Below are 56683 nucleotides of genomic sequence, written 5' to 3'. Positions count from 1 at the left end.
TCGCCCGCTTCCCCGGCACCGCCCGGGACTTCGAAGTTCCGAGCATCTCCCACAACCGAGCCGGCCGGGCGTTCTTCCGCGACCCGAGCTACGGCTGGGCCGACGCCCTCGCCGCCGGCGAGGAGGGACGGCGGCGGATCGCGGAACTCGCCGTCACCGGCCTCTACCTGTCGATCCTGCGGCGCCGGCCGGATCCGAAGTCGATGGAGGGCTTCGTCGCGCGCATCCTCGCCGGGCACCTCAAGATCGAGGACCTCGTCAAGGCGTTCGTGCACAGCGGGGAGTTCAAGGCCGGGCTCGGCAGCTTCCTCGAGGCCAACGGCCTCCTGGAAGTCGCGGCCGCCGCCCTGGAGAAGCGCGGGGCCTGACACGGCGCCCGCGCGGATATCTCGGCGTTCCCGCGGCCGCGCGATCGCGCGGCCGCGGCACCATGGTCAGGCGGCCAGCATCTTCTCGACCTCGCGGACGAGGTCCTTGAGGTGGAACGGCTTCGACAGCACCTTGGCGTCCTTGGGCGCCTGGCTGTCCGGGTTCAGCGCCACCGCGGCGAAGCCGGTGATGAACATGATCTTGAGGTCGGGGTCGAGCTCGCTCGCCCGGCGGGCGAGCTCGATGCCGTCCATCTCGGGCATCACGATGTCGGTGAGGAGCAGCGTGAACGGCTCCTCGCGCAGGCGCTCGTAGGCGCTCTTGCCGTTGTCGAACGACACCACGTCGTAGCCGGCGTTGTTCAGCGCCTTCGCCAGGAAGCGGCGCATGTCGTTGTCGTCTTCGGCGAGGAGGATTCGGTTCATCGCAGATCCCAGGAAGGTCCGGGGCGGGCCCGCGTGGCGCCGGCCGCCGTTCGCTCATCGAACTCATTCCATAAGGCGGCGTCGCGGTAAATATGGGGTAAGCGGGGATCCCGGCCCGGCACGCCCGCCGTCCCGCTTGTGGACAGCCCCCGCCAAAGCGGGCACCATCGCGGACCAGCCGGGCGGGACGATTCCCGGCAGCGGAGCTCCGATGCGCGTCGTCGCCGATTTCGAGACCACCGATCCGTTCGACGTGGCCGCCCCGCAGGCCCAGACGCTGCCCTTCGTCTTCAACTCGCCGCACTCCGGCGCCGCCTATCCCGCGGCCTTCCTCGGCGCCACCCGGCTCGACGCCCGCCGGATCCGCCTCTCCGAGGACGCCCACGTCGACCGCCTGTTCGACCACGTCGTCCCCGAGGGCGCACCGCTCTTGCGCGCGCACTTCCCGCGCGCCTTCCTCGACGTCAACCGCGAGCCCTACGAGCTCGACCCCAAGATGTTCGTGGGCCGGCTGCCGTCCTACGCCAACGTCCGCTCGATCCGCGTCGCCGGCGGCCTCGGCACGATCGCCCGCGTCGTCGCCGAGCAGGAGGAGATCTACCCGGCGCCGATCCCGGTCGAGGAGGCGCTCGGACGGATCGAGGCGATCTACAAGCCCTACCACGCCGCCCTGCGCCGCCTGCTCGCCCAGACCCACGTCGCCTTCGGCGCGGCCGTGCTGATCGACTGCCACTCGATGCCGTCGTCGGTGCGCGGTCAGGACCCGCGCGCGCGCGCCGACGTCGTGCTCGGCGACCGCTACGGCACCAGCGCCGCCCGCGCCCTGGTCGAGCACGCCGCCGACGTGCTGGTCGATCTCGGCTACACCGTCGCCGTCAACAAGCCCTATGCCGGCGGCTTCATCACCGAGCACTACGGCCGTCCGGCCAAGGGCCTCCACGCCATCCAGGTCGAGGTCAACCGCGGGCTCTACATGGACGAGCGCACCTTCGAGCCCACCGCCGGCTTTGCCGCACTGCGGCACGATCTCGGCCGCTTCGCACGCCAGCTCTTCGAGTTCCCCGTCGCGCTCCTCACCCCCGCTCCGAGCCGCCTCGCCGCCGAGTAGCGGCCCGGCCCGCCCTCGCAGAAGCGAAATTCCCAACGGGATCGGGAACTTGCCGCTACGTCACCGCGCCGGGAAAGAAAAAGGGCCGTCGCGGGAGCGACGGCCCAAGTCTTAGGGAGGAAACGCCCAAGGAGGGCAGTACGACACGGAAGCCGTGCCGCACCGCAACAAAATGAAGCCCAAACGAACCCCGGTCAAGAATGCCGGAATGTCGCACCTGCCCAAATTCCAGGCGCGCCTCGTGCGTCGGCGTCGTTTCCCGCGCCCGGGCCGCGCGGCCGCCTTGAATTTCTTCGCGTATCCAAGTAATTAGCCCGACAAGACCGCCGATCTCCGGTCCCCTCCCCCGGCAGCCCATCGCAAAGGACATGACAGCCATGCGGGAATCCCAGAGCTGGACCCCGTTCCTCGACCGTTTGGGCGACGTCGCCACCGCGGCGATCCTGCCGCATTTCCGCACCCGCCTCGACGTCGACAACAAGGAGGCCCGCGGCTTCGACCCGGTCACCGTCGCCGACCGTGCCGCCGAGGAGGCGATCCGCGCGGTGATCGCCGCCGAGCACCCCGACCACGGCATCCTCGGCGAGGAATTCGCCCCCGTCGGCCTCGACGCCGAGCACGTCTGGGTCGTCGATCCGATCGACGGCACCCGTGCCTTCATCTCCGGCCTGCCGGTCTGGGGCACGCTGATCGGCCTGAAGCGGCACGGCAAGCCGCTCGCGGGCATGATGGTGCAGCCGTTCACCGGCGAGCGCTTCTCCGGCGGACCCGATGGCGCGCTCTACCGCGGCCCGGGCGGCCCGCGCACGCTCGCGACCCGGCCCTGCGCCAGCCTCGCCGACGCCACGCTGTTCACCACCACGCCGCACATCTTCACGCCCGAGGAGAAGACGGCCTACGACCGCGTCGAGCGCGCCGCCCGTCTCGCCCGCTACGGCTGCGACTGCTACGCCTACTGCATGGTCGCAGCAGGCCACGTCGACGTCGTGGTCGAGGCCGGTCTCAAGGCCTTCGACATCGTGGCGCTGATCCCGGTGATCGAGGCGGCCGGCGGCATCGTCACCACCTGGGACGGCGGCGACCCCTCCGAGGGCGGCCGCATCCTCGCCTGCGGCGACCGCCGCGTCCACGCCGAGGCGATGCGCCTGCTCGCCGGCTGAGGCGGACCGACGGACTGCCGCGCCGGAGCGGTCTTGCAGCGGTGTCTCATACCGAGCTCGCAAAGTTCCGACCTTTGGCCGGAGCATTGCGGGCGAGAAGCGCCCGACCGGGCGCCGGCCGAAAGGCCGCGACTTCGCAAAGTCCCGACGAGTCGGGACTTTACGAGACGGGTATCAGGCCGCGCTGCCCGGCACGAAGGCGTCGAAGGCGGCCCAGAACTGCGCCCGGTAGGCCGGGCGCTCCATCGTCACCTCGTGCTCGGCGCCGGGCACCAGCACGTAGCCGGCGGTGCGCAGCCGCCGCGCCATCCGCTCGACCGCGGCCGGCGACACGATGCGGTCGCCGCCCGAGTTCACCATCAGCACCGGCAGCGGCACGGTGGCGGGAAAGTCGGGCTCGTCCATGCGGTCCATCGAGCGGGCCGCCTCCAGCACCCAGCGCCAGGTCGGCGTGCCGACGCCGAGGTCGGGCCGGATCGCGGTCAGGTCCATCATGATCCGGTGCATCGCGCGGTCGCCGGTGAGCGGATTGCCCTCGAAGCGCCGGACGGCGGCGACGCGCTCGCCGTGGCCGGGCGTGCCCGTCGCGCCGAGGCCGAGCGCGCAGACGAGTCCGGCGATCCGGCGCAGTCTGGCGCGCGACTGGCCTTGGAAGTCCAGCATCGGCGCCGTCAGCACCAGCCGCGACAGCCACGGCGGCAGGATCTCGGCGGCGGCGAGCAGGATGTGCCCGCCCATCGAGTGGCCGAGCCCGAAGAAGGGCGGCGGACAGTCGGGCAGCGCCACCTGCCGGCGCACCGCCTCGATGTCGAGCCGGTAGTCGGAGAAACGGCCGACGTGGCCGACGTCGGCGCCGACGAGACGGGCCGAGCCACCCTGCCCGCGCCAGTCGAAGGCGACCACCGCGAAGCCGCGGGCACGGAGTTCGCCGACGACGCGGAAATACTTCTCGATCTGCTCGCCGCGGCCCTGGAAGATCACCACCGTGCCGCGCACCGGGCGGCGGTCGGCGGGAAAGCGCGCGACGCGCAGCGTGACGCCGTCGCCCGTCACCGCGGCGACGACCGCGGTGTCCGGCGGGACGGGATTGTCGGGGAGGTCGAGCAGGTCCATCGACTGGCATTGGTACGGTGCGGGGCGCCGCATCCTGGCACGGCGGAGACGACGGAAGTCTGAACGCGACGGCCGCCTCCGGCTGGCCTTGAAGCCGATCCGGCGGCTTCCTACTTCAACGTCGCGGGCGCCCCGAGCGGGGCCCGCCGGACGAGGGACCCCGGGGACGGCCGAGACGGCGTCCCCAGAAACGGCCCCGACGATCCGACCATCTGTCGCTTCTCATCGGAGGACATGTCATGCGTCAAGTCGATTTCAGCCCGCTGTACCGTTCCACCGTCGGTTTCGATCGCCTCTTCTCGATGCTCGATCAGCTGGCGACCAGCGACGCCTCGGGCCAGACCTACCCGCCCTACAACATCGAGCGCACCGGCGACAACGCCTACCGCATCACCATCGCGGTCGCCGGCTTCTCCGACGCCGACCTCGCCATCGAGGCGCGCGAGAATACGCTGACGGTGAAGGGCGAGAAGAAGGCGGAGGCCCGCGAGGGAGTCGAGATGCTCTACCGCGGCATCGCCTCCCGCGCCTTCGAGCGCCGCTTCCAGCTCGCCGACCACGTCGAGGTCCGCGGTGCCAGCCTGGAGAACGGCCTGCTCCACGTCGATCTCGTCCGCGAGATCCCCGAGGAGAAGCGCACCCGGCAGATCCCGATCGGCCGCGCCGAGGGCGCCGAGAAGCGCATCGAGGCCACGGTGAACTGACGGCACACGGGTCTCCGGATCCGGATGCGGAAACGCCCCGGTCGCGCCAGCGGCCGGGGCGTTCTCGTTGGTGGTCGGTCGCCGCGCGGGTGCCGCGCGGCCGGGATCACACCCCGATGCCGTCGCCGGCGCCGAGCAGCTTCACGAAGGCGGCGACGTCGTGCTTGGAGGTGGCGAAGGAAGTGACGAGGCGGACGAGGTCCTCGTCCGCGGCCGGCATCTCTTCGGCGGGAAGCCCCTCGGCCGGCCAGTCGTAGAAGCTGGCGCCGGCGGCGCGCAGCCGCTTCGAGGTCGCCTTCGGCCAGATCGCGAACACCTCGTTGGCCTCGGGCTCGAACAGCAGCCGGCCCTCCTTGGACTGCGCGATGCCGCCGGCGAGGCGCTTGGCCATGGCGTTGGCGTGCACGGCGTTGTCGAGCCAGTGGCCGTGGTCGAAGTAGCCCTGGAACTGGGCGGCGACGAAGCGGCTCTTGGAGAACAGCTGGCCGGCACGCTTGCGCGCATAGGCGAGGTCGTCGGCGTGGCGGTGGTCGAACATCACCACCGCCTCGGCGCACCAGCAGCCGTTCTTGGTGCCGCCGAAGGAGAGGACGTCGACGCCGGCCTTCCAGGTCAGGTCGGCGGCCGAGACGTTGAGCGCCACCAGCGCGTTGGCGAAGCGGGCGCCGTCCATGTGCAGCTTGAGGCCGTGGCGGTGGGCGACCTGGGCGATCTCGCGGACCTCGTCGGGGGTGTAGACCGTGCCCCACTCGCTCGCCTGGGTGATGGTGACCGCGACCGGGCGGCCGTTGTGCACCGACGGCGGCTGATGCCGCCGGATCGCCGCCTCGAGGCTCGCCGCGTCGATCTTGCCGCGCGGACCGGGGAGCGGCGCCAGCTTGCCGCCGCCGGCGAAGAACTCCGGCGCGCCGGCCTCGTCGACGGCCACGTGGGCCGCCTCGTGGCAGAACACGAAGCCGCCGGGCTTGGCGAAGGCGGCGAGCGCCAGCGCGTTGGCGGCGGTGCCGGTGGCGACGAAGAACACCGAGACTTCCTTCTCGAAGATCTCGGCGAACCATTCGGTGGCCGTGCGGGTGGCGTCGTCGCCGCCATAGGCGGGGACGAGACCGTGGTTGACGTCGGCGAGAGCGGCGGCGACCGGCGCCGAGGCTCCCGCCCAGTTGTCGCTGGCGAAGTGCATGGCGCCCAATCTATTCCCCGCCGGCGCGGCCGGGAAGCGGCACGGCGCGGCCCCTCCCATGCGGCCGTTGCATGCCGTTCTCACCTGTGCGCCGCAGCATCGAAAAATGGGACAGGACGGTTGACCTGCCCGAATGGTTATGCGAATTACGCATCAGCCATGCGGATCCGCGATAGTTGACGGAGAGGCGGGCCGGACCGCCTGCGGCCTTCCCGCCGCAAGCCGGTTCCACGCAAGAAGATTTCCGGCGCGCCGGCTCGGATCGACCGTATGTTGCCCGCTCGTGCAACGCGAGGGGCGGCGATCGGACCGATTGAAACGGTCGCCGCCGGGTGGTCTAAGCCGGTCGGGCGGTCATTCGCCCGCCGGTCGGCGACGAGATGCTGTCCCTCCCGGGCCCCGCCCGCCGGAGGCGACGGCTGTCCGCGTCGGGTCGGTGCGACGACCGGACCGGGGAACGAGGGGACCACGTCATCGCCGGCGCCGTTGCGCCGGGTCGCGTCGCCGGACGCGGCCCGCCGGGCGACGGACCGCCGGGGGACGTGGCGGAGAGGGGGTGTCGCCGCGCGGGCACGGAGCTTGCTCGGCGCCGCCGTGGGGAAAACGCGAACGGGCGCCGCGCGCCCGGGCACATGGGGAACTGGGATGACCGACCGCGTCGAAGCCGAAGCCGTGCCGACTGCCACCGACGGACGCATCGCGACCGATCGCACGGTCGCCATGACGGCGAAAGCGCGCGCCGGCGCCGCCGCCGGCGGGCTCTACCACCCGAGCCGCGAGCACGACGCCTGCGGCGTCGGCTTCATCGCCAGCCTGAAGGGCGAGAAGAGCCACGACATCGTCGCGAGCGGCCTGCAGATCCTCGAGAACCTCACCCACCGCGGCGCGGTCGGCGCGGACCCGCTGATGGGCGACGGCGCCGGCATGCTGGTGCAGATCCCGCACGCCTTCTTTGCCGCCGAAAGCGGCAGCCTCGGCTTCGAACTGCCCGAACCCGGCGCATATGCGGTCGGCCACCTGTTCATGCCGCGCGACGCCGAGTTCCGCGCGTGGTGCGAGGGCGTGGTCGCCGAGGTCGTCGCCGCCGAGGGCCAGGTGCTGCTCGGCTGGCGCGACGTGCCGGTCGACAATTCCTGCCTCTCCAAGGCGCCGGACATCGCCGCCACCGAGCCGGTGCACCGTCAGGTGTTCATCGGTCGCGGCCCGTCGGTCGCCGACCAGGACGACTTCGAGCGCCGGCTGTTCCTCCTGCGCAAGGTCGTCTCCAACAAGGTCTACGCCCGCTCCGGCGTCGAGGACTCCGGTTTCTACGTGGTGTCGCTGTCCTCGCGCACCATCGTCTACAAGGGCATGTTCCTGGCCTACCAGCTCGGCGCCTACTACGCCGACCTGAAGGACCCGCGCTTCGTGTCGGCGCTCGCGCTCGTGCACCAGCGCTTCTCCACCAACACCTTCCCGTCCTGGAAGCTCGCCCATCCCTACCGGATGGTCGCCCACAACGGCGAGATCAACACCCTGCGCGGCAACGTCAACTGGATGGCGGCCCGGCAGGCCTCGGTCGAGAGTCCGCTGTTCGGCAAGGACATCGAGAAGCTCTGGCCGATCTCCTACGAGGGCCAGTCCGACACCGCCTGCTTCGACAACGCCCTCGAGTTCCTCGTCCAGGGCGGCTACGAGCTCGCGCACGCGGCGATGATGCTGATCCCCGAGGCCTGGGCGGGCAACCCGCTGATGGACGAGGACCGGCGCGCCTTCTACGAATATCACGCCGCCCTGATGGAGCCGTGGGACGGGCCGGCCGCGGTCGCCTTCACCGACGGCCGCCGGATCGGCGCCACCCTCGACCGCAACGGCCTGCGTCCCGCCCGTTACTTCGTCACCGAGGACGGCCTCGTCGTCATGGCCTCGGAGGCCGGCGTGCTGCCGGTGCCGGAGGAGAAGATCGTCGAGAAGTGGCGCCTCCAGCCCGGCAAGATGCTGCTGATCGACCTCGAGGAGGGCCGCATCGTCTCCGACGGCGAGATCAAGGAGCGCCTCGCCGGGGCCCATCCCTACAAGAGCTGGCTGCAGCGCACCCAGATCGTGCTCGAGGACATGCCGCCGGTCTCGGTGTCGTCGGTGGTCTCCAACGAGTCGCTGCTCGATCGCCAGCAGGCCTTCGGCTACACCCAGGAGGACCTCAAGCTGCTGATGGCGCCGATGGCCGTCACCGGCCAGGAGGCGATCGGCTCCATGGGCACAGACACCCCGATCGCGGCGCTGTCGGACAAGCCGAAGCTGCTCTACAACTACTTCAAGCAGAACTTCGCCCAGGTCACCAACCCGCCGATCGACCCGATCCGCGAAGAGCTCGTCATGAGCCTCGTGTCGTTCATCGGGCCGCGGCCGAACATCCTCGACCTCGAGGGCACCGCCACCATCAAGCGGCTGGAGGTGCGTCAGCCGATCCTGACCAACGCCGACCTCGACAAGATCCGGATGATCGGCGACATCGCCGAGAACCAGTTCCAGGCCAAGACGCTCGACATGACCTTCGCGGTCGAGCGCGGTCCCGAGGGCCTGAAGATGGCCCTCGACCGGCTGTGCGAGCGTGCCGAGGAGGCCGTCCGGGCGCACTACAACATCATCATCCTGTCGGACAGGCTGGTGTCGGGCACCCGCGTCGCCATCCCGGCCGTGCTCGCCACCGCGGGCGTGCACAACCACCTGATCCGCAAGGGCCTGCGCACCTCGGTCGGCCTCGTCGTCGAGAGCGGCGAGCCGCGCGAGATCCACCACTTCTGCGTCCTCGCCGGCTACGGCGCCGAGGCGATCAACCCCTATCTCGCCTTCGAGACCCTGCTCGGCATGAAGGGGCAGTTCCCGGAGGAGGTCGACGAGGAGGAGATCGTCTACCGCTACATCAAGTCGATCGACAAGGGCATCCTGAAGGTCATGTCCAAGATGGGCATCTCGACCTACCAGAGCTATTGCGGCGCCCAGATCTTCGACGCGGTCGGCCTCGAGAGCAAGTTCGTCGACAAGTACTTCTTCGGCACCGCCACCGACATCGAGGGCGTCGGCATCGACGAGATCGCGGCCGAGACCATCGCGCGTCACCGTCAGGCCTTCGGCGACGACCCGGTGCTGGCGCGCGCGCTCGACGTCGGCGGCGAATACGCCTACCGCATCCGCGGCGAGGCCCACGTGTGGACCCCCGGCGTGGTCGCCGACCTGCAGCACGCCGTCCGCCTGAACCTGCCGGAGAAGTATCTCGAGTTCGCCCGCAAGGTGAACGACGACGCGGCGCGCCAGTCGATCCGTGGCCGCTTCCACATCAAGTCGGCCGAGGAATCCGGACGCACCCCGGTGCCGCTCGACGAGGTCGAGCCGGCGAGCGAGATCGTCAAGCGCTTCTCCACCGGCGCGATGTCCTTCGGCTCGATCAGCCGCGAGGCGCACACCACCCTCGCCATCGCCATGAACCGGATCGGCGGCAAGTCGAACACCGGCGAGGGCGGCGAGGAGGCCGAGCGCTTCAAGCCGCTGGCGAGCGGCGACAGCCTGCGCTCCGCGATCAAGCAGGTCGCTTCGGGCCGCTTCGGCGTCACCGCCGAGTATCTCGTCAACGCCGACATGATGCAGATCAAGGTCGCGCAGGGCGCCAAGCCCGGCGAGGGCGGCCAGCTGCCCGGCCACAAGGTCGACGCGGTGATCGCCAAGGTCCGCCACTCGACCCCGGGCGTCGGCCTGATCTCGCCGCCGCCGCACCACGACATCTACTCGATCGAGGATCTCGCCCAGCTGATCTTCGACCTCAAGAACGTCAACCCCGAAGCCGACGTCTCGGTGAAGCTCGTCTCCGAGGTCGGCGTCGGCACCGTCGCTGCCGGCGTCGCCAAGGCGCGCGCCGACCACATCACCATCTCCGGCTACGACGGCGGCACCGGCGCCTCGCCCCTGACCTCGATCAAGCACGCCGGCAGCCCGTGGGAGATGGGCCTCGCCGAGACGCACCAGACCCTGGTGCTGAACGGCCTGCGCTCGCGCGTCTGCCTGCAGGTCGACGGCGGCATGCGCACCGGCCGCGACGTCATCGTGGGCGCCCTGCTCGGCGCCGACGACTTCGGCTTCGCGACCGCGCCGCTGATCGCGGCCGGCTGCATCATGATGCGCAAGTGCCATCTCAACACCTGCCCGGTCGGCGTCGCCACCCAGGATCCGGTGCTGCGCAAGCGCTTCAAGGGCACGCCCGAGCACGTGATCAACTACTTCTTCTTCGTCGCCGAGGAGGTCCGCGGCTATCTCGCGAAGATGGGCTTCCGCAGCCTCGGCGAACTGGTCGGCCAGTCCGATCTCTTGACCCAGAAGGCGGACGAGGCCGGCAAGGCCGCCGGGCTCGACTTCTCGCGCCTGTTCCACAAGCCGGCCGCCGGCCCGGACGAGATCCGCTGGACCGAGCGCCAGAAGCACCCGATCGACGACGTGATCGACCGCCGCTTCCTGGTCGAGGCCGCGCCGGCGCTCGCCGACGGTACGCCCGTGACCATCACCTCGACCATCAAGTCGGTCGACCGCACCGCCGGCGCGATGCTGTCGGGCGCGGTGGCGAAGCGCTACGGCCACGAGGGTCTGCCCGACGACACCATCACGGTGAAGCTGACCGGCACCGCCGGCCAGGCCTTTGGCGCCTTCCTCGCCCGCGGCGTCACCATGGAACTCACCGGCGAGGCCAACGACTACGTCGGCAAGGGCCTGTCGGGCGGCCGGATCGTCGTCCGTCCGTCGGACGCGGCGAAGATCGTCGCCGAGAAGTCGATCATCGTCGGCAACACCGTGCTCTACGGCGCCACCGAGGGCGAGGTCTACTTCCGCGGCGTCGCCGGCGAGCGCTTCGCGGTGCGCAACTCCGGCGCGATCGCGGTCGTCGAAGGCTGCGGCGACCACGGCTGCGAGTACATGACCGGCGGCCTCGTCGTCGTGCTCGGCCAGACCGGCCGCAACTTCGCGGCCGGCATGTCCGGCGGCGTCGCCTACGTCCTCGACGAGGACCGCAGCTTCGCCAAGCGCTGCAACATGGCGATGGTCGACCTAGAGCCGGTGCCGGAGGAGGACGAACTCCTCGAGAAGCTGCACCACCACGGCGGCGACCTCCAGTTCAAGGGCCGCGTCGACCTCGCCGACATGACCCGCCACGACGACGAGCGCCTCTACGCCCTGATCCAGGCCCACGTCCGCTACACCGGCTCGACCCGCGGCCAGGAGATCCTGGACCACTGGGAGACGTGGCGGCCGAAGTTCGTGAAGGTGATGCCGGTGGAATACCGCCGGGCCCTGCGCGAGATGGAGAAGATGCGCATGGGCATCGCGGCGGAGTGACGGACGGCGCGCAGCGCTCCTGGCCCGGCCTCCACACCTGTGATATGCTTCGGCATATGACGCGAGGAGGCCGGCCGTGAACTACCACAAGCGCGACGAGCGGGAGGTCAGCCTCTTCCGCAACGGCCGCAGCCAAGCCGTTCGCATTCCGAAGGAATTCGAGATCGACGCGGACAAGGTGCTCATGTGGAAGGACCCGGACGGGACCATCCACATGCAGCCGAAGCAGGCGAAGATGACACCGCGGGAGTTGGCCGCCTTCCTGCGGAGTCGGCCCCCCCTCGAGGAAGACTTCCCGCCGATCGAGGAGCTGCCGCTCGAGGACGTCGACCTGGAACGGGACCCGTGAACTACCTGCTGGATACGAATATCATCTCGCACATGATCCGGTATCCGACGGGCACTGCGCTCGCTCGCTTCGAGACGACGGACCCGGGCACCGCGGTGACGAGCATCATCGTCGCCGCCGAGTTGCGGTTCGGCTATGTCAAGGCCGGTTCGCAACGGTTGGCTGCGGACGTGGAGGCCACGCTGACTTCGGTCGGCGTCCTGGATTGGACACTGCCCTGCGACCGGATCTACGCCGAGATTCGGGGGGACCTCCATCGGCGCGGCGCGCTGATCGGGCCGATGGACATGCTGATCGCGGCCCACGCGCTGGCGCTGGACGCGACGCTGGTGACGGACAACGAGGACGAATTCCGCCGGGTGGCGGGCTTGAAGATCGAGAACTGGGTCCGCTGACGGATCCGCGGTGATGGCAGAACGGCCCGCCGGGCCAGGGACGACACGACGGGCGAGGACGAGAGCGACATGGGCAAGGTGACAGGCTTCCTGGAGATCGACCGGCAGGACCAGAAGTACCAGCCGGCCTCGGACCGCATCCGCCATTTCCGCGAGTTCACGATCCCGCTGACGGACCAGGAGGTCGCGCGGCAGGCCTCGCGCTGCATGGACTGCGGCGTGCCCTACTGCCACGGCGACACCGGCTGCCCGGTCCACAACCAGATCCCCGACTGGAACGACCTCGTCTATTCCGGCGACTGGGAGGAGGCCGCGCGCAACCTCCACGGCACCAACAATTTCCCCGATTTCACCGGCCGCATCTGCCCCGCGCCCTGCGAGGAGGCCTGCACGCTGAACCTCGAGGACACCGCCGTCGCCATCAAGAGCGTCGAGCAGGCGATCGCCGAGAAGGCCTGGAACGAGGGCTGGATCGTGCCGCAGCCGGCCGAGACCAGGACCGGCAAGTCGGTCGGCGTCGTCGGCTCCGGGCCGGCCGGCCTCGCCGCCGCCCAGCAGCTCGCCCGCGCCGGCCACGACGTCCACGTCTACGAGCGCGAGCCCAAGGCCGGCGGCCTGCTGCGCTACGGCATCCCCGACTTCAAGATGGAGAAGTGGCCGATCGACCGCCGCGTCGACCAGCTGACCGCCGAGGGCGTCACCTTCCACTACGGCGTGAACGTCGGCGTCAACAAGCCGCTCGACGAGCTCGCCGCCGCCCACGACGCCCTGCTGCTGGCCGCCGGCGCGGAGCATCCGCGCGATCCGGAACTGCCGGGCATCGAGCTCGACGGCTGCCACTTCGCCATGCCCTTCCTGGTGCAGCAGAACCGCCGCATCGGCGGCGAGGACGTCTCGGCCGAGGCGCCGTTGCTCGCCACCGGCAAGCACGTGGTGGTCATCGGCGGCGGCGACACCGCCTCCGACTGCATCGGCACCTCGTTCCGCCAGGGCGCCCTGTCGGTGACCCAGCTCGACATCCGCCCGCGCCCGCCGGTGCGCGAGGACAAGCTCGCGGTCTGGCCGTTCTGGCCGACCAAGTTCCGGACGTCGTCGAGCCAGGCGGAGGGCGCCGAGCGCGAGTTCGCGGCCGCGACGCTCGGCGTCGTCGGCAACGCCAAGGGCAAGGTCAAGGGCGTCAAGTGCGCCCGCGTCGACGAGAAGCGCCGGCCGATCCCGGGCACCGAGTTCGAGATCCGCGCCGACCTCGTCCTGATCGCGATTGGCTTCTCGGGCCCGGCCGAGGGCACCTATCTCGCCGGCCCGGGCACCGCCCTCGCCCGCGACCGCCGCAAGAACGTGCTCGCCAACACCGAGGACTACCGCACCTCGATGGACAAGGTCTTCGCCGCCGGCGACTGCCGCCGCGGCCAGTCCCTGGTGGTCTGGGCGATCCGCGAGGGCCGTCAGGCCGCCCGCGCCATCGACGAGTTCCTGATGGGCTCGACGGTGCTGCCGCGCTGACCGTGGCGGCGCGAGCACCGCGCCGCCGTGCCACCGCTCGGCCGAAAGGCCGAAACTTCGTAAAGTCCCGACGAGTCGGGACTTTACGAGGCGGCTATCAGGGCACCGACAGCCTGCCGATCACCGCGCAGCTGAGCTCGGCCTGCTTCAGCGTCCCCTGCGTGATCATATAGGCGCTCGGCGCGCGCCCCGGCGACACGAAGAAATCGCCGTCGTGGTGGATGACGTAGAAGCGCTTTTGCGCATCCGCGTAGGTCAACTCGGGCTTCATTGCGATCACCGGATCCTCCGGCGAGCTGATGCCGGCGCTGGCCACGAAAGGCGTGCCCGTCGAGGCGACCACGGTCGCGGAACAGTCGACCGAGGCGACCGTCAGCACCTTGTCGGCGGGCACGGCCGGCAACGTGACGTAACAGTAGAGCGCCGCCGAGCCGTAGCAGGTGGTCTTGGCCGTGCCCTGGTAATACTTGGCGGCCGGCAGCGGCGCCGAAACGGCGCTGCCAGGGATCGCGAGGCCCGCCGCCAACGACACGGCGAAGCACGCCCCCCCCAACGTCGCGCAAATCCGTCCCATCTCACCCCCCCTTGTCGCGTTCGCTCCTTACGGTACGACGGACGGCGGTCGTTGTCCCGGTCCCGATCGCCGCGACCGGCCGACGCGGGCTGCGGTCACTGCGCCGAGAGATCGTCCACGCGCCCCACCCGCGGCTTCGGCGGCTGGCCGAGCACGACCAGCCGGTAGAGCGGCGAGCCCTCGCGCGGCGGCGCCACCGTCGCGGGCGGCACGAGGTCGTCGTCGCCGGCGTCCGGGTCGGTCAGCGAGACGACGAGGCCGCCGGCCGCGGTCCGCCGCGGCTGCGCCGCCGCAACCGCCGCGCCGGCGAGCCAGCCGCGCAGTTCCTGCTCGACGTAGAAGGCGAGCTTGCGTTGGCCGGACTTGCTGAAGCCGATGCCGTCCTTGAGGCGGAGCTGGCGCTCCTGGCCGCCGACGTCCGGGCCGGAAGCGACGAAGCTGCCGACGTCGTCGGCGAAGGCGTTCCAGACGTCGACGTAGCGGCCGAGGCCCTGGCCGGCTACCTTGCGGTAGGTCTCGTCGAGGAAGGCCATGTCGGTGGTGAGGTCGACGTCCGCCATCGGCACCAGCCCGACCCAGTAGAGCGGCACGTGGCGGTCGACCGCGGCCGAGACCACGGCACGGGCGCGGGCGGTGTAGACCTTCTCCCAGGCGACCGAGCGGAACGGCTCCTCGACGCCGTCCACCGTCAGCGGCAGCCGGTCGTCGACGCCGGTCATCACGACGACGACGTCCGGCGGGCGCGGCGCGGCGAAGCGCTCGGCGAGCCGCTTCGGCCAGTCGGTGCCGGCCACGGCGAGGCCCGAGGGCGAGACCGCGGCATTCTCGATCGTCAGCTTCGGCGTGTCGGCGAAGGCGACGTCGAGGCCGCGCGCGAGGCCGTCGGCGAGACGGTCGCCGATCACCAGCACGACCCGGGCGTCGGCGTCCTTGGCCGGCTGCACCGGCGCGGGCTTGCGCGGCACGATCTTCTTCGGCGTGGTCGGACCCGGCGCGAGGTCCTGTCCGGGCCGCACCGCGGCGCCGCCCGCCGGCGGGCGCAGGATCTTCGGCCCGCCCGGCTTCGGCGGTTCCTCGCGCTTGCCGAGACCGAACAGGCGCTGGAAGAACGGCGTCTCGTTGAGCTGGGCGACCTCGAAGCGGCCGTCGGCCGGCCCGTCGCCGGCCCGCACCGCCGGCGCGAGCGCGGCGGTCAGGAGTCCCGCCAGGGCGAATGCCGTCGACAGGCGCATCGGCGTCCTCCGGGGAACGTGGGAGTGGGCGTCAGGCCCCCGCCCTCAGCTTGTCCAATACGGCCTTGGAGGGGTTGCCGTCCACCGGCAGCCCGACCGCGGCCTGATAGGCGCGGATCGCGTCGAGCGTCGCCGGCCCCATCTTGCCGTCGACGCCGCCGACGTCGTAGCCGCGGCGGGCGAGCAGCGCCTGCATCTCCTGCTTCTCCACCTCGCTCAGCGGCTCGTAGGTCCACGGCCAGCGGCCGACGAACGGACCGCCGCCGGCGATGCGATCGGAGAGGTGGCCGACACCGAAGGCGTAGGCGTCGGCGTTGTTGTAGCGCTTGATGACGTCGAAATTGCGCAGCGTCAGGAAGGCCGGCCCGGCGGCACCCGCCGGCATGTTCAGGCGCCCGACGTCGTCCGGCCGCGGGAAGCCCGAGCCGTCGACACGCTGGACGCCGAGCGCCGCCCATTCGCGCAGCGTCATCCGCGCACCGGCGCGGCGGCTGTCGAAGCCGGCCGGCAGCGCGACCTCGTAGCCCCAGGCCTGTCCTGAGCGCCAGCCGGCCTTCTGGAGATAGTTGGCGGTCGAGGCGAGCGCGTCGGGCACCGAGCGCCAGATGTCGCGGCGGCCGTCGCCGTCGAAGTCGACGGCGTAGGCGAGATAGGTGGTCGGGATGAACTGGGTGTGGCCCATCGCCCCCGCCCAGGAGCCGGTGATGTGGCGCGGGTCGGTGTCGCCGCGCTGCAGGATCTTCAGCACCGCGAGCAGCTGCTGGCGGCCGTATTTCGCGCGCGAGCCGCCGCCCCAGGCGAGCGTCGCCAGCGCCCGGACCGCGTTCTTGACCACGCGCGGATTGTCGAGCACCGCGCCGTAGCTGCTCTCCATGCCCCAGACCGCCAGCACGACCTGACGCTGCACGCCGGTGCGCGCCTCGATCTGGTCGAGCACGCCGGCATAGGTCGCCAGCATCTGCCGCCCGGTCGCCACCCGGCTGTCGGAGACGGCGCCGTCGAGATACTCCCAGATCGGCTTGACGAACTCGGCCTGCGAGCGCGCCTTGTCGAGCACGTCCTGGTCGGGGCCGATGTCGCGGAAGGCGGCGTCGTAGACCGCCCGCGAGACGCCGGCGCCCTCGGCGGTGGCACGGAAATTCTCCACGAAGGCCGTGAAGCTCTCCGGCACCGGGGTGCCGTCGTTGCGCGGCGGCTCGCCGGTGGCGACGCGCGGCCCCTCGAACTCGGCGAGCCCGCCGAGCGAGCCGCAGGCGGCCAGCGAACCGGCGACCAGAACGGCGGCCAGGATCCGGGCGACGGGGCGGGGGATGGTCGTCATCGTCTCGTCTCCGCTCTGCCCTCGGGCGGTGGAACCGGGAACCGTCCCCCGCGCGGGGGCGTTCCGACGGGTCGCCGGCGGTATCGCCACGCGCCCCGTCCCGAATTGGCCGCGATCGTGGTTAACCGATGGTGAACGATCGCCGCGCAGGCTCGCGCGATCGTAGGATGGAATTAGTCATTCTGGTGTAGGACCGACCGGCACGCCGGCTCGCGCTAGGGCGGGCGCCGGTCCCGCGGAGTGGAAGATGTCGCAGAAGATTCGCAAAGCCGTGTTCCCCGTCGCCGGTCTCGGCACCCGTTTCCTGCCCGCCACCAAGGCGGTGCCGAAGGAGATGATGACGATCGTCGACCGCCCGGCGTTGCAGTACGTGGTCGACGAAGCCAAGGCCGCCGGCATCGAGCATTTCGTGTTCGTAACAGGCCGCGGCAAGGCCGTGATCGAGGATCACTTCGACATCGCCTACGAGCTCGAGGACACCCTGCGCGGCCGCAACAAGAACGAGGCGCTCGACATCCTGAAGCGCGACCTGCCGACCGCCGGCTCGGTCAGCTTCACCCGTCAGCAGGCCCCGCTCGGCCTCGGCCACGCGGTCTGGTGCGCCCGCGAGATCGTCGGCGACGAGCCCTTCGCGGTGCTGCTGCCGGACATGCTGATGAAGCACGACACGCCCTGCCTGAAGAGCATGGTCGACGCCTATGCCAAGACCGGCGGCAACGTGCTGTCGCTGGAGGCCTGCGAGCCGGCCCAGACCAGCTCCTACGGCATCGTCGGCCTCGGCGCGACGGTCTCCGACGACGTCCACGAGATCACCGGCATGGTCGAGAAGCCGAAGCCGGCCGACGCCCCGTCCAACCTCTTCATCTCCGGCCGCTACATCCTCCAGCCCGAGATCTTCGACCTGCTCGGCAACCAGGAGAAGGGCGCCGGCGGCGAGATCCAGCTCACCGACGCCATGCTGCGCCTTCTGAAGCACAGCCCGTTCTACGGCGTCCGCTTCCGCGGGACCACCTACGACACCGGCTCCAAGATCGGCTTCCTGCAGGCGAACCTCGCCTACGCGCTCGACCGCACCGACATCCACCCGGACATCCGCTCCGAGCTGGCCGCCGTGCTCGACAAGGCCTGAAGCCCACCTCGCGACGCGACCGTCACCGCCGCAGCGTGACGGTCGCCTCGATCCGCGATTCGTCGTAGCTCTCGCCGGCGACCGACGACTCGGTGCGCGCGTGCGAGCCGGTCAGGCCGAGCGAGACGGTGCGGTTGAGGCGCCATTCCGCGCCGGCGCGGACCGCGAAGGTCTCCACCGTGCGCGAAACGCCGGTGTAGTCCTGGTAGCTGAAGCCGGCGCCGGTGTTCAGGATCACGTTCGGCTGCAGCGCATAGGCGACGTCGACGTCGACCGCGTGCTTGACCGATCCCGACGCGCCAGCGATCTGGCTCGGCTCGAAGGTGGTGGTGCCCTTGAGGCCGACGGTGACCAGTTCCGTCGGCGTCCACGCCAGCCCGGCGTCGGCGGTGAAGCCGGCGATGTCGTCGAGCCGGCCGTCCTCCGGCCGCTCCAGGGCATAGCCGACCGAGGCCTCGCCGGTGAGGAGGCCGGTGTCGACGACGACGCCGGTCTTGAGTTCCCACCCGACGCTGTCGCGCGCGTAGCCCGAACCGTCGACCTTGTCGTCGTAGCGCCGGGTGAAGCCGCCGCCCTCGACGAAGGGCCGGAGCGCCGCCCCGTTCTCCAGCGTCAGCCGCAGCGAACCGGACACCGCGGTGTTGCTGCGCGACTCGCCCGCCTCGTAGGAGGTGCGGTCGACCGCGCCCTTGAGCGCGAGGCCGATCAGGCCGGCGTCGCGCTCGTAGCCGAGCGTTCCCGACAGCGTGTGGACGTCGGAACCGGTGCTCTTGGCGCCGAGTTCGGCGCTCGATCCGGTCTCGCGCGAATAGGTCCAGCCCGCCGAGGCGGCGACCCGGTCCGTTTCGGTCAGGTCGAGACGGGCAGTGGCGGTGACGTCGGCGTTGGGCTCGACCGCGATCGCATCGTCGGCGTAGCGGCGCAGGCCGCCGTTGGCGACGACGTCGAAGCCGTGCCGCTCCCAGTCCGAGCGCAGCGCCAGCGAGCCGCGGGTGAGATAATAGGCGCTGCCCGAGCCGCCGGCGGATTCCGCGGCGTTGGAACTGTAGCCGACGCCCGCCGTGACCGAGCCGGCGGCCACGAAGCTGCCGACCCTGAGCCCGACCGGGTCGTAGGCCGCACGCGCCTCCTGCTCGGCGTCGCGGGCGAGCGGCGGCGCGCCGGTCACCGGCAGCGCCGCGACGCCGCTGCGGTCGGCGGGGCGGACCACGCTCGTCAGCGGCGCGACCGCGCTGGTCGACGGCCTCAACCCGAGTGTCGTCGGCGTCGGCGCGGGCGGTAGTGAGCCGGTCGCGGGCGGCAGGGACGGATCGGCCGCGTCGTCGCCGGGCACGCCGAGCCCGTCGTCGGGGGCGGCGCCGGCATCGGCGAGCGGATAGGGATCGGCGCCGGCGGCGGCGTCCGGAGCCGGTTCCGCGGCGGCGGCGCGGGCGCGTTTCAGCCGCAGCGCCTCGGCAGCGGCGGCCGCCTCGTCGTCGGCGGTCGCGCTCTGGCCGTCGCCGACGTCCTGCGCCCGCACCGGCACGACGGCGCCGGCGATCGCGAGCGAGAGGGCGAGGGCTGCGAGGCGGGGCGTCGACAAGACCGTCCTTCCGGCGAGAGCACGCGCGGCGGGGCGACCGCGGCCGCCCGGATGCTTGTCGATTGGTAAACGAGGACGGTTAACGCTTGGTTGTCACGCGACCGGTCGGGCCGGTTCGACCTCGAGCCGTCAGGCCGGCTCGACCTTGAGCCGGCCGCCGACGTGGCCGACGATCCGGACCCGCGTGCCGGCCGCCAGATCCGGTCCGTCGGCGCGCCAGACAGTGTCGTCGAGCCGCACCGAACCGGTCCCGCCCGTGATCGCCGCCTCCACCACCGCGGTCCGGCCAACCTGGCGCGCCAACCGATCGTTGAGCGGTCCGCCCTCCGGCACGGCGCCGTCGCCGCGGCCGTAGAAGCGGCGCCCGGCCAGCGCGGCGGCCACCGCCAGAACCACGAAGGCGACCGCCTCGGCCTGCCAGCCGAGGTCGACGAACATCGCCGCCGTGCCGACGACCACCGCCGCGACTGCGAACCAGATGAAGAAGGTGCCGGGCGCGATCACCTCGATGCCGGCGAGCAGCAGGCCGAGCACCCACCAGGACCACGGGCCGAGCGTGTCGACCACCTTGAGCAGGACGTCCATGGCGCCGGCCTCACTCCTGGGGGCCGGTGACCGGCACCGTCGGCCGCCGCCGCGGCGCCGGGGCACCGCCGCTCCCTGAACCACCGCCGTCGCCGAAGGCGGCGCGGGCGAGCTCCGTGATACCGCCGAGCGAGCCGATCAGCGCCGACGCCTCGACCGGCAGCATCAGCACCTTCTGGTTCGGCGAATGGGCGAACTGGGCGAGCGCCTGGGTGTACTTGTCGGCGACGAAGTAGTTCAGCGCCTGGACGTCGCCGCGTGCCACCGCCTCGGAGACCAGCGCCGTCGCCTTGGCCTCGGCCTCGGCGAGCCGCTCGCGCGCCTCGGCGTCGCGGAAGGCGGCCTCGCGGCGGCCCTCGGCCTGCAGCACCTGCGCCTGCTTCTCGCCCTCCGCGCGGAGGATCGCCGCCTGGCGCAGGCCCTCGGCCTCCAGCACCGAGGCGCGCTTGTCGCGCTCGGCCTTCATCTGCCGCGCCATCGATTCGACGAGGTCGGCCGGCGGATTGATGTCCTTGATCTCGACGCGGGTGATCTTGACGCCCCAGGCCTCGGTCGCGGCGTCGACCACGTGCAGGAGGCGCGTGTTGATCTCGTCGCGGTTGGACAGGAGGTTGTCGAGATCCATCGAGCCCATCACCGTGCGGATGTTGGTCATGGTGATGTTGAGAATGGCGTTCTGCAGGCCGCTGACCTCGTAGGCGGCGCGCGAGGCGTCGAGCACCTGGAAGAAGGCGACGCCGTCGACCTTGCAGGTGGCGTTGTCGCGCGTGATGATCTCCTGCGAGGGAACGTCGAGCACCTGCTCCATCATGTTCATCTTGGCGCCGACGCGGTCGATGAACGGGACGATCAGGTTGAGGCCGGGGTGGAGCGTGCGCGTGTAGCGCCCGAACCGCTCGATCGTCCAATTGAAGCCCTGCGGCACCGTCTTGATGCCGGCGAACAGCACCAGGACGACGAACAGCACGAAGACGACGATGACGACCTCGGGTCCATCGAACAGCATGACCATCCCCCCGCCCGACCTCTACCGCTCCGACAGATAGCGGTTCGCCCGCCCCGCGACAATCGCGGGACGGACGAGGACGTCGACGGATTACGGATCGCCACCCGCCCCTTGACCTCACGCCGCCAGGAGCGCGGCCTCGGCCGGAACGCGTTCGCCGGTCGGGCGGATGACGCCTTCGGCGCCGAGCAGCGCGCCGGGCACGAGTTCCAGCGCCAGCAGGCGGTGGCGCTCGAACGGGCCGGGCATGGCGAGGCCCTGGGTGCGCAGGGTCGAGAAGCCGAAGCGGCGGTAGTAGGGCTCGTCGCCGACGAGCAGGACGGCGCGGTGGCCGAGTTCGCTCGCGCGGGCGATCGCGAGGCGCATCAGCGCGCCGCCGACGCCGGCGCTGCGCAGGTCCTCGGCGACGGCGAGCGGGCCGAGCAGCAGGGCGTCGGCGCCGGCGCGGCCGGCGGCGACGTGCCACAGCCGGACGGTGCCGACGAGGCGGCCGTCGTCGTGGGCGACCAGCGACAGGCCGTCGGCGGGAAGGCGCCCCTCGCGGATGCGTTCGGACGACTTCATGAACCGGGCCGGCCCGAAGGCGCTGTCGAGCAGGGCTTCGCGCGCGGGCACGTCCCGGGCGGTCTCGTCGGCGTAGGCGATCATCGGCATGCGTCCCATCCCCGCGCGGATTGTTCGACGGCGCGGCGGCAGGAAGACGGGAGCCGGCCCGTGCATGGGCCGGAGCGGGTGCGGAGTAGGCGGTAGGCAGTGAGTGGGCAGTAGGCAGTAGGCAGTAGGCAGTAGGCAGTAGGCAGTAGGAGCGTGCGGTCACGTCCCGCCACCCGGCAACCGGAAGCGCGACGCCCCCGACTGCCGACTGCCGAAGCCCTACTGCCTCACTCAGATCACATACGCCCGGAGTGGCGCGAAGCCGTTGAAGGCCACGGCCGAGTAGGTCGTCGTGTAGGCGCCGGTGCCCTCGATCAGGACCTCGTCGCCGATCTCGAGCGTGATCGGCAGCTCGTACGGGGTCTTCTCGTAGAGCACGTCGGCCGAATCGCAGGTCGGGCCGGCGAGCACGCAGGGCGCCGTCTCCGCGCCCTCGTGCGAGGTGCGGATCGGGTAGCGGATCGCCTCGTCCATGGTCTCGGCGAGGCCGCCGAACTTGCCGATGTCGAGATAGACCCAGCGCACGTCGTCGCTGGTCTTCTTCTTCGAGATCAGCACGACCTCGGACTTGATGATGCCGGCGTTGCCGACCATGCCGCGACCCGGCTCGATGATCGTCTCGGGGATCTCGTTGCCGAAGTGGCGGTGCACCGCGTCGGTGATCGAGCGGCCGTAGGCCTCGGTCGCCGGCACGTCCTTGAGGTAGCGGGTCGGGAAGCCGCCGCCGAGGTTGACCATCCTGAGCTGGATGCCCTTGTCGCCGAGCTCGCGGAAGATCGCGGCCGCCGAGGCGAGCGCACCGTCCCAGGCCTCGAGGTTGGCCTGCTGCGAACCGACGTGGAAGGAGATGCCGTAGGCGCGCAGGCCGAGGCGGGCGGCGTGCTCGAGCACCTCCGCGGCCATCTCGGGCTCGCAGCCGAACTTGCGCGACAGCGGCCACTCGGCGCCGGCACCGTCGCAGAGGATGCGGCAGAACACCTTGGCGCCGGGCGCCTGACGGGCGACCTTCTCCACCTCGGCGACGCAGTCGACGGCGAACAGGTCGACGCCGAGCACGGCGGCGCGGGCGATGTCGCGCTCCTTCTTGATGGTGTTGCCGAAGGAGATGCGCTCGGCCGAGGCGCCGGCGGTCAGCGCCATCTCGATCTCGGGGATCGAGGCGCAGTCGAAGTTGGAGCCGAGCTCGGCGAGCAGCGCCAGCACTTCCGGCGCCGGGTTCGCCTTGACGGCGTAGAACACCCGGGTGTCCGGCAGGGCGCGGCGGAAGGCGAGGAAGTTGTCGCGCACGACGTCGAGGTCGACCACGAGGCAGGGGCCCTCGGGACGTCGGGTGGCCAGGAAGTCGCGGATACGGGCGGTCATGGATCGAGTTCCCAGTCCGAATACGGTGGCATCGAGCGGACGACACCTCACCCGCGGCCGCGTTGGAAACGGCCCGAGAGCGAAGAGCGGCATCCGCGTCCGGCCTCGTCGGCCGGCGTGGTCGTCGATACCCGGCGCGTACCGCGGCGAACCGCGAAACGAACCGGACGTCAGCCATCGATTGGAACGGGAGACCCGGTCCGCACGTCAGGCAAGGATGTAGTCGCCTCTTCAGTCCCCAGCGGTTGGAGCGCCGGGAGAGACCAAAAAAGCCCTCTACGTCGTTGCTTCAAGTCGCGTCCGCCGCTTGAGAGCGGCTTAGACCCGGTTAGACTCCGGTCACCGGCTTGCCCTCGCAGGAACCGCCTCGGCGGCCCTTGCGAAGCCGGCACGCAACCACAGGCACGTGCGAAATTGGGCAAGACGGCATGTACTCCCGACCGCCCCGCCTTGCAAGGGGAAACCGCGTCCGAACACGAAATTTTCCGCGCCGGACCGGAGCGGGATTCGATCGGCTTTTTAGGGGGTTAAGCAGTTGCGCCGCAGCAATGGCGGAACACCGGGCGGACACCGAAGCGTGACCGGCCGCACGATTGCGCCGCCCGGACCGGCGTCCTAAACCGGACGGGTCCCCCGCGGGGCCGCGCGGCGCCGCTCCGCGGTGCCGGGACGGGGCGAATCGGAACGCCGGATCGGCGGGAGGCTCGAGCGACGTGGACACGCTGACGCGCATGCGCACCTTCGTCGAGGTGGTCGACGCCGGGGGATTCTCGGCGGCGGCCCGCAAGCTCGGCCGTTCCAAGGCGCTGATCTCCAAATACGTCAAGGAGCTCGAGGACGAGCTCGGCGCCCGGCTGATGAACCGCACCACCCGGCGGCTGTCGCTCACCGAACTCGGACAGGCCTACTACCGCGACGCCGGCGAGATCCTGCAGCGCGTCGACGATCTCCAGGACATGGTGCGCGAGCGCCACGGCGAGCCGACCGGCCTCCTGCGCGTCGCCGCCCCGCGCACCTTCGGCGACGGCCCGCTCGGCCGCGGCATCATGGCCTTCGCCGCCGCCTATCCCGCCATCAAGCTCGACCTCCGGCTCGACGATCGCTTCGTCGACCTCGTCGACGAAGGCTTCGACGTCGCCGTCCGCGTCACCGAGATGGACGACTCGAGCCTGATCGCCCGCAAGCTCTCCGACTACCGCTTCGTCGTCGCGGTCCGCCCCGACGTCGCCGACGCGAGCGGCCGGCCGGCGCACCCGGACGAGCTGTCGGACCTGCCCTGCATCATCGATTCCAACCTGAAGAGCCGCTTCACCTGGAAGTTCACCATCGACGGCGTCCGCCATCAGGTCCAGGTGCGCGGCCGCGTCGAGGTCAACTCGCCGGCCGCGGTCAAGCTCGCGCTCCTCGCCGGCCTCGGCTACGGCTCGGTGCCCTACGTCATGGTCCAGGACGACGTCGCGGCCGGACGGCTCGAGGTCGTGCTGCCCGACTACGAGAGCCGCGCCGCCGGCATCTACGCGGTCTATCCGCACCGCCGCCATCTCTCGGCGAAGATCCGCGCCTTCGTCGACTTCCTGGTCGAGTGGTTCGAGAAGAACGGCCACGACTGCCGGGCGGGGCTCTGACCCCGCCTGCGTCCCCGCGCCGGGGCCGGCCACGCTTGCGCCGGAATCGGAGACGATTCAGGATCGAATCGTCTCGTGCACCGGTGCCCGCCTCCCGATGAAGAACCCCATCCGCAGCGTTCTCCTCGCGGTCGCCCTGACCGGGATCGGCACCGTCGCCGCGCCCGCCCACCCCCACGTCTGGGTCGACGCCAAGTCCGAGGTGGTGTTCGACAAGGAGGGCCGGATCACCGCGATCCGGCAGGTCTGGCGCTTCGACGACGCCTATTCCGCCTTCGCCAGCCAGGGCCTCGACACCGACGGCGACGGCAAGCTGTCGGTGCGGGAGTTGAAGCCGCTCGCCGACCTCAACGTCGAATCGCTCAAGGAATTCGGCTACTTCACCTTCCTGATGGCCGGCGGCAAGGACCGCGATTTCGGCAAGCCCACCGAATACTGGATCCAGGACGACGGCGGCCTGCTGACGCTCTACTTCACGCTGCCGACGGCCGAGCCGATCCCGATCAAGGGCGGGCAGGCCGCGCTCGACGTCTACGATCCCACCTACTACGTCGACTTCGCCTTCGTGGACGACGGCCCGGTGACGCTCGACGGCGCCCCCGCCGGTTGCACCGTCGACGTGATCCGCCCGAAGGAACTCGATCCGGCCACCGCCGCCACCCTCGCCGAGATTCCGGCCGATCAGCGCGACATCCCGCAGGACCTGATGGCCGTGACCTCCGAACTCACCAACGGAGCGACGCTGAAGTGCCCCTGAGCCGCCGGTCCCTCCCGCTCCTCCTCGTCGCGGCCCTCGCCGCCGCCGCGCTGCTGCACCCGCTCGCCGCGCTCGCCGGCACCGGTCCGTTCGGCGTCGGCCTGCCCGAGCCGGCCCCGACCGGGGGCGGCTTCCTGCCCGGCCTGTTCAGGGCGATCGCCGTCTGGCAGTCGACCTTCTACAAGGAACTCACCGGCGCGCTGCGCACCATGAAGACCGACGGCAGCGCCGGCGTCTGGCTCTGCGCGGTGTCCTTCCTCTACGGCGTGCTCCACGCCGCCGGGCCCGGCCACGGCAAGGCGGTGGTATCCGCCTACGTGCTCGCCAACCGCGAGACCGCCCGCAACGGCGCGATCCTCGCCATGGTCTCGGCGCTCGCCCAGGGCTTCGCCGCGGTGGCGCTGGTCTCCGTCGCCGCCCTCGTGCTCGGTGCCACCTCGATCGCCATGACGAAGGCGGCCGAGGTGTTCGAGATCGGCTCCTTCGCCCTGATCGCGGCCCTCGGGCTGATCCTGGTCTGGCGCAAGATCCTGCGGCCGCTGGCGCGGGCGTGGTCGACCCGCTACGCGCCGACCACCGTGTTCGCCGGCCTCGCCGCCTCCGCCGCCCCGCTCGCCGCCGGCCCTCGCGCCGCCGAGTCCGAGCGGACCGGGAGTTCCGTCTTCCGCAGCGTGCTCGCCGATGCTCCGGCGCGAGGCTCCGGACGCGGCCTCGTCGCCCCGGACGGCTACGTTCACCACGCCGGCTGCGACCACGACGGTTCCGACGGCATCGTCTGCGACTGCGGCCACGTCCACGGCGTCTCGCCGGCGGCGGCGGCCGGACGCCTCGACTGGCACAAGGCCTGGACCGCCGTGCTCGCCGTCGGCCTGCGCCCCTGCACGGGGGCCCTGATCGTGCTGGTGTTCGCCCTCGCGCAGGGCCTCTACCCCGCCGGCATCGCCGCCACCTTCGCGATGGCGGTCGGCACCGGGCTCACCGTCGCCGCGCTGACGCTGGCCGCCGTCGGTGCTCGCGGCGCGGCGCTGCGCCTCGCCGGCGGCGACGGCGTGCTCGCCCGGCGCGTCCACGCCGCGGCCGAGGCGGTCGGCGCCGTCGTCGTGCTCGCCTTCGGGTCGCTGATGCTCGCCGCCGCCCTCGCCGGCTGAGCGGGCCGGCAGGAGGTCAGCCCCGCGCCGCGGCGCGGGCGCGGGCGGCCGCGCCGAAGGCCTCGAAGATCGCGCCCGACGGACCGTCGGTCGCCGCCCAGTATTCCGGGTGCCACTGCACGCCGAGCACGAAGCCCGGCGCGTCCCTCACCGAGACCGCCTCGATCACGCCGTCCTCGGCCAGCGCCTCGACGACGAGGCCCTCGGCGAGATGGCCGATCGCCTGCCGATGCAGAGAGTTCACGTCGACCGCCTCGGCGCCGAGGATGCGGCCGAGACAGCCGCCGGCGGCGACGCGGACCGGGTGGCGGATCGCGAATCGGGCTTCCTGCAAGTCGCTGTCGGGGGCGCGGTGGTCCATCCGGCCCTCCTCCTCCTGCACCTCGGACAGCAGGCTGCCGCCGAGGGCGACGTTGAGCTCCTGCAGGCCGCGGCAGATGCACAGCAGCGGGATGCCGCGGCGGATCGCGGCGCGGATCAGCGGCAGCGTCGTGGCGTCGCGGGCCTCGTCGAACGGCTCCATCGCCGCCGTCGGCACGACGCCGTAGCGGGCCGGGTGGACGTTGGAGCGCGAGCCGGTGCAGAGCACGCCGTCGACGCGGTCGAGCACGGCGTCGAGGTCGATCCGCTCGCCGAAGGCCGGCAGGATCAGCGGCATCGCGCCGGCGCGGGACAGGGTCGCCTCGAGGTAGGTGGCGGGCGCGGCGTGCCAGTCGTAACCCTGGAAATTGCGGACATCGGGAGAAACCAGGACGACCGGGGCCATCGTCTTCACGCCTTTCCTGCTCGTGCGTCGGGGGCGGAAGCTAGGTCACGGGCGCCGGCGCCCGTCAAGCCGCGGCGGCGGGCGAACGGGCGATTCCGGCGGAGCCGCTGCCCTCGGCCGAACGGCGTAAACCCTTCGTATGACGCGGCGACTCGTCGGCACATAAAGGGTCGCGGCGCGGGACGCGACCCGCTAATCTCCCGGCCGGGAGGGTCGGGGTGGATTTCAGGGAGAGCTCCCCGCCCGCCGGAACGTCTCGTGGCGTTCGCAACCGTTCGACCTGACTTTTCGCGGGAGGAATCGATGGAGCGTAGAGATTTCCTGAAGAAGGCCGGCCTCGTCGGCGCCGGTGCCGCCGTGTCCGCCGTCCCGCTGGCGGCGCCGGCGATCGCGCAGTCCGCGCCCGAGGTGAAGTGGCGCCTGACCTCGAGCTTCCCGAAGTCGCTCGACACCATCTACGGCTCGGCCGTGGAGATGTCCGAGATCCTGAAGGCGATGACCGACGGCAAGTTCCAGATCCAGCCGTTCCCGGCCGGCGAGATCGTGCCGGGCCCGCAGGCGCTCGACGCCGTCGGCAACGACACCGTCGAGGCCAACCACACCTGCTCCTACTACTTCGTCGGCAAGGACCCGACCTTCGCCATCGGCACCGCGATCCCGTTCGGCCTGAACGCCCGCCAGCAGAACGCCTGGCTGCTCCAGGGCGGCGGCCAGGACCTCCTGAACGAGTTCTACGCCGGCTACGGCGTCGTCGGCATGCCGGGTGGCAACACCGGCGTCCAGATGGGCGGCTGGTTCCGTAAGGAAATCAAGACGCTGGCCGACTTCTCCGGCGTCAAGATGCGCATCGCCGGCCTCGCCGGCCAGGTCATGGCCAAGCTCGGCGCGGTGCCCCAGCAGATCCCCGGCGGCGACATCTACCCGGCGCTCGAGAAGGGCACCATCGACGCGGCCGAGTGGGTCGGCCCCTACGACGACGAGAAGCTCGGCTTCTATCAGGTTGCCAAGTTCTACTACTACCCGGGCTTCTGGGAGGCCGGCCCGACCCTGCACTTCATGTTCAACAAGGCCAAGTACGAGGCGCTGCCGGAAAGCTACAAGGCGGCGCTGAAGGCCGCCTGCGCCTACGCCAACGAGATCACGATGGCGAAGTACGACGTCAAGAACACCCAAGCGATCCGTTCGCTGGTCGGCAAGGGCGTCCAGCTGCGTCCCTACCCGCGCGAGATCCTCGACGCCGCCTATGCCGCGGCCTTCGAGATCTACGACGGTCTGTCGGCTTCCAACGAGAACTGGAAGAAGATCTACACGCCCTGGAAGGACTTCCGCACGCAGACCTACGAGTGGTTCCGCGTCGCCGAATACACCAACGACAGCTACGGCTACGCCATGCAGGCCGCCGGCAAGTGACGCCGGTCTCGTCCCGCCCCGTTTCGGCGGGGCGGGACGCGCGGTCGAGGTGACAACCGACCGTCCACCGACCGCCAACCGGTCGTGAACCCGCGACGATCCGGCCGCCGTTCCTCCCCCGGACGGCGGCCGTTTCGTTCGTGCAAGACTTGCGACCGGCCGCGCCCTGCCCTCTTATGGCGGCGCGGGGGGAGAGGACACCGGCCGCGGCCCGGCCGCGACCGGCGGACGTTCGTCCCCCTGGGGGCACGGGACCCGGAGAGGATCGGTCCCGCGCCTCCGACGTCACCCGGGGGGAGGAACAGCATGGACCGTCGCATATTCCTGAAGGGCGCCGCCACGGCCGGCGCCGGTGCCGCCGTCGCGGCGCCGCTCGCCACGCCGGCGATCGCGCAGTCGGCGCCCGCCGTGAAGTGGCGCCTGACGTCGAGCTTCCCGAAGTCGCTCGACACCATCTTCGGCACCGCCGAGGTGATGTCGAAGGCGCTGTCGGAGGCGACCGACGGCCGCTTCGAGATCCAGGTCTTCCCGGCCGGCGAACTGGTGCCGGGTCCGCAAGCCCTCGACGCCGTGCAGAACGCCACGGTCGAGGCGGCGCACACCGCGTCCTACTACTACATCGGCAAGGATCCGACCTTCGCCTTCGCCACCGCCTTGCCCTTCGGCCTCAACGCCCGCCAGCAGAACGCCTGGCTCTACGAGGGCGGCGGTCAGGAGCTGATCAACGACTTCTACGCGAACTACAACGTGTCCTCCCTGCCCGGCGGCAATACCGGCGTGCAGATGGGCGGCTGGTTCCGCAGCGAGATCAAGTCGGTCAAGGACCTCGAGGGCGTCAAGATGCGCATCGGCGGTCTCGGCGGCAAGATCCTGGTCGCGCTCGGCGTGGTGCCGCAGCAGATCCCCGGCGGCGACATCTACCCGGCGCTCGAGAAGGGCACCATCGACGCCACCGAGTGGGTCGGCCCCTACGACGACGAGAAGCTCGGCTTCTATCAGGTCGCCAAGCACTATTATTACCCGGGCTTCTGGGAGGGCGGCCCGACGCTGCACTTCATGTTCAACAAGGCGAAATACGAGGAGCTGCCGGCGTCCTACAAGGCCGCCCTCGCCAACGCCGCCGCGCTCGCCAACACCATCATGATGGCGCGCTACGACGTGAAGAACCTGACCGCGATCCGCTCGCTGGTCGGCAAGGGCGTCCAGCTCCACGCCTTCCCGCGCGACGTGCTCGACGCCGCCTACGACGCCTCGTTCCGCTACTACGAGGATCAGGCCGCGACCAACCCGGCGTGGAAGAAGATCTACGAGCCGTGGAAGACCTTCCGAAAGGAGAGCTACGAGTGGTTCCGGGTCGCGGAATACTCCTTCGACAGCTACGTCTACGCCCAGCAGGCCGCCGGCCGCTGATCTCCCCGTCCCTCACCCGCGGGGACGGAACCTCGAATGGAAACGGCGCCCCTCGGGCGCCGTTCGCATTTTCGGAGGTCAGCCGCGGCCGCCGTCAGGGCTGGCTCGGGGCCGGGGCGCCGAAGCTCGGCGCCGGCAGGCCGCCGGGCGCCGCCGGGTCGGGCGCCGCCGGCGGCGGAGCACCGAAGGACGGCGCGGGCAGGCCGCCCGGATCGGACGATCCGCCGGAGCCGGCGCCGTCCGGCGCGGGCGCGCCACCGAAGCTCGGCGCCGCCGGCGCACCGAACGGATTGCCGGCGTCGCCGAACGGATTGCCGCCGCCGTCGCCGGGCATCGGCACGTTGATCTGGATCGTCGAGGGATCGACGGTGACCGCACCGTCCTTGTAGTGGGTGACCAGCCGCGGGAAGGTGATCACGATCGCCACCATCACGATCTGGATCAGGACGTAGGGCACCGCGCCCATGTAGATCTGGCCCGAGGTCACCGGCGCGGTCATCAGCCCGGTCACCTTGTCGCGATAGGGCTTCTCCGGCGCCACCGAGCGCAGGAAGAACAGCGCGAAGCCGAAAGGCGGGTGCATGAAGCTCGTCTGCATGTTGACGCCGAGCAGAACGCCGAACCAGATCAGGTCGATGCCGAGCTTGTCCGCGACCGGTGCCAGCAGCGGCACGATGATGAAGGCCAGCTCGAAGAAGTCGAGGAAGAAGGCCAGGAAGAACACCAGGATGTTGACGACGATCAGGAAGCCGAGTTCGCCGCCGGGGATCGCCGACAACAGGTGCTCGACCCAGAGATGACCGTCGACGCCGTAGAAGGTCAGCGAGAACACGCGGGCGCCGATCAGGATGAACACCACGAAGGCCGACAGCCGCGTGGTCGCCTCCAGCGCCTGCACGATCATCCGGAAGGTGAGCCGCCGGTTCAGCGCGGCCAGCACCATGGCGCCGACCGCGCCCATGGCACCGCCCTCGGTGGGGGTGGCGAGACCGATGAAGATGGTGCCGAGCACGAGGAAGATCAGCACCAGCGGCGGGATCAACGTGGTGACGACGCGCGCGACCAGCTTCATGCCGCGCAGCGTCCGCGCCTCCGGCGGCAGCGCCGGCACGAACTCGGGCTTGACGATCGAGACGCCCATGATGAAGAGCGCGTAGAGGCCGGTCAGCAGCAGGCCGGGCCAGAGCGCCCCCTCGTACATGTCGCCGACCGAACGGCCGAGCTGGTCGGCGAGGACGATCAGCACGAGGCTCGGCGGGATGATCTGCGCCAGGGTGCCCGAGGCGGCGATCGTGCCGGCCGCGATGCGGCGGTCGTAGCCGTAGCGCAGCATGATCGGCAGCGAGATCAGGCCCATCGAGATCACCGACGCGGCGACCACGCCGGTGGTGGCCGCGAGCAGCGCACCGACGAAGATCACCGCGTAGGCGAGGCCGCCGCGGATCGGCCCGAACAGCTGGCCGATGGTGTCGAGAAGGTCCTCGGCCATGCCCGATCGTTCGAGGATCAGGCCCATGAAGGTGAAGAACGGGATCGCCAGCAGCGTCTCGTTCGACATCACGCCGAAGATGCGGTCGGGGATCGCCTGGAACAGGTTGGGCGACAACAGCCCGAGTTCGATGCCGATCAGGCCGAAGACGAAGCCGTTGGCGGCGAGCGCGAAGGCCACGGGGTAGCCGAGCAACAGCACGACCACCAACGCGGCGAACATGATGGGCGCGAGATTTTCCGCGATGAAGGCGGCCATGGTCCTGGTCTCCCGTCGCGGAGGGTCAGTGCGGTTGCTTCTCGTGGGCGAGCGCCGGATCGGGCCCCTGCCCGGTCAGGAAGGCGACGCGCTTGACGAGTTCGGAAAGGCCCTGGAGGCCGAGCGGGATGAACCCGGCCGGGATCAGGATCCACACCGGCCACATCGGCAGGCCGCCGGCGTTGGCCGAGGTCTCGCCGGTGGCGATCTTGTCGGCGACCACCGGCCAGACCAGCCAGACGGTGACGATGCAGAACGGCAGCAGGAAGAAGATCGTGCCGAAGATCTCGATCCAGATCTGGGTCCGGCGCGACAGCCGGCCGTAGACGAGGTCGATCTTGACGTGCTCGCCCTTCTGCAGGGCGTAGCCGGCGGCGATCAGGAACACCGCCGAGAACAGGTACCACTGCGCCTCGAGGAAGGCGTTGGAGGAGATCGAGAACAGTTTCCGGACCACCGCATTGCCGGCGCTGATCAGGATCGCCACCAGCACGAGCCACATCACCGCGCGGCTCAGCACGGCGTTGAGGGCGTCGATCCCTCGACTGATCGTCAACAGAAAGGCCATGGGGCTCCCGTCCTCCCTCTCCCCGGCCCGGTGCGCCCCCGCCGATTCTCCCGTCGTCCGCGCCCGAGCCCCCGCTGGGCCGGGATCATCCATGGGCGGCGAGAGAAATGCCAGTGCGAATCACCGGACCCGCACATTGGACCGACATTTCCCGGCGCCGGGCCGCGACCGTCGCAGCCGCGACGACGATCCCGCGCACCCGCGCGACGCCGGATCTGCGCATTTTCGCTCAGGGACACGACGTCCCATGCAAATTTCATGCGTGGATACGAAAAGTGGATGCATGCCATAAGGAAAATGGCGTCCGGGGTTGGTTCGGGGTCGCATTTCGGACGGTCCCGTGTATCATCATCGTCGGTTGTGGACCGCGAGGGATGGGCGTCGGCGATCAGGGAGGACGAGCATGGCCGCCGCAGCGTCGGACAACCGTCTGCAGAGGTTGTCGCCCGAGGCGGACGCGCGCATCCTCATCGTCGAGGACGACGACGACGACGTGCGTCTGATCCGCCGCCTGCTCCGGCAGGCACCGATCTCGCTCGAGGTGCAGTCCGTCGGGGACGGCAGCAAGGCGCTCGACTACCTGGAGTCGATCGGCTGCGCCGAGGATCCGCGCATGCCGGACCTCATCCTGCTCGACATCAACATGCCGGTGATGGACGGCCCGCGCTTCCTCGCGCTTCTGCGCTCCCATCCCGAATTCCGGGCGCTGCCGGTGGTGGCGCTGACGACCTCGTCGGACGTCGACACCGTGCGCCGCGCCTACGATTCCGGCGCCAACGCCGTCATCAACAAGGTCGACAGCCTCGACGGCATGAGCCAGATCGTCAACACCATCGTCGACTTCTGGTTCAGGATCGCCCGCCGCTACTACGTGGAGTAAACCGGCGACGCGCCTTCCGGGCGCCCCGACGAATCGGGACGCCCGGCGAGGGGACATCCTCACTGCGCGACGAGGCGGCCCTCGACCTTGCTCGTCACCGTGCCGACCTTCTTGACGTGCACCATCACGTCGTTGGCGAGCAGTTTGGCGACGCGGTCGCCGATCAGCACCTCGGCGTGCTTGAACACCGCGTAGCCGTCGCCGCCCTGGGCCATGTAGTCGTTGGTGGCGACCTTGTAGGTCTTGTCCGGATCGAGCGGCGCGCCGCCGACGGTGATCGACTTGACGCGCGCGCCCTTCGGCGCGGTCGGAGCGTAGGTCACCACCATGCCCGACACCTGCGGGAAGCGGCCGGCGGCGTCCTCGATCTGGCTCAGCCCGTTCTCGATCGCCGCCTGGACGTCCTTGCCCGGCATCGCCAGGAGGACGGTGCGATTGCCGAACGGCAGTTCGGTGAGGATGTCGCGGCGGGTGATGTCGGAGCCGGCGGCGTAGACCTTGTTGCCGCGGATGCCGCCGCCGTTGGCGATGGCGACGTCGGCCCCGACCGCCTCGCGCATGGCGTCGGCGACGAGATTGCCGATCGCCGCCTCCGTACCGCGCACGGTCGCCTTGCGGCTGTCGAGCTCGACGTCGGTCCTGCCGATGGTGACGTCGAGTTCGGAGGAGAGTTCGGCCTCGTATGTCTCGACGACCTTCTGGGTCTCCGGATCCGGCGTCACCGTGGCGGTGTCGATGATGCGGAAGTTCGGGAACCAGGTGACGGTGCGCTTGCCGTCCTTCTCCTCGACGTCGACCTTCAGGTCGACCGCGGTGACGAAGTTGGCCTCCTCGTTGCTCTCGGCGAGCACCTTCTTGCCGTCGAAGAACAGCGCGAGGTCGTGGTCGTCGCCCGACAGGATGACGTCGAAGGCGTTGCTGTCGTAGAGTTCCTTGTCCTGGGTGCGGTTGGCGTGGGCGACCGCGACGATCAGGTCGGCGCCCTGCGCACGCAGGTCCTTGGCGACGGCGAGGCCGGTGTCGACCGTCGACGCGAACTTCAGGTCGCCGGTGGTGCCGTCCTGCGGGCTGTCGTCGGCGGCGAGCGGCACGAGGCCAACCTTGACGCCGCCGAGGTCGCGGATCTCCGGGCCCTTCAACTGCGGCAGCGGCTTGCCGTCGGCGCCGGCGATGTTGGCGGCGAACCACGGGAACTTCGATTCCCCGACGCGCTTCAGGAACACCTCGGGCCCGAAGTCGAACTCGTGGTTGCCCGGCACGAACACGTCCGGCGGCACCACGTTGAGGAGTTCGATCACGTGGGCGCCCTGGTCGAAGCCCGACATCAGCGACGGCGAGATGGCGTCGCCGGCGTGGACGTAGAGGAGGTTGCCGCCCTTGGCGCGCTCGGCGCGGGCGACGGCGGCGAGTCGGGCGAAGCCGCCGCGCACCTTGTCGCCCGACATCTTGTAGAGGTCGTTGACGAGCAGGAGGGTGACGTCGACCGTGGCGGCCGCCGCCGGCAGCGCCGAGACGGCGAAGGCGGCGCCGACAAGTCCGGCCGCGACGAGCTTGCGTATCACTCCCATGGGGATCTCTCCGTCGGTGTGCGGGAAGGGCTCGGTGCGCAACCCTGTCACGCGGGGGCGCCCACGGCAACCCTCCCGCCCACGCCGGAAAGCATCTCCCTTAGCCGCCTGATCGTCCGCCCGCGGCGCGGACGCACTGGATTTTCCGGGGGTCCGGCCTATGTTGGCCGCGACCGACGCCTGGACGACGAGGAACCGAGGAGACCCGATGAACACCCACGTGCCCCCGCGGTCCGTCCCGACGCCGATGCAGCTGCCCGCGGGGCACCCGCCGGTGCGAAGCGGCCGCGTCGGCGTCCTCCTCGTCAATCTCGGCACCCCCGACGGCACCGACCGCCGCTCGATGCGGCGCTATCTCGAGGAGTTCCTGACCGACCGCCGCGTCATCGAGTGGCCGCGCGCGCTGTGGTACCCGATCCTCTACGGCATCGTCCTCAACACCCGTCCGGCCCGCAAGGGTCGCGACTACGCGACGATCTGGAACAAGGAGCGCAACGAGAGCCCGCTGCGCACTTTCACGCGCTCGCAGGGCGAACAGCTCGCCGCCCGCCTCTCGGCCCATCCGAACGTCACGGTCGACTGGGCGATGCGCTACGGCCGGCCCTCGATCGACGAGCGCATGGCGGCCCTGAAGGACGCCGGCTGCGACCGCGTGCTGATCTTCCCGCTCTATCCGCAATACGCCGCCTCGACGACGGCGACGGTCAACGACGTGGTCTACCGCCGGCTGCTGAAGGAGCGCTGGCAGCCGGCGCTGCGCACCGTGCCGCCCTACCACGACGATCCCGCCTACGTCGACGCGCTCGCCCGCTCGATCGAGACGCACCTCGCCTCCCTCCCCTGGCAGCCCGAGGTCGTGCTCGCGTCCTTCCACGGCATCCCGAAGAGCTATTTCGAGAAGGGCGACCCCTACCACTGCCATTGCATGAAGACCGGCCGGCTGCTGCGCGAGCGGCTCGGCTGGGACAAGGACCGGCTGCGGATCACCTTCCAGTCGCGCTTCGGGCCGGAGGAGTGGCTGCAGCCCTACACCGACAAGACCGTGGAGGCGCTGGCGAAATCGGGCGTGAAGAACCTCGCCGTGATCACGCCGGGCTTCGTGTCGGACTGCCTCGAGACGCTCGAGGAGATCGCGGTCGAGAACGGCGAGATCTTCCACCACGCCGGCGGGGTCAACTTCTCGCACATCCCCTGCCTGAACGACGGCCCGCTCGGCATGGACGTGGTCGAGGCGGTGGTGCGCCGCGAACTCTCCGGCTGGATCTGACCGGCCGCGGCGGGCGGGCGATCGGCGCCCGCCCCGTGATCTTTCGCCCGTTTCAGGATGTCACCGCGCCCGGCGCCGTCATCGGATCGTCGCCGGAGCCTGGCTTATTGACTCCCCGTGCCGCATCTGGTGAATGGCATGCGTACCGCAGAGCTGTTCCAGCGCGGAGTTTCCTCGACAATTCGGGAGTCGTCTGAATGAATTCATGGCCCGTGCACGGCAAGATCACAGGTCCGGTCGTCATGATCGGTTTCGGTTCCATCGGCCGCGGCACTCTTCCGCTCATCGAGCGGCACCTTGAATTCGACCGAACGCGCATGGTCGTGATCGACCCCGTCGACGCCGACCGCAACCTCCTCGACGACCGTGGCATCCGCTTCGTCCAGACCAAGGTCACCCAACAGAACTACCGCGAGCTGCTGACGCCGTTGCTGACCAACGGACCCGGTCGCGGCTTCTGCGTCAACCTCTCGGTCGACACCTCCTCGCTCGACATCATGAAGCTGTGCCGCGAGCTCGGCGCGCTCTACGTCGACACCGTCGTCGAGCCGTGGGAGGGCTTCTACTTCGACCGCTCCGCCGACCCGGCGCTGCGCTCCAACTACATGCTGCGCGAGAGCGTGCGCGCCGAGCGCCGCGCCAATCCGGGCGGCCCGACCGCCGTGTCCTGCTGCGGCGCCAACCCCGGCATGGTGTCCTGGCTGGTCAAGGCGGCGCTCATCAACATCGCCCGCGACACCGGCATCGACCACGTCGAGCCGACCAACCGCGCCGGCTGGGCCGAGCTGATGCAGCGCGTCGGCGTCAAGGGCATCCACATCGCCGAGCGCGACACCCAGCGCGCGGTGCATCCGAAGCCCACCGACACCTTCTGGAACACCTGGTCGGTCGACGGCTTCGTCTCCGAGGGCCTGCAGCCGGCCGAACTCGGCTGGGGCACCCACGAGACCTGGTTCCCGCCGACCGGCCGCGAGCACGAGTCGGGCTACAAGGCCGCGATCTACCTGATGCAGCCGGGCGCCGACACCCGCGTGCGCACCTGGTGCCCGACGCTCGGGCCGCAGTTCGGCTTCCTCGTCACCCACAACGAAGCGATCTCGATCGCCGACTACTACACCGTCGGCGACCGCCTGAACCCGGAATACCGGCCGACCTGCCACTACGCCTACCACCCTTGCAACGACGCGGTACTGTCGCTGCACGAGATGTTCGGCCGTGCCGGCAAGGTGCAGACCCATCGCCACGTCCTCGGCGAGCGCGAGATCGAGGAGGGCTTCGACGAACTCGGCGTGCTGCTGTTCGGCCACGGCAAGAACGCCTACTGGTACGGCACCCATCTCACCATCCGCCGCGCCCGCGAGCTGGCGCCGTTCCAGAACGCCACCGGCCTGCAGGTGTCCTCGGCGGTGCTGGCGGGCATGGTCTGGGCCCTCGACAACCCGAGCGCCGGCATCGTCGAGACCGACGAGATGGACTGGCGCCGCTGCCTCGAGGTGCAGACGCCCTATCTCGGCCGCGTCTTCGGCGCCTACACCGACTGGACCCCGCTCGACGGCCGGCCGGGCTACTTCCCCGAGGACCTCGACCTCGACGAGCCCTGGAGCTTCCGCAACATCCTGGATCACTGATCCCGGAGACGCTCCCGGAAGGTCCCGACCCGTCGGGACCTTCCGCCGGATCGACCGTTCGGCCGGAGCCCGGTCGGATGGGCCTCCCCTCGATGTCCCGACGAGGGGGCCGACCGCGCGGGGATCGGCACCGCTCCACCGGGCCGCGGGCCCCGGTGCGCCGGGACCTTCCTTCCCCGCCTGTCGAAGGGCAGGTCCGTCGCCCCGTCGGGCGGGACCGCCATCGGACGCTCGCCCGTCCACCGCCGTCCGCCCACGCGCGGCCACCCCGATCGCGGGTCGTGCCGGCCTCTCGCGCCCCCGTTTCCGGGTGATCGCACCCTCCATCCCCCCGAACGGGTCTCTCGGCACCCGCGGCATCGTCGTATTCCGCGGCCGTGTTCGCATCCGTCACGACGATGACGGATGCAGATCTCGAGACTAGACTTGGAACCGGCGCCGCAAGTCCGGATCGACCGAGGCGCCGAGGAGGGATTTCAAATGCATCCGACCGCTCAACTCTTCTTCAAATCCGGTATTCTGCTTCTGCTCGTCGGCATGGGGGCCGGCATCTTCATGGCGGCCAGCCACGACCACACCATCGCCGGCGCCCACGCCCATCTCAACCTGATCGGCTTCGTGGTGTCGTCGGTCTACGGCACCTACTACGCGCTCTACCCGGCCAAGGCCGACGGCCTGCTGCCGAAGCTGCACTGGGCCGGCCACACGCTGGCGATCGTCGTGATGTTCCCGGCGCTCGCCGCGGTGCTCTACGGCCGCATGGAGTTCGAGCCGATCGTGGCGCTGTCCTCGATCGTCGCCTTCCTCGCCGCGGTCGTGTTCGCCGTGGTCGTGTTCCGCCCGGCCCGCGGCGGCCGCGCCGGCGCGCTCAGCCCCGCCACAGCATGACGGCGGGGTCGCCGGGGACGTCCCGGTCGGGCGGGAAGTCCGGGTAGACGAAACGGCGGCCGTCGCGGGCGAAGGTGACGCGGCGGGCCGCCTCGTCCCAGGCGACGACGTGGTCGCGGCGGACCTTGCCGATCGGGCTGTCGAGGGTGAAGCGCACCGCGTTGATCCAGCTCGGCGTCGTCTCGGTCAGCGCGTCCTGGAGCGCGAAGACGCGCTTCAGGGAGAGGCGGAACGGCGCCGAGCGCCGGATCGGCTCGGGCACGTAGACCGACAGCGTGCGCACGCGCTCGTCGTCGAGCCGCCGGATCAGCCGGTCGAGTACGGCGACGTGGTCGTTGACCCCGCGGATCAGCGGGAAATGGTTGTACATCCTGACGTCGCGGCGGCGGAGCTCCCGCAGCACCGCCGCGACCTCGTCGCAAATCTCGTAGGGGTGCACGAAATGGTGCACCAGCCGGACGTCCGCCGCCGCGAGCAGGTCGAGCTTGGCCGGATCGGCGAAGGTCTTCGGCGCGAAGGCGAGCGTGCGGGTGTGGATCCGGATCGACGGCGGCCGCGGCAGGCCGGCGAGCCGGGTCAGGATCGCCGCGAGGTCGCGCAGCGGCAGCGTCATCGGATCGCCGCCGGAGAGGATCACCTCGGTCACGCCGGGATGAGCGGCGAGATGGTCGACCAGCCGGTCGAGCTCGGCGGAAACGCCGGTGCGGCCGGCGGCGTGGGCGTCGGTCAGCACGTCCTGGCGGAAGCAGTACTGGCAGTGGCCGGCGCAGACCGACGTCGGCATGAACAGCACCCGGTCGGGGTACTTGTGCACGATCGCCGCCGTGCCGGTCGGCATGTTCGAGCGGTCGTCGACCCAGTCGTCGACCTCGTCGCCCACCGCCGGGGCGAAGCGCTCGGCGACCGGACGCGCGGTGCGGTGGAGCGGCCCGACGCCGGGGCCGACCGCGGCCGCCTCCTCGTCGAGCTTGCGGCGGTAGAAGGCGGTCACCTTGACCGGCAGCAGCCGTTCGGTCCTGGCGAGCGCGTCGTAGCGGGCGTCGAGGTCGACGCCGGCGGCGGTCGCAGCGGCGGGAGCGGGCGTCGGCAGGGCGGACATCGGCGGATCCGGGCTCAGGACGACAGGTCGACCACGCCGGCGGTGCCGGTCTCGGCGCCGAAGGCGAGTTCGAGGCCCGAGGCGTCCCAGCCGAGCGCGGAGATCGGCGCGCCGTCCGGCCGGCGCAGCAGCACCTCCTCGCCGTCGGCGAGGCGGACCAAGAGGATCATGCCGTCCTCGTAGCCGAGGGCGGCGATCTCCTCGGCCGGGTGGCAGGCGACGCGGGTGACGATCTCCTGGCGCGGCCCGAGTTCGAGCGGCCGCTTGCCCATCGGGCCGTCCTTGTAGTGGAACGGCCACGCCACCGACGCCCCGGCGCCGGAGGTGGCGAGGAAGCGCCCCTTCAGCGACCACGACATCGACTTGACCTTGCCGGGATAGCCGGACATCCGCATGTGCTGGCCGTCGCGCAGGCGCCAGCCGTGCAACGCGCTCTCCTGCATCGACGTCACCACGTTGGCCCCGTCGGGCGACACGGTGACCGCGATGTGCGAGCCCTTCCACTCGAGCTCCTGCGGCGCCGCCGCGGTGCCGGGGAACCACAGGCCGACGCCGTTGTAGCCGGCGATCGCGACCCGCAGCCCCCTGGGGAAGAAGGCGAGTCCGCCGACCGCGCGCGGCCGGGCGAGCTCGTGCTCGCGGCCCTGGCCGTCGCGGACCCAGACCGTGCGGCCCGAGGCGAAGGCGACCGCACCGCCCGGCCCGGTCGCGATCTGGTCGATCCACTTGCGGCCCTTCTCGGCGAGCACGGTCGGCACGCCCTCCGCGCTCCAGCGGATCACCTTGCCGTCGTCGCCGCCGGTGACCAGCGCGCGGCCGTCCTCGGTGCGCTCGGCGGCGAGGATGCCGGTGTGCGCCTTCTCCGCCCGCGCCGCGGTGCCGAAGGTGACCGTGCCGTCGCCGGTCGCCCACACCGGGACGGCGCCGAGATAGCCGGACCAGACGACGAAGCCGGGCAGCGCGAGGGACGTGACGGTGGGCAAGGCGAGGGTCCGTGGCGGTTGGGGGATCGGTGTCGCGAGTGGTCCCGGCGGGTTGCCGGGACCGGGTTCGGGGGCGTCAGGCCGCGAGGCAGGCCTTGAAACCGTCCTCGAGCTTCCGGCGGTCGAGCTGGCGGCCGATGAAGACGAGGCGGCTCTCGCGGGCCTCGCCGTCGCGCCACTCGCGCTGCAGGTCGCCCTCGACGATCATGTGGACGCCCTGGACCACGTAGCGCTTCGGCTCGTCCTTGAAGGCCAGGATGCCCTTGAGGCGCAGGATGTTCGGCCCGAGCGCCTGGGTGATGTCGCCGATCCAGCGCAGGATCTTGTCGGGGTCGAGGTCGCCGCCGCGCAGCGACACCGATGTCACCTCGGTGTCGTGGCGGCCGTGGTGGTGGTGACCGTGGTCGTGGTCGTGACCGTGGTGGTGATGGTGGTCGTGGTCGCAGTCGGGGCCGCAGACGTGGTCATCCTCCTCGCCGTCGAGGAAATGCGGGTCGAGCGAGAGGATGCGGTCGAGGTCGAAGGCGCCCTTGTCGAGGATGGCGTCGAGCGGAACCTGCGAGCGCTGCGTCCGGTGGATCCGGGCGTAGGGGTTGAGCTGGCGCAGCGTCGCCTCGACCTCGGCGAGCTCCTCGGCCGAGACGAGGTCGGTCTTGTTGAGCAGGATGACGTCGGCGAAGGCGACCTGGTCCTCGGCCTCGGGCGCGTCGGCGAGGCGGTCCATCAGATGCTTGGCGTCGACCACGGTGACCACGGCGTCGAGGCGGCTCATCTTGCGCACCTCCTCGTCCATGAAGAAGGTCTGCGCCACCGGGGCGGGGTCGGCGAGGCCGGTGGTCTCGACCAGGATGGCGTCGAAGGCGCCGCGGCGCTTGGCGAGATTCTCGACGACGCGGATCAGGTCGCCGCGCACGGTGCAGCAGATGCAGCCGTTGTTCATCTCGTAGACCTCCTCGTCGGTGTCGACGATGAGGTCGTTGTCGATGCCGATCTCGCCGAACTCGTTGACGATCACGGCGTAGCGCTTGCCGTGGTCCTCGGTGAGGATGCGGTTCAGGAGCGTGGTCTTGCCGGCGCCGAGATAGCCGGTCAGCACGGTGACGGGGATCGGCGCGGCGGACTTTTCGGACACGGGTGCGGACATCTTCGACCTCGAGGGCAGGCGGGCGCGCGTCTCGGACGACGTCGGAAGCGGCCCGTCTAGCACGGGGCCGCGTCACATGCACGCCGGCAGGGGACGGCGCCGGCGAACGCCTCGACACGAAACGGTTTCGCCCCCTAAATAAGTGTCACAGGTCCATGCGAGAAGGGCGGCGGTTTCAAGTCCCCCCGGAGGCGGCGATGAGCTTCAACCACCGCAAGAGCGTGACCTTCCGCCTCGTCCAGGCGGCCCGCGCCCACCGTACCCGCGCCGGCGTCCATCTCGCCCGCATCGGCCTGCACCCCGGCCAGGAGGCGGTGCTGAAGGCGCTCGCCGAGGCCGACGGCCAGTCGATGTCCGAGCTCGCCGCCGCTCTGTCGGTGCAGCCGCCGACCGTGACCAAGATGATCGCCCGCCTCGGCGCCCAGGGCCTCGTCACCCGTCAGGTCTCGGCCTCCGACGGCCGGCTCGCCCGCGTCTTCCTGACCGAGACCGGCCGCGATCGCGTCGCCGCCGTCGACACGGTCTGGAAGCGCGTCGAGAAGGAGGCGCTCGCCGGGCTCGACGACAAGGACCGCAAGCGCCTGCGCCGCCTGCTCAAGATGATCGAGCGCAACCTGCAGCCGGGCAACCACGCCGGCGACGACGCGGACGACGACGACGTCGACACCGCCGAGGCGCCCACGGCGCCCGCCGCCCCGGTGCCGGCCGCCGCGCTGCCGGAACCGGCCGACGCCTGACGGGCGCCGCCCCGCGCCGGGATCGACGCTGGGATGCCGTCTTCGCAGGGCCGGCGCCGCGCCGGTCGGCGTATGGTGGCGCCGGACGGGCGAATCGGACGGGGACGGACCAGGGTGACGAGGATCGGCAAGGGCGCTGCGCCGGCGGAGGCGGCGGCGGGGCGTCCGGGCGCGTCGCGCATGCGCGCGATCGCCTACATGGTGTGCGGCGTCACGGTGTTCGCCGGGCTCGACGCCTCCGCCAAGTTCGCCGCCCGCGAACTTCCGGTGCTCGAGGTCGCCTGGTTCCGCTACTTCTTCCACTTCGTCATCGCGGTCGCGGTGCTGAACCCGATCTCGGCGCCGACGGCGTGGCGGATCAGCCGTCCGGTGGCGCAGGCGCTCAGGGCCGCGATGCTGGTCGGCTCGACGCTCAGCAACTTCCTGGCGCTGCGCTATCTCCAGCTCGACCAGACCGTCAGCATCAACTTCCTGACGCCGCTGGTGATCGCCGGCCTCTCCGCCGCGCTGCTCGGCGAGCGCATCGGCCCGCGCCGGGCCGCCGCCATCCTGGTCGGCTTCGGCGGCATCCTGATGGTGACGCGGCCGGGACTCGGCGGCTTCCACCCGGCGATGCTGTTGTCGCTGTTCACCGTGCTCTGCAACTCCGGCTACAACATGCTGACGCGCTCGCTGGCGCGCACCGAGTCGCCCGGCAGCATGCTGCTGGTGGTCGCCGGCGTGCCCTGCGTCGTGCTGCTGCCGGCGCTGGTCCTGGTGTTCGAGACGCCGGACCGGCTCGACCTCTGGTTCTTCATGGTCGCGACCGGCGTCACCGGCGCCGGCGGCCACTTCCTGCTGATCCTCGCCCACCGCCACGCCTCGGCCTCGGTGCTGGCGCCGTTCGGCTACGCCCAGATCGTCGGCACGATCGCGATCGGCTGGGCGATGTTCGGCGACGTGCCCGACCGCTGGACCCTCGCCGGCGCCGCCGTGGTGGTTGCCTCCGGGCTCTACCTGTTCCACCGCGAGCGCGTCACCGGCGCCCGCCTACGGGATACCGCGACGCTGCCGGCCGAGTGAGGCGTTTTCGATTGACCCGGTCGGCGGGGAAGTGGCATCTGCGTCGTTCGACATCCCATCGTGCGGACGGACAATGGTGCCCCCCAATCCCGACGACGTCAGGCGTTCGCGGCGTCGGCGCATCACCCTCAGTCAGTTGGCGGCACAGCTCGACGTCTCGACGGCGACGGTGTCGCTGGCGCTGCGCGACAACCCCGCCGTCTCCGCCGACACCCGCAAGCGCGTCCAGGCGCTCGCGAAGGAAATGGGCTACATCTACAATCGTCAGGCCGCCTCGCTGCGCACGGCCCGGACCGACATCGTCGGCGTCGTCGTCCACGACGTGCTCAATCCCTATTTCGCCGAGGTGTTCCGGGCGGTCGAGGCCGAGCTCGAGAAGAACGGCTTCACCATCCTGATCTGCAACCATCGCGACGAGATCGCCCGCCAGCGCAATTTCGTGAAGGTGCTGCAGCAGCAGAACGCCGACGGCCTCGTGATCTGCCCCTCGCTCGGCACCACCCGCGAGGACATCGACGAGATCGTCCGCGCCGGCACCCCGGTCACCATCATCTGCCGCGACGTCGACGGCGCGGCGGTGCCGAGCGTGCGCGGCGACGACGTCCGCGGCATGCACGAGATCACCGCCCACCTGATCGCCAGGGGTCACCGCGCCATCGCCTTCGTCGGCGGGCGCCGCCACACCTCCTCGGGCCGCGACCGCCACGCCGGCTTCATGGCGGCGATGACCGAGGCCGGCCTGTCGCCGGTCGCCGACATCCCCGAGCTGATGAGCCAGGGCGACGGCCGCGCCGCGGTCGACGAACTGCTCGCCGCGCCGGTGCGCGCCACCGCGGTCGTCTGCTTCAACGACGTGCTCGCCTTCGGCCTGATGTCCGGCCTGCAGAAGGCCGGGCTCCGGCCCGGCATCGACGTCGCCGTCACCGGCTACGACGACGTCGACGGCTCGGAGAGCTGGTCGCCCGCGCTCACCACCGTCAAGAACGGCTCGGACGAGATCGGCATAGAGGCGGCGCGGGCGATCCGCGCGCTGATCGCCGGCGATCCCGCACCCTTCGAGCACATGCTGATCCCGCCCAAGCTCGAGCTGCGCGACTCCAGCGCGATCGCGCCGGCCTGATCCCGCCCCTCCCCTCGTCCAGGACGCCGCCGATGCTCCCGACCATCCTCACCACCGGACGGCCGAACGCGCTGGTGCGCGCCCGCCTCGCGTCCGCCTTCGACGTCCACCACCTCGACGAGGCCCCGGACCGCGAGGCCCTGCTCGCGGCGGTCGGACCGCGCGTGCGCGGCCTCGCCTCGACCGGCCACGCCGGCGTCGGCGCCGACCTGATGGACCGGCTGCCCGCCCTCGAGATCGTCGCCCACTTCGGCGTCGGCTACGACCCGGTCGACGTCGGCGCCGCCGCCGCCCGCGGCGTGGTCGTCACCAACACGCCCGACGTGCTGACCGAAGAAGTCGCCGACACCGCCTTCGGCCTGCTGCTCGCCACCGTGCGCGAACTCTCCGCCGCCGAAGGCTGGCTGCGCGCCGGGCGCTGGGAGACGGACGGCCCCTATCCGCTGACCCGCGGCTCGCTGCGCGGCCGCAGCCTCGGCATCGTCGGCCTCGGTCGGATCGGCCGCGCCATCGCCCGCCGCGCCGAGGCCTTCGGGCTGCCGGTCGCCTATCACTCGCGCCGCCCGGTCGCCGACGTCGCCCATCCCTGGTACCCGAGCGCGGTCGACCTCGCCGCCGCGGTCGACACGCTGATGATCGTCGCGCCCGGCGGCGCCGAGACGCGGCACATGATCGGGCCGGCGGTGTTCGACGCCCTCGGCCCCGAGGGGGTCCTTGTCAACGTCGGCCGCGGCAGCGTGGTCGACGAGGCCGGCCTCGTCGAGGCGCTCCGCGCCGGCCGCGTCCTCGCCGCCGGCCTCGACGTCTTCGAGGACGAGCCGCGCGTCCACCCGGGCCTCCTCGACCTGCCCCGCGTCGTCCTGCTGCCGCACGTCGGTTCGGCCTCGGTCGCGACCCGCGACGCCATGGGCGCGCTCCAGGTCGACAATCTCGAGGCCTGGTTCGCCGGCCGCACCCCGCCGACCCCCGTGCCCGAGACGCCGGTTCCGGCGCGCTGAGGAGGGACGAAGCCGACGTTCCGCAAGGGTGCGGGTGTCGGGACGTCGATGGTCCGCCGACGCGGCCCAGGTCGGGGAAGGGAGCGGCTGCGCTCGTGAAACGCGCGGCCGCAGTGTCTCCGCGCTCGTATCGACCCGCTTCGTGAACCTGCCCGGAGAAGCGCACGCCCCCTCCGCGATCGTCCCCAGCGAGGGAACGGATCGCCGTCCCGGCGGTTCACCCTCGTGATGCTGGATCTCGAGCCGAACCGCACCGCCCTCTTCCTGGACTTCGACGGCACGCTGGTGGACATCGCGCCGGCGCCGGACGCGATCGTCGTGCCGGCGGCGCTGCCGCCGCTGCTCGCGGCGCTGCACGCCCGCCTCGGCGGCGCGCTCGCCGTCGTCAGCGGCCGGCCGATCGCCGAGATCGACCGCCATCTCGGCCTCGAACTGCCCGCCGCCGGGCTGCACGGCCTCGAGCTCAGGCTCGGCGGCGCCGTCGACCGGCCGGCGCCGCCGGCGGGACTCGCCGCCGTGCGCGCGGCGATCGCCGCGGAGGGCGTCGCGGCCTCGGGCGTCCTGGTCGAGGACAAGGGCGGCTCGATCGCCCTGCACTACCGCGACGTGCCCGCACGCGGTGCCGCGACCGTGGCTTTCGCCCGCCGACTGGTCGGCGCCGATCCCGACCTCGCCGCCCTCGCCGGCAAGATGGTGGTCGAGATCAAGCCGAAGGCCGCGTCCAAGGCGGCCGCGGTGCACCGGTTCATGGGCGCGGCGCCGTTCGCCGGGCGACGGCCGGTGTTCGTCGGCGACGACGTCACCGACGAGGACGGCATGCGCGCCGCCCTCGCCGCCGGCGGCCGTGCCGTCAAGGTCGGCCCCGGCGTCACCGTCGCCGGCGCCCGCCTGCCCGATCCCGCCGCCGTGCTCGCGTGGCTCGACCGGCTCCTCTCCGAAAGGACCTGACCGCCCGATGTCCCGTCTCGTCATCGTCTCCAACCGCGTCGGCCCGCTCAAGGACACCGGCAAGGCCGGCGGCCTCGCCGTCGCGCTCGTCGACGTGCTGCGCGAGACCGGCGGCCTGTGGTTCGGCTGGTCGGGCGAGGTCACCGAGGCCGGCACCTTCTCCGAGTTGAAGCGCGAACGCCGCGGCAACGTCGAACTCGCCACCATCGACGTCAGTCCGGCCGACAACGACGAATTCTACGCCGGTTACGCCAACCGGACGCTGTGGCCGATGCTGCACTACCGGCTCGACGTCGCCGAGTTCTCGCCCCTGTTCGAGGCCGGCTACCACCGCGTCAACGAGCGCTTCGCCGCCCGGCTCAGGCCGCTGGTCGGCGAGAGCGACCGGATCTGGGTGCACGACTACCACTTCCTGCCGCTCGGTGCCCGGCTGCGCGAACTCGGCGTCTCCGGGCCGATCGGCTTCTTCCTGCACATTCCCTGGCCGCCGACCGAGATCCTGTCGGCGCTGCCGCGCCACCGCGACCTCGTGCGCGCCATGCTCGCCTACGACCTGATCGGCCTGCAGACCGAGCGCGACCGCCGCCATTTCGTCGACTACCTGCGCGAGGAGGCCGGCGGCCACGAGCTGCCGGACGGGCGCTGGGAGGCCTGGGGCCACACGGTGCGCGTCGAGGCCTTCCCGATCGGCATCGACACCGAGGGCTACCGCGGCTTCGTCGCGACCCCGGAGGCGCGCCGCGAGATCCAGCGGCTCGACCGGCACCTGCGCGGCCGCGCCCAGATCGTCGGCGTCGACCGGATCGACTATTCCAAGGGCATCCCGCACCGCTTCCGCGCCTTCGAGCGCCTGCTCGAGGACCAACCGGAGCTGCGCGGGCGGGTGTCGCTGCTGCAGATCTCGCCGCCCTCGCGCGGCGAGGTGTTCGCCTATGCCGAGATCCGGCGCGAACTCGAGCACCTCGCCGGCAGCGTCAACGGCCGCTACGCCGACATCGACTGGACGCCGATCCGCTTCATGACCCGCGGCTTCCCGCGCCGCGCCCTCGCCGGCATCTACGCGCGCAGCCGGGTCGGCCTCGTCACGTCGCTGCGCGACGGCATGAACCTCGTCGCCAAGGAATACGTGGCGGCGCAGGAGCCGGAGGATCCCGGCGTGCTGGTGCTGTCGCGCTTCGCCGGCGCGGCCGAGGCGATGAGCGAGGCGATGATCGTCAACCCCTACGCCGCCGACGAAACCGCCGCCGCGCTGCAGGCCGCCCTGCAGATGCCGCTCGACGAGCGCCGCGCCCGCCACGGCGCGCTCTACGCCCGCCTCGTCCAGGCCGACGCGCGCTGGTGGGCCAACGCCTTTCTGGACCGCCTCGCCGCCTGACGGCGCGGCCTTGCCTCGGCGGCCGGTACCCTGTACTCGGGGACGGATACGTCTTTGGTCGTATGCGCCGTGCGCATGCGTCGCCGTCAACGGGGCCCGAGCCATGATCGATACCGCCGCCCTCCTCGCCACCCTGCGCCGGGCGCCGGTGGTGCCCGTGCTGATCGTCGAGAAGCTCGAGCACGCCGTGCCGCTCGGCACCGCGCTCGTGAACGGCGGCCTGCCCGCCCTCGAGGTGACGCTGCGCACGCCGGTGGCGCTCGACGTCGTCCGCGCCATGGCGGACATCCCGGGCGGCGTCGTCGGCGCCGGCACCATCCTCGACCCCGCCCAGGCCCGCGAGGCGGTCGCCGCCGGCGCCAAGTTCCTGGTCAGCCCGGGTGCGACCCCGGCGATCCTCGACGCCGCACTGGAACTCGGCGTGCCGCTGCTGCCCGGCGTCGCCACGGCGTCCGAAGCGATGGCGGCGCGCGAGCGCGGCTTCAAGGTGCTGAAGTTCTTCCCCGCCGGCCCGGCCGGCGGCCCGACCTACCTGAAGGCGCTCGCCTCCCCGCTCGGCGACGTCGTGTTCTGCCCGACCGGCGGCGTCTCGCCCGAGAACGCCCGCGACTACCTGAAGCTGCCCAACGTGGTCTGCGTCGGCGGCTCGTGGGTGGCGCCGGCCGACGCGGTCGCCGCCGGCGACTGGGCCCGCGTCGAGGCGCTCGCCCGCGAGGCCGCGGCGATCCGCGGCTGACGATCCGCCGCCGATCGCGGTGCGGATCAGCCCGGCCGGCCGGCCGCGACCGCCGCGAGCGGGGCGAGCCACGTCTCCTCGGCCGCCTCCGCCGGCATCGGCCGGGCGAACAGGAAGCCCTGGCCGTAGTTGACCCCGAGCCGGCGCAGCGTGTCGCGCTGCGCCGCCGTCTCGATGCCCTCGGCGATCACGGCGATGTCGAGGTCGTGGGCGAGCGCGGTGATGCCGCGCACGATGGCGTGGCTCTCGCGCCGGGTCGCCAGCGTCGACACGAAGGACCGGTCGATCTTGAGGAGGTCGACGGGGAAGTCCTTGAGGTGGGTGAGCGAGGCGTAGCCGGTGCCGAAGTCGTCGAGCGCGATCTGGACGTCGAGCGCCTTCAACGCCTCCAGCGTGCGGCGGACGTTGTCGGCGTCGCCGGAGATCAGCACGTTCTCGGTCACCTCGACCATCAGCGCCGACGCCGGCACGCCGTGGCGTCGCAGCGTCTCGGCGACACGGACGTCGAGATCGCCGCGGCGGAATTGGCTCGTCGCGGTGTTGACGGCGATGCGCCCGAAGGCGAAGCCGGCCGCGCGCCACGCCGCCGCCCGGCGGACCGCCTCTTCGATCACGAAGTCGCCGATCATCAGGCTGATCTGCGGATCCTCGAGCGCGGCGGCGAAGAACGACGGACCGGCGACGTAGCCGTCCGGCCGCCGCCAGCGCAACAGCGCCTCGAAGCCTTCCAGCGCGCCCGACCTGAGCGCCACCTTGGGCTGGTACCAGAGCACCAGTTCGCGCCGCTCCAGCGCCTGCCGGATCGCGCGCAGCACCATCTGGCGCAACTCCATCTCCTCGCGCATCGCGCGGTCGAAGCCGACGACCCGGTTGCGGCCGCCGCCCTTGGCCTCGTAGAGCGCGATGTCGGCGTCCTGGATCAGCTGCTCGGCGCCGTCGCCGGCGCCGCCGACGGCGATGCCGATCGAGACCGTCACCGGGATGGTGTCGTCGCCGTGGACGACCGGCGCGCCGAGTTCGCGCATCAGCCGGTCGCCCAACGCGTCCATCTCCGCGGCATCGGCGACGTAGGTGGCGAGGATGGCGAACTCGTCGCCGCCGAGCCGGGCGACGAGACGCTTCGGCCCGGCGACCGCCCGGAGCCGCGCCCCGACCGCCACCAGCAGCGCGTCGCCGGCGTGGTGGCCGAGGGTGTCGTTGACGGTCTTGAAGTGGTCGATGTCGATCAGGACGACGCCGACACGGCGGGCGCCGATCAGCGGATCGGCGAGCGCAGCGGCGAGCCGGTCGTGGAACACCGCCCGGTTCGACAGCCGCGTCATCGGGTCGTGGGTGGCGATGAAGGTGATCTTCTCCTCGGTCGCCCGGAGTTCGGTGACGTCCTGGATGGTGCCGATCAGGCGGGTGACCCGGCCGCGCTCGTGCTCGACCTCGCAGACGAAGCGCGCCCAGCGCGTCCGCCCGGTCGCGGTGATCACCGGCGCCTCGGCCTCGAAGGCGCGGCCGCGCGAGAGCGCTGCGCGGACGTGCTCGATCATCGCCGGCCGCGCGTCCTCGCGGTAGAACACCGCGACCTCCTCGAACACCGGCTCGAACCCCGCGGTGACGTCCAGCATCCGGTAGATCTCCGGCGACCACGTCAGTTGTCGGCGGGCGACGTCGTATTCCCAGCCGCCGATCCGGGCGAGGCGGGAGGTCTGCTCGAGCAGCCGCCGCTGCTTGCCGATCTCGGAGCGCTGGCTGGCGATCTCGGCGTCCATGGCGCGCACGGTGCCACGGTCGCTGCGGTGCTCGCGGCGCAGCCGGTGCAGCAGCACGCGGTCGCGCACCGCGCCGGCGACGCGGATCAACCCCTCCCGGGAGCGCTCCTCGAGCGGCCCCGGACGATGGTCGACCACGCAGAGCGTTCCGATCCGCGCGCCGGAGGCGTCGGTGATCGGCATGCCGGCGACGAGGCGGGCCGGACCGCGGCCGGGCACGGTCCACTGGGGCAGGGCGGGATCGGCGGTGACGTCGGGGCACTCGAACAGTCCGGCCCCCGCGACGATGCGGGCGCAATAGGACCGCTCGCGCGGCAGTTCGAACAGCGTGACGCCGGCGCTCGCCTTGTAGCGGACGCGGTCGCGATCGACGAAGCCGATCAGCGCGACCGGGGCGCCGGTCACGGTGCGCGCGAGCTCGCAGAGGTCGTCGAAGGCGGCCTCGCGGCGCGTTCCGAGGATCCCGCTCCGCTCCAATGCACGCAGGCGACGCTCTTCCGTATTCGACATGACCGGCGGCACCACGCTTCGCGACGAGCGACAATCGCCGGTAGCGGGTAAACAAGCCCTGAATCTTGTCCGACCTATCGCGACCGCTTGGTTGAAGCCGGCATGGTGCCTCACGTTGTCCCCGCGCCGTGCCGCGCTTCGCGATCGGTGCCGGTGGCCGCGGCGCCACGACCCTTGCCGCCGCGCTCGTCCGGGCTATCCTCTCGTCACCCCCGGGGAGGACGCCCATGACCAGGATCGCCGCCGCGCTGTTCGCCTTCGTCCTGCCCACGCTCGCCGCGATGGCGCCGGCCCGCGCCGCCGGCCTCGACGACGACGCCCTGACGGGCGCCGACGTCGTCCTGCTCGGCGAACTCCACGACGACCCGGCCCACCACCGGGCCCAGGCGGAGACGATCGCCCGCATGATCGAGCTCGGCCTCGCCCCGGCGGTGGTGTTCGAGATGATCCCGACCGACCTGCAGGAGGCCGTCGACGTCGCCTCGGCCGCCGGCGACGGCGCCGACGACTTCGCGGTGACCGCGCGCTGGGAGGAACGCGGCTGGAAGCCCTTCGCGCTGTGGCGGCCGGTGGTGGAAGTCGCGCTCGGCGCCGACCTGCAGATCCTCGGCGGCGACCTGCCGGCGAACCTGCGCGCGGACGTCGCCAAGGGCGGCGCCGCGGCGCTGGAGCCTTGGCGCCGCGTCCGCCTCGCCCTCGGCGAGCCGTCTGCGACGGAAACCGCCGTGCTCGGCGACGCCATCCGCCGCGGCCACTGCGGCCTCGTCCCGGAGGACCGCCTGCCCGCGATGATCGACGTCCAGCGCGCCCGCGACGGTTCGATGGCCGCGGTGATCGCCAAGGCTGCCCGCCGCGGGCCGGTGGTGCTGATCGCCGGCCTCGGCCACGTCCGCCGCGACGTCGGCGTGCCCGCCGTGCTCGCCCGCACGGCGCCGCACCTCAGGGTGCTCGCGGTCGCCTTCGGGGCCGACGGCGCGGACGTGGACGGCGACTTCGACCAAGTGGTCCGCACCGGCCCGGCGCCCGAGCGCAAGGACCCCTGCGCCGGTCTCGACGCGTCCACCTTCCAGGCGCCGGCGGCGCCGTGACGGAGGTCCTCCGCAGTCAGCCCGTGACGGCGGTCTCCACCACGTAGTCGGCGGCCATGCGGACGTCGCGCAGGGGACGGACCCGGCGGATCGATTCCTCGTAGAGCGGATGCGCCTTGTAGGCGGCGAGCGCGGCGGCGTCGTCGAACTCGCCGTAGACGACCACGTCGACGTCGTTGCCGATCTGGTCCGCCTTGGCGTTGAGCGCGACCTCGACCCGCCGCGCGTGCGGGATGGTCGCGAGGATCGAGAGACCCTGGAGCACGGCCGGGACGTCCTCCGGCCGGCGCGCGCTGAAGAAGACGATGTGGCGGATCATCTCGGATTCCGTCGGAGGTGGCCGCGAGGAGCCGCGCGGGTCGCGGCCCCAGAGGGGCACGGCGTCATACCAGTCCCGCAAATTCCCGGCTCGTCGGGACTTTGCGGGGTTTCGGCCATCCGGCCGGCGCCCGGTCGGGCGCTCCTCGCTCGCAAAGCTCCGACCAGAGGTCGGAACTTTGCGAGCTCGGTATCACTTCTCGGCGAAGGCCTTCTCGATCACGTAGGTGCCCGGCCGCGAGGTCGAGCCCTCGTCGAAGGCCATTTCCTTCATCAGGGCGACCACGTCGGCGAGCATCGCCTCCGAGCCGCAGATCATGACGCGGTCGTCGGCCGGATCGAGCGCGGGCAGGCCGAGGTCGGCCGGCAGCTTGCCGCTGCGCAGCAGTTCGTTGACGCGGCCGGTGTGCGCGAACGGCTCGCGCGTCACGGTCGGATAGTAGAGCAGCTTGCCGGCGACCATCTCGGCGAGGACCTCGTCGGCCTTCACCGCCTCGACCTCGGCACGGCCGTAGGCGAGTTCGTCGACGAAGCGGCAGCCGTGGATCAGCACCACGCTCTCGAAGCGCTCGTAGACCACCGGGTCGCGGATGACGCTGACGAAGGGCGCGAGGCCGGTGCCGGTGGAGACCAGATAGAGCCGCCGGCCGTCCTTCAGGCTGTCCTGGACGAGCGTTCCGGTCGGCTTGCGGCCGACCAGGACCATGTCGCCGACCGCGATCGACTGCAGCCGCGAGGTCAGCGGGCCGTTCGGCACCTTGATCGAATAGAAGCCGAGCTCGTCCTCGTAGTTGGCGCTGGCGATCGAATAGGCCCGGACCAGCGGCCGGCCGTCGACCTCGAGGCCGATCATCACGAACTGGCCGTTCTCGAAGCGGAAGCCGCGGTCGCGCGTGGTGCGGAAGCTGAACAGCCGGTCCGTCCAGTGCCGGACGGCGAGCACGCGCTGCTGGTCGAAGGCCGCCATGGAAATCCGGCTCCCGTGGTCTGGAGGATGAGATCGGGCACCGGACCGGCCGCGGTCCGGGCGCGGTGCCGACGTCGGACCGACGCCCTAATGGCTTTCGCCGGCCGGGGCAAGACGCCCCGGCCGGCCGCATCGATTTAGAACCCGGATCCCGGGCCTTTCCGCCGTCACGGCCGCTTCAATTCGACGGCATAGTCGGCGATCGGGAACAGCTTCGACACCACCTTGCCGTCGGCGAGGAAGCGGCCGTAGGCCTCGTAGCGGGCGACGTCGAGCGTGAACGGATCCTCGGCGAAGTGCGGGATCGTCTCGCTCCAGGCACGGCGGTTGACCGGGGTGTCGAGCTCGGGATGGGCGGCGGCGAAGTGCGTCCAGGTCTCGTCCGGGTGGGCGCGCAAGTAGGCGGTGCCCTTGGCGAGCGCGGCGAGGAAGCGCTTCAGCTTGTCCTCGCCGAGGTCGGCACGGTTGGCGACGATCACCAACTCGTCGTAGGTCGGCACGCCGTGGTCCTCGACGTTGAACACCACGGGATCGGCGCCTTGCTCGACCAGCTCGGAGACCTCGATGTTGCGATAGCCGCCGATCACCGCGTCGACCTGACCGGCGAGAAGCGAGGCGACCAGTTGGAAGTTGACGTTGACCATCGTGACGTCGCCGATCGAGAGCCCGGCGTGCTGCAGCATGTCGCCGAGGGTCGCCTCTTCGATGCCGCTGACCGAGAAGCCGACCTTGCGGCCCTTCAGGTCGGCGATGGCGCGGATGCCGCTCGACTTCAGCGCGATCACGGTGTTGAGCGGCGTGTCGATCAGCGTGCCGATCCGGACCAGCGGCAGGCCCTCCTCGGCGAAGAAGTAGAGCTGCGGCTGGTAGCTGATCGCGATGTCGGCCTGCCCGGCGGCGACGAGGCGCGGCGGCACGGCGGGATCGGCCGGCGGCACGATCTCGACGTCGAGCCCGGCCTCGGCGAATGCGCCGATGTCCTCGGCCACCAGCAACGGCGCGTGGTCGGGGTTGACGAACCAGTCGAGCAGCACGGTCAGCTTGTCGGCGGCGGCCGCGGGGGCGGCCGCGAGCAACGATCCGGCGAGGGCGAGGGCCAGCGCGAGGGTCTTGGGCATCGGGGAATGGTCTCCTTCGGGGGAAAGGACTTGGATCAGCGGGTACGGGTGTCGGGCACCCAGTGGAGCAGCCGGGCGAGCAGGCGGTCGACCGCGGTCCACAGCACGATCGCCATGGCCGCGAGGATCGCCAGCGCGGCGAAGCAGGTGTCGGTCTGCAGGCGCGCGTTGGCGTTCAGCATGAGATAGCCGAGGCCGCCGGCGGCGCCGACCCACTCGCCGATCACCGCGCCGATCGGCGCCACCGCGGCGGCGACGCGCAGTCCCGCGCCGAAGGCCGGCAGCGCCGCCATCAGCCGGATATGGCGGAGCTCCGCCGCCGGCGAGGCGCCCATGGTGCGGGCGAGGTCGACGAGGCCGGGATCGACCCGACGCAGGCCGTCGTGGAAGGTGGCGGCGACGGGGAAGAAGATCACGAGGCTCGCCATGATCACCTTGGAGGCGAGCCCGAAACCGAACCACAGCACCAGGAGCGGGGCGAGCGCGAACACCGGGATCGCTTGACTGACGATCACCAGCGGCATCGTCCAGCGCTCGACCGTCCGCGACGCCGCCATCGCCAGCGCGAGCCCGGCGCCGAGCGCGACGCCGCAGGCGAGGCCGAGGAGGATCTCGACCAGGGTGATCGCGCCGTGCCACGCCAGCACCGCGCGGCCGTTCCACAGCGCCGCCGCCACCCGCGGCGGCGACGGCAGGATGAAGGGCGGCAGCGCGAACACGACGGTCACGGCCCACCAGACGGCGCCGAGGCCGGCGGCGACGATCGCGCCGCGCAGGACGGGGGCCAAGTTGCGGGTCGCCGCGCTCACGCCGCGTCCCCCAGGAGATCGCTGAGCAGCCGGCCCTGGGCGGCGAGCACGCGCGGATCGTCGGGCGCGCGCGGCGGCGATCCGGGCACCGGGATCGGCGCAGAGGCGCGCGCCGGCGTGCCGCCGAGCACGACGAGGCGGTCGGCGATCCGGCAGGCCTCCTGCGGATCGTGGGTGATCAGGAGCACGGTGCGGTCGGCGAGGAGTTCGGCGGCGAGGTCCTGGATCCGCGCGCGGGTGATGGCGTCGAGCGCGGAGAACGGCTCGTCCATCAGCACCACCGGGCGGTCCTCGTAGAGCGTGCGCGCGATCGCGACGCGCTGGCGCATGCCGCCGGAGAGCGCGGCCGGCAGGGCGTCGCGGCGGTCGGCGAGACCGACGCGGGCGAGCAGGTCGAGCGCGCGCGCGCGCTCCGCCGGCTCGCCGCGCAGCCGGGCGCCGACGGCGACGTTGTCGAGCGCGGAGAGCCAGGGGAACAGGAGGTCCTGCTGGCCCATCCAGGCGGCGCGGCCGGCGAGCGGCCGGCCGTCGGTGCCGCCGGCGCGGCCCGCGGAGGGCGCGGCGAGGCCGGCGAGAATCCGGATCAGGCTGGTCTTGCCGGAGCCGCTGCGGCCGACCATTGCCATCGTCTCGCCGGGTTCGACGCGGAGGTCGAGGCCGGCGAGGATGGTCCGCCCGCCCGCGGCGAAGGCGAGGCCCTCGACCAGGATCCCGACGGCCGCAGGCATCGCGCCGTGGCCGGGCGCGGTCGATCCTGACGGGCCTTCGCGGTTCGCGGGCGGCATCGGGGTCTCCCTGGTCGGACGGCGCGGTACCGTCGAACGGGTCCCGTTCTAACCGGCTCGGAACGTCGGGCCCAGGGTGGATCGATGCAGGTCGGGTAGACTTTGAGCGCGGGACGTCGCGGATGGCCGCGCCCGCCGGCGCACTGCCGCGGCGCCCGCGTCCGCCGAGCAGTGAGCTGGTGCCCTCCCCTCCTCGCGGGGGCTTTCGGCGGTGGCGCCGCACGTTGCGACGCGCCTCTTGGTGCGGCCGGGGCTTCGGGGTTTTCGGAACGGGTTTAGCCCGCCGGCGGTTAGCCTGGCGGGTTGATGTCGTCTTGGTCGGTATGGTGTCGGGTATTGTTCGGGTGTCGTTGTG

50 protein-coding genes (1 of these 50 cut by a window edge) are annotated in these 56683 nt (G+C 71.3%); 26 read left to right on the top strand and 24 right to left on the bottom strand.

What is annotated here, in order from left to right; all coding sequences use genetic code 11:
• Window positions 1–368: the 3' portion of an FkbM family methyltransferase gene (locus EDD54_RS08800; RefSeq protein WP_126540821.1), read on the top strand. Its footprint begins 1543 nt before the window's first position; only the last 368 of its 1911 coding nucleotides appear in the window; its start codon lies off the left edge, out of view; its stop codon occupies window positions 366–368.
• A 66-nt stretch (window positions 369–434) separates the two neighbouring features.
• Here the strand turns inward: EDD54_RS08800 and cpdR are convergent, their stop codons facing one another.
• Window positions 435–794, bottom strand: a complete 360-nt coding sequence (cpdR, locus tag EDD54_RS08795) for a cell cycle two-component system response regulator CpdR (protein WP_126540820.1) — start codon at window positions 792–794, stop codon at window positions 435–437.
• Window positions 795–1005: 211 nt separating this feature from the next.
• Between cpdR and EDD54_RS08790 the strand changes: the two genes are divergently transcribed.
• Window positions 1006–1902, top strand: coding sequence for an N-formylglutamate amidohydrolase (locus tag EDD54_RS08790; protein ID WP_126540819.1), 897 nt, complete (start codon window positions 1006–1008; stop codon window positions 1900–1902).
• A 377-nt stretch (window positions 1903–2279) separates the two neighbouring features.
• Window positions 2280–3062, top strand: a complete 783-nt coding sequence (hisN, locus tag EDD54_RS08785; RefSeq protein ID WP_126540818.1) for a histidinol-phosphatase — start codon at window positions 2280–2282, stop codon at window positions 3060–3062.
• A gap of 174 nt (window positions 3063–3236) precedes the next feature.
• Here the strand turns inward: hisN and EDD54_RS08780 are convergent, their stop codons facing one another.
• Window positions 3237–4175, bottom strand: a complete 939-nt coding sequence (locus tag EDD54_RS08780) for an alpha/beta hydrolase (protein ID WP_126540817.1) — start codon at window positions 4173–4175, stop codon at window positions 3237–3239.
• 239 nt (window positions 4176–4414) lie between these two features.
• Here EDD54_RS08780 and EDD54_RS08775 point away from each other — a divergent pair, with 239 nt between their 5' ends.
• Entirely contained in the window at window positions 4415–4879 is a 465-nt protein-coding gene (locus tag EDD54_RS08775; protein ID WP_126540816.1) for an Hsp20 family protein, read from the top strand.
• Window positions 4880–4985: 106 nt separating this feature from the next.
• Here the strand turns inward: EDD54_RS08775 and EDD54_RS08770 are convergent, their stop codons facing one another.
• Entirely contained in the window at window positions 4986–6059 is a 1074-nt protein-coding gene (locus EDD54_RS08770) for a threonine aldolase family protein (protein WP_126540815.1), read from the bottom strand.
• Window positions 6060–6704: 645 nt separating this feature from the next.
• On the opposite strand from EDD54_RS08770, the gene gltB reads away from it, so the two are divergent.
• The 4 genes from gltB (at window position 6705) to EDD54_RS08750 (ending at window position 13664) form a co-directional block, all read left to right on the top strand.
• Complete coding sequence (gene gltB / locus EDD54_RS08765; protein ID WP_126540814.1) at window positions 6705–11417, top strand: glutamate synthase large subunit; 4713 nt, start codon at window positions 6705–6707, stop codon at window positions 11415–11417.
• A 76-nt stretch (window positions 11418–11493) separates the two neighbouring features.
• Window positions 11494–11766: an antitoxin gene (locus EDD54_RS08760; protein WP_126540813.1), complete on the top strand. Its 273-nt coding sequence runs from the start codon at window positions 11494–11496 to the stop codon at window positions 11764–11766.
• Window positions 11767–11798: 32 nt separating this feature from the next.
• Window positions 11799–12161 carry a PIN domain-containing protein gene (locus EDD54_RS08755; RefSeq protein ID WP_207620293.1) on the top strand — a complete coding sequence of 121 codons (363 nt, stop codon included), beginning with the start codon at window positions 11799–11801 and terminating at the stop codon, window positions 12159–12161.
• A gap of 69 nt (window positions 12162–12230) precedes the next feature.
• Window positions 12231–13664 carry a glutamate synthase subunit beta gene (locus EDD54_RS08750; protein WP_126540811.1) on the top strand — a complete coding sequence of 478 codons (1434 nt, stop codon included), beginning with the start codon at window positions 12231–12233 and terminating at the stop codon, window positions 13662–13664.
• Window positions 13665–13761: 97 nt separating this feature from the next.
• Here the strand turns inward: EDD54_RS08750 and EDD54_RS08745 are convergent, their stop codons facing one another.
• From EDD54_RS08745 to EDD54_RS08735, 3 genes are all read right to left on the bottom strand, one after another.
• The gene (locus EDD54_RS08745) at window positions 13762–14238 is read right to left on the bottom strand and encodes a hypothetical protein (RefSeq protein WP_126540810.1); all 477 of its coding nucleotides are present in this window, start codon (window positions 14236–14238) and stop codon (window positions 13762–13764) included.
• A gap of 95 nt (window positions 14239–14333) precedes the next feature.
• Window positions 14334–15470 carry an SGNH/GDSL hydrolase family protein gene (locus tag EDD54_RS08740; protein WP_126540809.1) on the bottom strand — a complete coding sequence of 379 codons (1137 nt, stop codon included), beginning with the start codon at window positions 15468–15470 and terminating at the stop codon, window positions 14334–14336.
• Window positions 15471–15501: 31 nt separating this feature from the next.
• Entirely contained in the window at window positions 15502–16791 is a 1290-nt protein-coding gene (locus tag EDD54_RS08735) for a lytic murein transglycosylase (RefSeq protein WP_126540808.1), read from the bottom strand.
• A 247-nt stretch (window positions 16792–17038) separates the two neighbouring features.
• On the opposite strand from EDD54_RS08735, the gene galU reads away from it, so the two are divergent.
• On the top strand, window positions 17039–17920 hold the full coding sequence (gene galU / locus EDD54_RS08730) for a UTP--glucose-1-phosphate uridylyltransferase GalU (RefSeq protein ID WP_126540807.1): 882 nt from the start codon (window positions 17039–17041) through the stop codon (window positions 17918–17920).
• Window positions 17921–17942: 22 nt separating this feature from the next.
• On the opposite strand, the gene EDD54_RS08725 is transcribed toward galU, so the two are convergent.
• The 5 genes from EDD54_RS08725 to EDD54_RS08705 all read right to left on the bottom strand — a co-directional run bounded on the left by EDD54_RS08725 (window position 17943) and on the right by EDD54_RS08705 (window position 23109).
• On the bottom strand, window positions 17943–19502 hold the full coding sequence (locus EDD54_RS08725; RefSeq protein WP_166653441.1) for an outer membrane beta-barrel protein: 1560 nt from the start codon (window positions 19500–19502) through the stop codon (window positions 17943–17945).
• A gap of 129 nt (window positions 19503–19631) precedes the next feature.
• Complete coding sequence (locus EDD54_RS08720; protein ID WP_126540805.1) at window positions 19632–20087, bottom strand: NfeD family protein; 456 nt, start codon at window positions 20085–20087, stop codon at window positions 19632–19634.
• Window positions 20088–20097: 10 nt separating this feature from the next.
• Window positions 20098–21093: an SPFH domain-containing protein gene (locus EDD54_RS08715; RefSeq protein WP_126540804.1), complete on the bottom strand. Its 996-nt coding sequence runs from the start codon at window positions 21091–21093 to the stop codon at window positions 20098–20100.
• A 117-nt stretch (window positions 21094–21210) separates the two neighbouring features.
• Window positions 21211–21741, bottom strand: a complete 531-nt coding sequence (locus EDD54_RS08710; RefSeq protein ID WP_126541917.1) for a GNAT family N-acetyltransferase — start codon at window positions 21739–21741, stop codon at window positions 21211–21213.
• Between the two features lie 237 nt (window positions 21742–21978).
• Window positions 21979–23109 (bottom strand): type III PLP-dependent enzyme, encoded by a 1131-nt coding sequence (locus tag EDD54_RS08705; RefSeq protein ID WP_126540803.1) that lies wholly within the window; start codon window positions 23107–23109, stop codon window positions 21979–21981.
• A gap of 713 nt (window positions 23110–23822) precedes the next feature.
• Between EDD54_RS08705 and EDD54_RS08700 the strand changes: the two genes are divergently transcribed.
• The 3 genes from EDD54_RS08700 to EDD54_RS08690 all read left to right on the top strand — a co-directional run bounded on the left by EDD54_RS08700 (window position 23823) and on the right by EDD54_RS08690 (window position 26639).
• Entirely contained in the window at window positions 23823–24734 is a 912-nt protein-coding gene (locus EDD54_RS08700; RefSeq protein ID WP_126540802.1) for a LysR family transcriptional regulator, read from the top strand.
• 97 nt (window positions 24735–24831) lie between these two features.
• Window positions 24832–25491, top strand: a complete 660-nt coding sequence (locus tag EDD54_RS08695) for a DUF1007 family protein (protein WP_126540801.1) — start codon at window positions 24832–24834, stop codon at window positions 25489–25491.
• The gene (locus tag EDD54_RS08690) at window positions 25482–26639 is read left to right on the top strand and encodes a nickel/cobalt transporter (RefSeq protein WP_208112169.1); all 1158 of its coding nucleotides are present in this window, start codon (window positions 25482–25484) and stop codon (window positions 26637–26639) included. The genes EDD54_RS08695 and EDD54_RS08690 overlap by 10 nt, the downstream gene beginning before the upstream one ends.
• A 16-nt stretch (window positions 26640–26655) precedes the next feature.
• Here EDD54_RS08690 and EDD54_RS08685 read toward each other — a convergent pair whose 3' ends face one another.
• A complete protein-coding gene (locus EDD54_RS08685) occupies window positions 26656–27405 on the bottom strand; it encodes a gamma-glutamyl-gamma-aminobutyrate hydrolase family protein (protein WP_126541915.1) in 750 nt (249 codons plus the stop codon).
• A 303-nt stretch (window positions 27406–27708) separates the two neighbouring features.
• On the opposite strand from EDD54_RS08685, the gene EDD54_RS08680 reads away from it, so the two are divergent.
• Both EDD54_RS08680 and EDD54_RS08675 read left to right on the top strand, forming a co-directional pair.
• The gene (locus EDD54_RS08680) at window positions 27709–28815 is read left to right on the top strand and encodes a TRAP transporter substrate-binding protein (protein ID WP_126540800.1); all 1107 of its coding nucleotides are present in this window, start codon (window positions 27709–27711) and stop codon (window positions 28813–28815) included.
• A gap of 306 nt (window positions 28816–29121) precedes the next feature.
• On the top strand, window positions 29122–30225 hold the full coding sequence (locus tag EDD54_RS08675; protein WP_126540799.1) for a TRAP transporter substrate-binding protein: 1104 nt from the start codon (window positions 29122–29124) through the stop codon (window positions 30223–30225).
• A 94-nt stretch (window positions 30226–30319) separates the two neighbouring features.
• Here EDD54_RS08675 and EDD54_RS08670 read toward each other — a convergent pair whose 3' ends face one another.
• Together EDD54_RS08670 and EDD54_RS08665 are read right to left on the bottom strand one after the other, a co-directional pair.
• The gene (locus EDD54_RS08670) at window positions 30320–31972 is read right to left on the bottom strand and encodes a TRAP transporter large permease (protein WP_126540798.1); all 1653 of its coding nucleotides are present in this window, start codon (window positions 31970–31972) and stop codon (window positions 30320–30322) included.
• A gap of 25 nt (window positions 31973–31997) precedes the next feature.
• The gene (locus tag EDD54_RS08665) at window positions 31998–32540 is read right to left on the bottom strand and encodes a TRAP transporter small permease subunit (protein WP_126540797.1); all 543 of its coding nucleotides are present in this window, start codon (window positions 32538–32540) and stop codon (window positions 31998–32000) included.
• Between the two features lie 403 nt (window positions 32541–32943).
• On the opposite strand from EDD54_RS08665, the gene EDD54_RS08660 reads away from it, so the two are divergent.
• The gene (locus tag EDD54_RS08660; protein WP_126540796.1) at window positions 32944–33420 is read left to right on the top strand and encodes a response regulator; all 477 of its coding nucleotides are present in this window, start codon (window positions 32944–32946) and stop codon (window positions 33418–33420) included.
• Window positions 33421–33479: 59 nt separating this feature from the next.
• On the opposite strand, the gene EDD54_RS08655 is transcribed toward EDD54_RS08660, so the two are convergent.
• Entirely contained in the window at window positions 33480–34988 is a 1509-nt protein-coding gene (locus tag EDD54_RS08655; RefSeq protein ID WP_126540795.1) for a bifunctional metallophosphatase/5'-nucleotidase, read from the bottom strand.
• Window positions 34989–35196: 208 nt separating this feature from the next.
• Here EDD54_RS08655 and hemH point away from each other — a divergent pair, with 208 nt between their 5' ends.
• The 3 genes from hemH (at window position 35197) to EDD54_RS08640 (ending at window position 38771) form a co-directional block, all read left to right on the top strand.
• The gene (hemH, locus tag EDD54_RS08650) at window positions 35197–36255 is read left to right on the top strand and encodes a ferrochelatase (RefSeq protein ID WP_126540794.1); all 1059 of its coding nucleotides are present in this window, start codon (window positions 35197–35199) and stop codon (window positions 36253–36255) included.
• Between the two features lie 197 nt (window positions 36256–36452).
• Entirely contained in the window at window positions 36453–37883 is a 1431-nt protein-coding gene (locus EDD54_RS08645) for a homospermidine synthase (protein ID WP_126540793.1), read from the top strand.
• A gap of 480 nt (window positions 37884–38363) precedes the next feature.
• Window positions 38364–38771, top strand: a complete 408-nt coding sequence (locus EDD54_RS08640) for a hypothetical protein (protein ID WP_126540792.1) — start codon at window positions 38364–38366, stop codon at window positions 38769–38771.
• Here the strand turns inward: EDD54_RS08640 and EDD54_RS08635 are convergent.
• The 3 genes from EDD54_RS08635 to EDD54_RS08625 all read right to left on the bottom strand — a co-directional run bounded on the left by EDD54_RS08635 (window position 38752) and on the right by EDD54_RS08625 (window position 41985).
• Complete coding sequence (locus EDD54_RS08635) at window positions 38752–39870, bottom strand: radical SAM protein (protein ID WP_126540791.1); 1119 nt, start codon at window positions 39868–39870, stop codon at window positions 38752–38754. The genes EDD54_RS08640 and EDD54_RS08635 overlap by 20 nt on opposite strands.
• A 14-nt stretch (window positions 39871–39884) precedes the next feature.
• The gene (locus EDD54_RS08630; RefSeq protein ID WP_126540790.1) at window positions 39885–40853 is read right to left on the bottom strand and encodes a WD40 repeat domain-containing protein; all 969 of its coding nucleotides are present in this window, start codon (window positions 40851–40853) and stop codon (window positions 39885–39887) included.
• A gap of 76 nt (window positions 40854–40929) precedes the next feature.
• Window positions 40930–41985, bottom strand: a complete 1056-nt coding sequence (locus tag EDD54_RS08625) for a CobW family GTP-binding protein (protein WP_208112182.1) — start codon at window positions 41983–41985, stop codon at window positions 40930–40932.
• A gap of 209 nt (window positions 41986–42194) precedes the next feature.
• Here EDD54_RS08625 and EDD54_RS08620 point away from each other — a divergent pair, with 209 nt between their 5' ends.
• The 7 genes from EDD54_RS08620 (at window position 42195) to eda (ending at window position 48973) form a co-directional block, all read left to right on the top strand.
• The gene (locus tag EDD54_RS08620; protein WP_126540788.1) at window positions 42195–42734 is read left to right on the top strand and encodes a MarR family winged helix-turn-helix transcriptional regulator; all 540 of its coding nucleotides are present in this window, start codon (window positions 42195–42197) and stop codon (window positions 42732–42734) included.
• A gap of 114 nt (window positions 42735–42848) precedes the next feature.
• The gene (locus tag EDD54_RS08615; RefSeq protein ID WP_165644941.1) at window positions 42849–43796 is read left to right on the top strand and encodes a DMT family transporter; all 948 of its coding nucleotides are present in this window, start codon (window positions 42849–42851) and stop codon (window positions 43794–43796) included.
• A 73-nt stretch (window positions 43797–43869) separates the two neighbouring features.
• The gene (locus EDD54_RS08610) at window positions 43870–44916 is read left to right on the top strand and encodes a LacI family DNA-binding transcriptional regulator (RefSeq protein ID WP_126540786.1); all 1047 of its coding nucleotides are present in this window, start codon (window positions 43870–43872) and stop codon (window positions 44914–44916) included.
• Between the two features lie 32 nt (window positions 44917–44948).
• Window positions 44949–45914 (top strand): 2-hydroxyacid dehydrogenase, encoded by a 966-nt coding sequence (locus EDD54_RS08605; RefSeq protein ID WP_126540785.1) that lies wholly within the window; start codon window positions 44949–44951, stop codon window positions 45912–45914.
• A 228-nt stretch (window positions 45915–46142) separates the two neighbouring features.
• A complete protein-coding gene (gene otsB, locus EDD54_RS08600) occupies window positions 46143–46862 on the top strand; it encodes a trehalose-phosphatase (RefSeq protein WP_126540784.1) in 720 nt (239 codons plus the stop codon).
• Window positions 46863–46869: 7 nt separating this feature from the next.
• On the top strand, window positions 46870–48237 hold the full coding sequence (locus tag EDD54_RS08595) for an alpha,alpha-trehalose-phosphate synthase (UDP-forming) (protein WP_126540783.1): 1368 nt from the start codon (window positions 46870–46872) through the stop codon (window positions 48235–48237).
• A gap of 103 nt (window positions 48238–48340) precedes the next feature.
• The gene (gene eda, locus EDD54_RS08590; RefSeq protein ID WP_126540782.1) at window positions 48341–48973 is read left to right on the top strand and encodes a bifunctional 4-hydroxy-2-oxoglutarate aldolase/2-dehydro-3-deoxy-phosphogluconate aldolase; all 633 of its coding nucleotides are present in this window, start codon (window positions 48341–48343) and stop codon (window positions 48971–48973) included.
• 26 nt (window positions 48974–48999) lie between these two features.
• Here the strand turns inward: eda and EDD54_RS08585 are convergent, their stop codons facing one another.
• On the bottom strand, window positions 49000–51243 hold the full coding sequence (locus tag EDD54_RS08585; protein WP_126540781.1) for a putative bifunctional diguanylate cyclase/phosphodiesterase: 2244 nt from the start codon (window positions 51241–51243) through the stop codon (window positions 49000–49002).
• A 227-nt stretch (window positions 51244–51470) separates the two neighbouring features.
• On the opposite strand from EDD54_RS08585, the gene EDD54_RS08580 reads away from it, so the two are divergent.
• Entirely contained in the window at window positions 51471–52331 is an 861-nt protein-coding gene (locus EDD54_RS08580) for a ChaN family lipoprotein (protein ID WP_126540780.1), read from the top strand.
• A gap of 16 nt (window positions 52332–52347) precedes the next feature.
• Here the strand turns inward: EDD54_RS08580 and EDD54_RS08575 are convergent, their stop codons facing one another.
• From EDD54_RS08575 to EDD54_RS08555, 5 genes are all read right to left on the bottom strand, one after another.
• Entirely contained in the window at window positions 52348–52650 is a 303-nt protein-coding gene (locus EDD54_RS08575) for a Dabb family protein (protein WP_126540779.1), read from the bottom strand.
• A 192-nt stretch (window positions 52651–52842) separates the two neighbouring features.
• Entirely contained in the window at window positions 52843–53616 is a 774-nt protein-coding gene (locus EDD54_RS08570) for a ferredoxin--NADP reductase (RefSeq protein WP_126540778.1), read from the bottom strand.
• Window positions 53617–53783: 167 nt separating this feature from the next.
• Window positions 53784–54734: an ABC transporter substrate-binding protein gene (locus EDD54_RS08565; protein WP_126540777.1), complete on the bottom strand. Its 951-nt coding sequence runs from the start codon at window positions 54732–54734 to the stop codon at window positions 53784–53786.
• A gap of 35 nt (window positions 54735–54769) precedes the next feature.
• Entirely contained in the window at window positions 54770–55543 is a 774-nt protein-coding gene (locus EDD54_RS08560) for an ABC transporter permease (protein ID WP_245515705.1), read from the bottom strand.
• Entirely contained in the window at window positions 55540–56328 is a 789-nt protein-coding gene (locus EDD54_RS08555; protein ID WP_245515704.1) for an ABC transporter ATP-binding protein, read from the bottom strand. Before EDD54_RS08555 ends, EDD54_RS08560 begins: the two co-directional genes overlap by 4 nt.
• Window positions 56329–56683 lie beyond the last annotated feature (355 nt).

It is taken from the genome of Oharaeibacter diazotrophicus, assembly GCF_004362745.1.
Lineage (GTDB): Bacteria > Pseudomonadota > Alphaproteobacteria > Rhizobiales > Pleomorphomonadaceae > Oharaeibacter > Oharaeibacter diazotrophicus.
Note: the sequence above shows the minus strand (reverse complement) of the source record. Positions and strands in the feature narration are given on the sequence as shown.

Excerpts from the sequence above, each read along its gene's own strand:
- cpdR (WP_126540820.1), bottom strand. The coding sequence starts at position 794 with ATGAACCGAATCCTCCTCGCCGAAGACGACAACGACATGCGCCGCTTC.
- EDD54_RS08790 (WP_126540819.1), top strand. The coding sequence starts at position 1,006 with ATGCGCGTCGTCGCCGATTTCGAGACCACCGATCCGTTCGACGTGGCC.
- hisN (WP_126540818.1), top strand. The coding sequence starts at position 2,280 with ATGCGGGAATCCCAGAGCTGGACCCCGTTCCTCGACCGTTTGGGCGAC.
- EDD54_RS08780 (WP_126540817.1), bottom strand. The coding sequence starts at position 4,175 with ATGGACCTGCTCGACCTCCCCGACAATCCCGTCCCGCCGGACACCGCG.
- EDD54_RS08775 (WP_126540816.1), top strand. The coding sequence starts at position 4,415 with ATGCGTCAAGTCGATTTCAGCCCGCTGTACCGTTCCACCGTCGGTTTC.
- EDD54_RS08770 (WP_126540815.1), bottom strand. The coding sequence starts at position 6,059 with ATGCACTTCGCCAGCGACAACTGGGCGGGAGCCTCGGCGCCGGTCGCC.
- gltB (WP_126540814.1), top strand. The coding sequence starts at position 6,705 with ATGACCGACCGCGTCGAAGCCGAAGCCGTGCCGACTGCCACCGACGGA.
- EDD54_RS08755 (WP_207620293.1), top strand. The coding sequence starts at position 11,799 with ATGATCCGGTATCCGACGGGCACTGCGCTCGCTCGCTTCGAGACGACG.
- EDD54_RS08750 (WP_126540811.1), top strand. The coding sequence starts at position 12,231 with ATGGGCAAGGTGACAGGCTTCCTGGAGATCGACCGGCAGGACCAGAAG.
- EDD54_RS08745 (WP_126540810.1), bottom strand. The coding sequence starts at position 14,238 with ATGGGACGGATTTGCGCGACGTTGGGGGGGGCGTGCTTCGCCGTGTCG.
- EDD54_RS08740 (WP_126540809.1), bottom strand. The coding sequence starts at position 15,470 with ATGCGCCTGTCGACGGCATTCGCCCTGGCGGGACTCCTGACCGCCGCG.
- EDD54_RS08735 (WP_126540808.1), bottom strand. The coding sequence starts at position 16,791 with ATGACGACCATCCCCCGCCCCGTCGCCCGGATCCTGGCCGCCGTTCTG.
- galU (WP_126540807.1), top strand. The coding sequence starts at position 17,039 with ATGTCGCAGAAGATTCGCAAAGCCGTGTTCCCCGTCGCCGGTCTCGGC.
- EDD54_RS08720 (WP_126540805.1), bottom strand. The coding sequence starts at position 20,087 with ATGGACGTCCTGCTCAAGGTGGTCGACACGCTCGGCCCGTGGTCCTGG.
- EDD54_RS08715 (WP_126540804.1), bottom strand. The coding sequence starts at position 21,093 with ATGCTGTTCGATGGACCCGAGGTCGTCATCGTCGTCTTCGTGCTGTTC.
- EDD54_RS08710 (WP_126541917.1), bottom strand. The coding sequence starts at position 21,741 with ATGATCGCCTACGCCGACGAGACCGCCCGGGACGTGCCCGCGCGCGAA.
- EDD54_RS08705 (WP_126540803.1), bottom strand. The coding sequence starts at position 23,109 with ATGACCGCCCGTATCCGCGACTTCCTGGCCACCCGACGTCCCGAGGGC.
- EDD54_RS08695 (WP_126540801.1), top strand. The coding sequence starts at position 24,832 with ATGAAGAACCCCATCCGCAGCGTTCTCCTCGCGGTCGCCCTGACCGGG.
- EDD54_RS08685 (WP_126541915.1), bottom strand. The coding sequence starts at position 27,405 with ATGGCCCCGGTCGTCCTGGTTTCTCCCGATGTCCGCAATTTCCAGGGT.
- EDD54_RS08680 (WP_126540800.1), top strand. The coding sequence starts at position 27,709 with ATGGAGCGTAGAGATTTCCTGAAGAAGGCCGGCCTCGTCGGCGCCGGT.
- EDD54_RS08675 (WP_126540799.1), top strand. The coding sequence starts at position 29,122 with ATGGACCGTCGCATATTCCTGAAGGGCGCCGCCACGGCCGGCGCCGGT.
- EDD54_RS08670 (WP_126540798.1), bottom strand. The coding sequence starts at position 31,972 with ATGGCCGCCTTCATCGCGGAAAATCTCGCGCCCATCATGTTCGCCGCG.
- EDD54_RS08665 (WP_126540797.1), bottom strand. The coding sequence starts at position 32,540 with ATGGCCTTTCTGTTGACGATCAGTCGAGGGATCGACGCCCTCAACGCC.
- EDD54_RS08660 (WP_126540796.1), top strand. The coding sequence starts at position 32,944 with ATGGCCGCCGCAGCGTCGGACAACCGTCTGCAGAGGTTGTCGCCCGAG.
- EDD54_RS08655 (WP_126540795.1), bottom strand. The coding sequence starts at position 34,988 with ATGGGAGTGATACGCAAGCTCGTCGCGGCCGGACTTGTCGGCGCCGCC.
- hemH (WP_126540794.1), top strand. The coding sequence starts at position 35,197 with ATGAACACCCACGTGCCCCCGCGGTCCGTCCCGACGCCGATGCAGCTG.
- EDD54_RS08645 (WP_126540793.1), top strand. The coding sequence starts at position 36,453 with ATGAATTCATGGCCCGTGCACGGCAAGATCACAGGTCCGGTCGTCATG.
- EDD54_RS08640 (WP_126540792.1), top strand. The coding sequence starts at position 38,364 with ATGCATCCGACCGCTCAACTCTTCTTCAAATCCGGTATTCTGCTTCTG.
- EDD54_RS08635 (WP_126540791.1), bottom strand. The coding sequence starts at position 39,870 with ATGTCCGCCCTGCCGACGCCCGCTCCCGCCGCTGCGACCGCCGCCGGC.
- EDD54_RS08620 (WP_126540788.1), top strand. The coding sequence starts at position 42,195 with ATGAGCTTCAACCACCGCAAGAGCGTGACCTTCCGCCTCGTCCAGGCG.
- EDD54_RS08610 (WP_126540786.1), top strand. The coding sequence starts at position 43,870 with ATGGTGCCCCCCAATCCCGACGACGTCAGGCGTTCGCGGCGTCGGCGC.
- EDD54_RS08605 (WP_126540785.1), top strand. The coding sequence starts at position 44,949 with ATGCTCCCGACCATCCTCACCACCGGACGGCCGAACGCGCTGGTGCGC.
- otsB (WP_126540784.1), top strand. The coding sequence starts at position 46,143 with ATGCTGGATCTCGAGCCGAACCGCACCGCCCTCTTCCTGGACTTCGAC.
- EDD54_RS08595 (WP_126540783.1), top strand. The coding sequence starts at position 46,870 with ATGTCCCGTCTCGTCATCGTCTCCAACCGCGTCGGCCCGCTCAAGGAC.
- eda (WP_126540782.1), top strand. The coding sequence starts at position 48,341 with ATGATCGATACCGCCGCCCTCCTCGCCACCCTGCGCCGGGCGCCGGTG.
- EDD54_RS08585 (WP_126540781.1), bottom strand. The coding sequence starts at position 51,243 with ATGTCGAATACGGAAGAGCGTCGCCTGCGTGCATTGGAGCGGAGCGGG.
- EDD54_RS08580 (WP_126540780.1), top strand. The coding sequence starts at position 51,471 with ATGACCAGGATCGCCGCCGCGCTGTTCGCCTTCGTCCTGCCCACGCTC.
- EDD54_RS08575 (WP_126540779.1), bottom strand. The coding sequence starts at position 52,650 with ATGATCCGCCACATCGTCTTCTTCAGCGCGCGCCGGCCGGAGGACGTC.
- EDD54_RS08570 (WP_126540778.1), bottom strand. The coding sequence starts at position 53,616 with ATGGCGGCCTTCGACCAGCAGCGCGTGCTCGCCGTCCGGCACTGGACG.
- EDD54_RS08565 (WP_126540777.1), bottom strand. The coding sequence starts at position 54,734 with ATGCCCAAGACCCTCGCGCTGGCCCTCGCCCTCGCCGGATCGTTGCTC.
- EDD54_RS08555 (WP_245515704.1), bottom strand. The coding sequence starts at position 56,328 with ATGCCGCCCGCGAACCGCGAAGGCCCGTCAGGATCGACCGCGCCCGGC.